This is a genomic window from Micromonospora thermarum (assembly GCF_012034245.1).
Classification (GTDB): Bacteria; Actinomycetota; Actinomycetes; order Mycobacteriales; family Micromonosporaceae; genus Micromonospora; species Micromonospora thermarum.
The window spans coordinates 112,403-166,955 of sequence record NZ_JAATEO010000003.1 but is presented as its reverse complement, the minus strand read 5'-3'; the positions used below and the strand labels follow the sequence as shown (position 1 = coordinate 166,955).

Below are 54,553 nucleotides of genomic sequence, written 5' to 3'. Positions count from 1 at the left end.
CAGCCGTTCGCCTCGGCCGAGGTCGACGGGTGCGACGGCGATGTGCATGGTGTCGACCAGGTCGGCCTCGATGAACTCGCGGATGGTGGCGACTCCACCACCGAGGCGTACGTCCCGACCAGCGGCGGCTTGCTTGGCGCGTGCCAGCGCCTCGGCCGGGCTGGCATTGAGGAAGTGGAATGTGGTGTCGGACAGGGTGAACGACGGGCGTTCGTAGTGGGTGAGGACGAAGACCGGCGTGTGGAACGGTGGGTTGTCCCCCCACCATCCCTGCCACTCGTGGTCCTCCCAGGGGCCGCGTTGGGGGCCGAACTTGTTTCGGCCCATGATCTCCGCGCCGATGTTGTGGTCGTAGTCGCGGGTCAGGTAGTCGTCCAGGCCGCGAGTGCCGCCGGGTTCGGTGCGGTACACGAAGCTGGCCGTAGCGGCGCGCCAGGCGAACAGGGGGGTGGGGTCGGCGTGGCCGAAGGGCCGCTCCAAGCTTTGCCCCTCACCGGTACCGAACCCGTCACGCGACACGTTGAAGCACTGCACCCTTAACAGCTGCGGCACGGATCCTCCTGGGCGGCTATCGAGCATTTTCCGGTCAACACCACTGGTTACGACGGCTCCGGCCTCCGCGCCAACAGGCACGCCTGCTGGCGCTTCAGCCCTTCGCCCGGCTCCTGTACGAGCCGGGCGACGACGCCCAGTCCGGCGCGGCTCAGCAACTCGGCCACGCGGTCCGGCGGCAGCAGGTGGGTGTCGTAGGACACCGGGTGGCCGTACGCGTGCGCGGGGCGCAGGCGGTCGTCCCCGACGTGGAACCCCACCAGCACGTGGCCGCCGGGGGCGAGCGCCCGGTGGAACTCGGCGAACACCGCCGGCAACTCCTCGGGAGGCAGGTGGTGAACGGACCACCAGGCGACGATGCCACCGAGCTGCCCGTCGCCGACGTCCAGCGCACCCATCGAGCCCACGTCGAAGCGCAGGTGCGGGTACGCCCGCCTGGCGACCTCCACCATCTTCGGCGACAGGTCGACGCCGAACACGGACACGCCCAGCGACTCCAGGTGGGCGGTGACGTGGCCCGGACCGCACCCGAGATCGGCGACCCGCCGCCCGCCGCCGGCCCGTACGAGCTCGGCGAACGCGGCGAGCATTCCGCGGCCCAGCGGATCTGCCGCGAACCGTGGCGGCACGAGCTTCGCGTAGTCCTCGGCGACGGCGTCGTACGACTCCCGTACGGCGACGAGGTGGGACGGCTCGGTCATGCGGAGACACTACTGGGCGCGTCCGACCTGGAGCGTCGGGCGAGGTGCCTGGCCGAGTAGTCGGCCTGCGTCAGACTCGGCGCATGTCCCTCGCCAGCAAGCTTCAGATCAAGCCGGGGCAGGACGTCGTGGTGCTGCGGAAGCGGATGACGTCGAGATCGAGGGCGCGTCGAGCGGTGCGGTCGAGGCCGCTGCCTCGACCGACGGGGCGGTGGTCTTCGTAACCAGCGCGGAGGATCTCGCCACCCCGGACGTGGAGGCGGTCCTGGCCCTCGCGCGACGTGACGCCCTGGCCTGGGTGGCCTACCCGAAGGGCGGCCAGCTCGGCACCGACCTCAACCGGGACCGGATCGCGGCGCTGCTGGGCGAGCGTGAGGTCCAGCCGGTGCGCCAGATTTCCATCGACGGCACCTGGTCCACACTGAGGTTCCGTCCCGCGCGCTGATCGAACCCGACACTCACCGGCGGTCCCCGTCCCGACCCTTGCCGGCAAGAAGTGAACGGTGATTCAATCCTTGCGTGGCGTACCGGACGACCGAGCGGGTGAAGGCCCGGCTCAACGCGTCCCGGGAACGGACGATCGCGGCGGCGCTGGAGATCATGGCCGAGCACGGGTACGCCGGCTGCACCGTCGCCGCCGTCGCCGACCGCGCCGGCATCGCCACCGGCAGCGTCTACCGCCACTTCCCGACCAAGGCCGACCTGTTCGCCGAGGTGTTCCGGACGGCGTCGCAGCGCGAGGTCGACGCGGTCGCCCGCGCCGCGGCGCGGGAGCGTACGGCGGCGGCGCGGTTGGCGGCCGTCGTCGCCACGTTCGCCGGGCGGGCGTTGCAGGCCCCTCGGCTGGCGTACGCGCTGCTCGCCGAGCCCGTGGACCCGGCGGTCGACGCGCAGCGGCTCGTCTTCCGCCGTGCCCACGCCGACCTGATCGCCGCGTACGTGGCGGCCGGCGTGGCCTCCGGCGAGCTGCCCCCGCAGGATCCCGAGCTGACCGCGACCGCGCTCGTCGGCGCGCTCGCCGAGGCCATGGTCGGCCCGCTGGCCGCCGGGGTCGCCGGCCCGGACACCATCCCCGGACTGACCCGATTCATCCACCGCGCGCTGGGAGTGTCACCGTGACGACGCACGAGGTGTTCAACCAGGTTCCCCCGCTGGTCGGCTACGACGCGGCGGACGACCCGGCACTGCTGGAGGGCCTCGACCGGGAGGGTGCCGGCTGGGCGGCCGCCGAGCTGCACGACCTCGGCCGGCTCGGCGGCGGCGCGGAGGCGATCGAGCACGGCCGGCTGGCCAACGAGTACCCGCCGGTGCTGCGTACCCACGACCGCTACGGCCACCGCGTCGACGAGGTGGAGTTCCACCCGTCCTGGCACGAGCTGATGCGGACGGCGGTGACCCACGGTCTGCACGGCGCGCCGTGGGCCGACGACCGGCCGGGCGCGCACGTCGCCCGCGCCGCGAAGTTCTACACGTGGCGGCCGGACGCGGGGCACGGCTGCCCGATCTCGATGACGTACGCGGCGGTGCCGGCCCTACGGCACGCCCCGGAACTGGCGGCGCGGTACGAGCCGTTGCTGACCGCCTCGGCGTACGACCCGGGGCTGCGTCCGCCGCAGGGCAAGCGCGGACTGCTGGCGGGCATGTCGATGACGGAGAAGCAGGGCGGGTCGGACGTCCGTGCCAACACCACCACCGCCCGGCCCGAGCCGGACGGCAGCTACCGGCTCGTCGGGCACAAGTGGTTCACCTCCGCGCCGATGTGCGACCTGTTCCTCACGCTCGCCCAGGCCCCCGGCGGGCTCACCTGTTTCCTGGTCCCCCGGGTGCTGCCCGACGGCACGCGCAACCCGATGCGCCTGATGCGGCTCAAGGAGAAGCTCGGCAACCGGTCCAACGCGTCGTCGGAGATCGAGTACGAGCACGCGGTGGCCTGGCGGGTCGGGGACGAGGGCCGGGGGGTCCGCACGATCATCGACATGGTCAACATGACCCGGCTCGACTGCCTGATCGGCGCGGCGGCCGGGATGCGCCAGGGAGTGATCACCGCGGTCCACCACGCGGCGCACCGCCGGGCCTTCGGCCGCTACCTGGTCGACCAGCCGCTGATGCGCAACGTGCTGGCCGACCTGGCGGTGGAGTCGGAGGCGGCGACCGTACTCATGCTGCGGCTGGCGGGCGCCACGGACCGTTCGGCGCGCGGCGACGCCGGCGAGACCGCCGTCAAGCGGTTGGCCGTCGCGGTCGGCAAGTACTGGGTGTGCAAGCGCTGGCCGGGCCACGCCGCCGAGGCCCTCGAATGCCTGGGCGGCAACGGCTACGTCGAGGAGTCGGGGATGCCGCGGTTGTTCCGCGAGTCGCCGCTGAACTCGATCTGGGAGGGGTCGGGCAACGTGGCCGCGCTGGACGTGCTGCGCGCCCTGACCCGCGAGCCGCAGGTGCTGGCCGCCTTCGAGGCGGAGGTGGACGCCGCCGCCGGCGCGGACGCACGGCTCGACGCGGCGGTGCGGCGGCTGCGCGCCGAGCTGGCCGACCCGGGTGAGGCGGAACTGCGGGCCCGGCACGTGGTGGAGCGGCTCGCGCTCGTGCTGCAGGGCTCGCTGCTGGTGCGCCACGGCCACCCGACCGTGGCGGACGCCTTCTGCGCGTCCCGGCTCGGCGGCGAGCACGGCTACGCGTACGGGACGCTGCCGGCGGGCGTCGACCACGCGGCGATCATCGACCGGGCCACCCCGAAGGTGGGCTCACCGCAGGCGTGAGCCGTGGACGGTGACTGGTCAGCCGCAGGCGGCCTGACGGCACGGGAACCGTGTACCGGGCAGCCGGAGGGCCCGGCGCCATCCCGCGAGCGGGGGCTACCGGGCCCGTCCGGGCGACGCACGGTCAGAGGCTTCGCCGGGGCTCCGGCTGGTAGCTGGCGACGCCACTCTCGGGGACGTCCGTCACCACGTACTCCGTCTCGGTGGCGGGTGTCGGCGTGTCGTCCTCGTCGCCGTCGGCGCGGTGCTTCGACACGGCAGCCGCGGCCCCGGCGACCGCCGCGCCGGCCACCGTCGCTCCGGCGGCCACCGCCGTGCCGGAGACACCGGCCTTGCCGCTGTCGCCCCGGGTGCCCGCGGCGTACTCGACGCCCGGCGTGCCGACGCCGGCGCCGGTGTCGACCGTGCCGCGCCAGGCACCGGTCTCGGCGCCCCGGCTCTCGATGAACGACTTGAACCGCTCCAGGTCGGACTCGGCCTGCCGCTCGACGACGTTCAGCTTGTCGCCGGTCTTCTCGACCAGCCCCTCGGGCTCGTACTCCAGGTGCAGCCGGACCATCGTGCGGTCGGTGTCGACCGGCTGGAAGTAGACCGCGCCGGCGTTGGTCGCGCCCTCGGTCGCAGCCCAGGCGACCTTACGGTCGGGCACCTGCTCCAGGATCGTCGCGTCCCATTCGCGCCGGACCCCGGCGATCTCGGCGACCCAGTGCATCCGCCGGTCGTCGAGCTGGCGTACCTCGCGGACGCCGCCCATGAACTTCGGGAACTCCTCGAACTGGGTCCACTGGTTGTAGGCGGTGCGAACCGGCACCTGCACCTCGATGGACTTCTCCACGGTCGTCCGTCCTTCCTTCGACCCGTGTCCAGGGGGTTGCCGCTGCGTACAGCGGCCGTCGAAGGAATCAGTACCCTCGGCCGTCAGCTCAAACGTCCGGTCGGCTCAGACGTAGAGGCGGCGGGTGTACTCCGGGCCGTAGTGGCGTTCCAGGTCGGCGAGGCTCTCCGCCGGCGCCTCCACCTCCTTGACCAGGCGCGCCCGGGACGGCAGTACGTCCGGTGACCAGGTCTCCGGCCGCCACAGGTCGGACCGGAGGAACGCCTTCGCGCAGTGGTAGAAGATCTGCTCGATCTCCACCACGACGGCGAGCACCGGGCGGTGCCCGTTGACCACCATGGAGTCGAAGAACGGCGCGTCGCGCAGCAGCCGGGCCCGCCCGTTGATCCGCAGGGTGTCGGTGCGCCCGGGGATGAGGAAGATCAGCCCGACGTGCGGGTTGTCGAGGATGTTGCGGTAGCCGTCGGCGCGCTTGTTGCCGGGCCGCTCGGGGATGGCGATGGTCGTGTCGTCGAGCACGAGGGCGAAGCCGGGCGGGTCACCCTTCGGCGACACGTCGCAGGTGCCGTCCGCGCCGGCCGTGGCGACCAGGCAGAACGGGGACGCGGCCAGCCACTGGCGGTCGCGCTCGTGCAGGCGCGTCCGCTCCTTCGCGGCGGCCCGGGGTGCCGGCGTGCCGAGCAGTTCCCGCAGTTCCTCGTGTGTGGTGATCTCCACCGTCACGTGAGCCTCCCCCGTTCCGTTGACCGTGGTGGCGACGTACCGCCGTTCCACAGCCTAGGCGGCCCCCACCAGGGCGAGGTTTGCCCGCCGGAGGCAGGGGTACCGCCTCACCCGACCCGCCGGCAGGACCCGAGCAGGAGGCCCGGTCATGGAGAGCCGACTCAAGGTGCTGGGCCACCCCGTCCACCCGATGCTGGTGATGTTCCCGGTCGCCCTGCTCGTGACCGCGGTGCTCTTCGACATCGTCGACACCGTGGGCGGTCCGGACTTCCTCGGCGAGGTCGCGTACTGGAACATCACCGTCGGGCTGGTCGGCGGCCTGCTGGCCGCGGCGGCCGGGACGTTCGACCTGTTCGCCATCCCGACCGGCACCCGCGCCAAGCGGGTGGCCCTCACCCACGCCGCCGCGAACGTGGCGGTGATCCTGCTCTTCGCCGCGGTCTGGGCGGTCCGGCTCAACGCCGACTCCCGGGCGGCCGGCGGCGCGCTCATCGCGATCGAGGTCGTCGCCCTGGCCATCCTCGGCATCAGCGCCTGGCTCGGTGGGGAACTGGTCGACCGGCTCGGCGTCGGCGTCGACCGCGACGCCAACCTGGACGCGCCCAGCTCGCTGCGGTCCCCGGCGACCACCCAGCGGATCGGAGAGGTGAGATGAGCGAACAGTCAGGTGGCGGTCTCGGTCGGGGTTGGCGCGGCCGGCAGCAGGGGTGGGACCCGATGGGCGAGTTGCAGTCGCTGCGCGCCGAGCTGAGCCGGCTGGTCGGGGGCCGCTCCGGCTCGCCCGACCTGGAGCTGAACGAGACCGCCGACGGCTGGGAGGTCGTGGTACGGCTGCCCGGCGTGGCGCCCGAGGAGGTGGCGGTCGAGTTGGACGACCGCGAGCTGTGCGTACGGGCCCGGTCGGAGGCCGAGGTCAACGCGGACCACGGCATCCCGGGCGGCTTCGAGACCCGCGGCTTCGAGTACCGGGTGGACCTGCCCTCGCGGGTGGACCCGGACGCCATCGACGCGGTGATGGACCACGGCCTGCTCCGGGTGCGACTGCCCCGGGCCGCGCGGCCCGCGCCGCGCACCATCACCGTCGGCCGCACCGGCACGCGCGGCTTCACCGGGGGTACGCCGAAGCCGGTCGACCCGGCCGCGGACCGGGAGCTGCACCACCCCGACACCGAGCTCGACCGGCCGTAGGGGTCACGTGGCCGCCCCGACCCTGCTCGGCCCGACCGCCGAGCGCGTGCCCGACGTCGAGCGGATCGCCGTGCTCCGGGCCAACGCGCTCGGCGACTTCATCTTCATCCTGCCGACGCTGGACGCGTTGCGGGCCGCGTACCCCGGGGCGGAGATCGTGCTGCTCGGCGCGCCCTGGCACGCGAAGCTCTGGCGCGACCGGCCCGGCCCGGTGGACCGCGTCCTGGTGGTCCCGCCCGCGCCCGGGATCCGCGCCCCGGACCCGGGCGAACCGGAGTCGGCGATGGAGGACTTCCTCGCGGCGGCCCGCAAGGAACGCTTCGACCTGGCGTTGCAGGTGCACGGCGGCGGCGCCAACTCCAACCCGGTCGTCGCCGCTCTCGGCGCGCGGCTGACCGCCGGCCTCCGCGCCGAGGACGCGCCGCCGCTGGACCGCTGGATCCGGTACGTCTACTACCAGCACGAGGTGATCCGCTACCTGGAGGTCGCGGCGCTGGTCGGCGCCCCGGCCACCACGATCGTGCCGACGTTGGCGGTGACCGACGCCGACCGGACCGAGGCGGCCGAGGTGCTCGGCCCGCCGCGGCGACCACGGGTGGCGCTGCACCCGGGCGCCACCGACACCCGGCGGCGCTGGCCCCCGGAGCGATTCGCCGAGGTGGCCCGGGAACTGCACGGCGACGGCTACGAGGTGCTGGTCACCGGCACGCCCGGCGAGCAGGAGGTGGTGGACGGGGTGGTCGCGGCGGCCGGGGTGCCGGTCCGGCCGCTGGTCGGCACGCTCAGCCTGGGCGGACTGGCGGCCTGTTACGCCGACTGCGCCCTGGTCGTCTCCAACGACACCGGCCCGCTGCACCTGGCGGCGGCGGTGGGTACCGCCACGGTGGGCATCTTCTGGGTCGGCAACCTCATCAACACGGCGAACCCGCTGCGCGGCCGGCACCGCCCGATCAGTTCCTGGGCCGTGCACTGCCCGGTCTGCGGCGTCGACTGCACCCCGGGCATCTACCCGCACCGCCCCGGCGACGGCGAGTGTCCGCACCGGGACTCCTTCGTGACCGACGTCCCGACCGTCGAGGTGCTGGAGGCCGCCCGCGAGCTGCTGGCGTGAGAGCGGGTCAGGCCGGTTGCCGGGCGTCCTCCTCGGCGAGGACCACCTCCCACGCCTCCACCTCGCGCTCGGTGACCGTGGTCGGGGACTCCAGGTGGTACGCGCCGCTGGGCAGGATTCCGGCGCCGCCGTGGCGCGCCAGCACGGCGAGCTGGGCGGCGACGTCCTCGCCCTGGTGCTTCTCCTGCACCCGCCGCCAGAAGTCGAAGCCGCCCGCGTCGAGCAGCTTCGCCCGGTCGTACAGCACGCAGCCGCCGATCCAGGACACCTTGTACGCCCGCCACGCCCCCGGCGGCAGGTTCTGCTTCTCCGTCACGTGCAGCAGGTTCGCCGCCGGGTGGATCGACGCGCGGTGCCACTCCGGGGTGCCCGGGCGGATCCGCTCCGGCACCGGCGGCCCGTCCCACTCCTCGTAGTGCCGGTGCGTCTCCGGGCGCACGTCGTCGACGTACGACAGGCCGTGCACCGCGTTGCCGACGAAACCGCAGCGCAGCTCCTCCATGGCGGTGACCAGTCGGCGCAGCGTACCGGGTTCCAGCCACACGTCGTCGTCGAGGCAGAGCACGTACCGGGCGGCCGAGGCGGCCAGCAGCGACGCCCGGTGCTCCGCCAGACCGCGGCGCGGCAGCCGGCGGGTGAGCAGCACCGGGTGCCCCCGGTGGCGCAGCGCCCGGACCATGGTGGCCGCCGCCGGGTGCGCGTACGCGGGCTCCCCGTCGGACTGGTCGCTGACCACCACCCCGAAGCCGGGCACGCCCTCCTGGGCGGCCAGCCCGGACAGGGTGACCGCCAGTTCGGCCGGCCGGTTCCGGGTGGGGATCAGCACGTCGAGGTGCCGCTCGGCGCGGAACTGGTCGGGGGCGCCGAGGTCGAGCGGACGGTTCACGCCTGGCCCGCCGCCGCGTCGGTGGTCACGTCCTGGCCGTGCGCGCGGATCCGGTCGATGATCGCCGAGGTGGACCGGTCCGGCACGTACCCGAGGGTGCGGACCTGCCCGCCGAGGCGGCGCACCAGCGGTGCCTCCGGCACCATCTCCGGCGGGTAGTCGCCGCCCTTGACGTACACGTCGGGGCGGACGGTCTCGATGAGCCGGGCCGGCGAGTCCTCCTCGAAGACGACCACGTGGTCCACACAGGCCAGTGCGGCCAGCAGGGCCACCCGGTCCTCGACCGGGTTCACCGGTCGGTCCGCGCCCTTGAGCCGGCGGACGCTGCCGTCGGAGTTGACGGCCACCACCAGCAGGTCGCCGAGCGCGCGGGCCTGCTCCAGGTACCGGACGTGACCCCGGTGCAGCACGTCGAAGCAGCCGTTGGTGAAGACGACCGAGCGGCCGGCGCGCCGGTGCTCGTCGGCGATCGCCGCCAGCTCGTCGGCATCCACCAGGGTGGGCCGGCCGTCGGTCTCGGCCGGCTGGTCGAGCGCGGTGAGCAGGTCCTCCCGACGGCACACGCAGGTGCCGGTGTCCGAGACGGTGATGGTGGCCGCGAGCTGGGCCAGCTGCGCGGCGGTCGGCAGCGGCGCGTCGGCGGCCAGCGCGAGCGTCATGGCCGCGAGGTACGCGTCCCCGGCCCCCACCGCGTGGCTGGCCGGCACCGGCGTGCTGTGGCTGCGGCGGCGCTCCCCGTCGGGCCCGCCGACCACCGCACCGTCGGTGTCCAGGGTCACCGCCACGACGTCGGCGCCGGTGTGCGCCCGCAGTTCGGCCAGGCGGGCCTCGGCCAGCACCGCCCGGTCCACCCCCTCGCCGGCGGTCGCGTTCACGGTGACGCCGGTTCCGGTGACGCTGAGACCGTCCCCGGTCATCGCCACCCGGTCCTCGCCGGGGCCCGGTTCGCCGGTCGGCCCGAGCCGGGCGCAGGAGCCGTCGCCGGGCGCCACGCCCACGGTCAGCTCGGAGGGGCCGTCGGGCGGGTCGCCGCCGGGGTGGTCCAGGTGCAGGGCGTTGGTGCTGGGTCGGGCCGCCGCGCGGGCGAGCAGCCGGCTCGCCTCGGCGAAGCTCGGCGTCACCACCGTCGGGGCGAGGCCCCGCCAGTCGGCGAGGTCGTGCGCGTCGAGCGCGACCGTCGCGTACCGCTCCCGGTTGGCCACCAGCCAGGCGCGGACCGGCGCGGGCAGCGCGCCCAACGCGTAGTCGCAGACCACCAGGGTCGGCGCCTCGCCGCCGGCGACCGCCCGCAGCTCCTCCGTGGCGCAGTCGAGCGCGGTGAGCAGCCGGGCCACGGCCTCGTCGTCGAGTGTGTCCTCGGGGTCGCCGGAGTCCTCCCGGAGCAGGATCTGGTTGCCGGCCAGCATGCGCCGCTTGACGGGCGTCGGGCGGCCCGGCTGGCTGACCGTCCGGTCCCAGACGGCGGCCCGGTCGAGGCAGTCGTGCAGCTCGTCGCCGGCCACGTCCGCGCCGACCGGGGCGACCAGTGCGACCCGCCCGCCGAGCGCGGCCACGTTCACGGCGGTGTTCGCCGCACCACCGGCGGCGGAGATCCGCCGCCGGAGCGTGAGGACCGGGGCGGGTGCCTCCCGGCAGAGCCGTTCGGACTCGGCGAACCGCCACTCGTCGAGCATCGCGTCCCCGAGGACCAGGACGGGGCGCCCGAGCCAGCTCTGCACCACGGCGGCGAGCCGGCGCTGTTCCGCTGCTGCTCCTGCCATGCCTTCCGGGATCCCCCCGGTCCGCCGGGTCAAACGTGCGCCCCGCGCGGGGGTGACGGTCGCCGCGTTTCGGTCCTCGGGCGGCGGGAACCGACGAAACGTATCCGGAGAGGAGACGTACCGAGATGGCAGCGACGACACTTCAGGGCAAGCGGATCGCCTTCCTGGCCGCCGACGGGGTGGAGGAGGTCGAGTACGTCCAGCCCCGCGAGGCGGTGGAGCAGGCCGGGGCGACGGTCGAGCTGGTCTCGCCCAAGCCGGGTGAGATCCAGTCCTTCAACCACCTGGACCAGTCGAAGACGTACCCGGTGGACGTGGCCGCCGGCGACGCGGACGCCGGCCGGTACGACGCGCTGGTGCTGCCGGGCGGGGTGGCGAACCCGGACTTCCTGCGGACGGACCCGGACGCGGTCCGGTTCGTGAAGGCCTTCTTCGAGGCCGGCAAGCCGGTCGGGGTGATCTGCCACGGCCCGTGGACGCTGGTCGAGGCGGACGTGGTGCGCGGTCGCCGGCTGACGAGCTGGCCGAGCCTGCGCACCGACCTGGTGAACGCGGGCGCGGAGTGGGTCGACGAGCAGGTGGTGACGGACAACGGCCTGGTCAGCAGCCGCAAACCGGCCGACCTCCCGGCCTTCTGCGCCAAGATCGTGGAAGAGTTCGCCGAGGGCCGCCACTGACCCACCCGCCCTCCCGCGTCGATCATGAAGCTGGCGGGTGGGTTGATCTCCGATCCACCCGTCAACCCCATGATCAACCGGGGGTGGCCGGGGTGCGGGTGGCGGCGGACGCCGCCCAGGCCGTTTCCTCGGTCTCCTTGCGGGCGCGGCCCTCGCGGCTGGTACAGCTGGTACGGGACCGTCACGTACGTGATGAACGACCCGAAGCCGGACACGCCCGCCGCGGTGAAGACGAGCCGGAAGTCCCGCGAGGTGCGGAGCGGGGTCAGGTCCAGCGCGAGCCGGCGGAGCAGTGCCACGAGCGACCATGCGCACGTGCCGCCGCCACGGCTGTCGAGGCGTTTTCCGCCGGGACGGGGGTCCACCGGGCGCATGTTCCGGACAGGCCGGGAAATGACGCGGAATGACGACGCAGACCCCGGTGTTGAGCGCGCGCCAGATCCGGTTGCTGATGGTCGGGTTGATGACCGGCATGCTGCTGGCCGCACTCGACCAGACGATCGTGGGAACCGCGCTGCCGACGATCGTCGGCGAGCTGGGCGGGATCAACCACTACTCGTGGGTGGTGACCGCGTACCTGCTCGCGTCGACCGCCTCGACCCCGCTGTACGGCAAGATGGCCGACCTGTACGGCCGGCGACCGGTCTTCCTCTTCTCGATCGGGGCGTTCCTGGTCGGCTCGCTGCTCGCCGGCCTGTCCCAGGACATGACCCAGCTGATCGTCACCCGGGGCGTGCAGGGCCTGGGCGCGGGCGGCCTGATGACGCTCGCGTTCACGATCATCTCGGACGTCGTGCCACCGCGGGAGCGGGGCCGCTACCAGGGCCTCTTCGGGGCGGTCTTCGGGCTCTCCTCGGTGGCCGGTCCGCTCGTGGGCGGCTACTTCGCCGAGACGGACTGGCGGTGGATCTTCTACATCAACGTGCCGCTGGCCATCCTCGCCATCATCGTCTGCTCCCGGGTGCTGCGCCTGGTGCCGTTCACCCGCCGGCAGCACGCGATCGACTGGCTCGGCGCGGCGCTGCTGGTCGCCGGCGTGAGCTCCCTGCTGCTCGCGCTGAGCTGGGGCGGCAACGAGTACGCCTGGGGCTCCGGCGTCATCATCGGCCTGTTCGCCGCCGGGGCGGTGCTGGGCGGGCTCTTCGTGGTCCAGGAGGCCCGGGTCGCCGAGCCGATCCTGCCGCTGCGGCTGTTCCGCAGCGCCACCTTCGCCCTGTCCAACGCGGCCGGCTTCGTGCTCGGTCTGGTGATGTTCGGCTCGATCATCTTCATCCCGCTCTACCTCCAGATCGTCAAGGGCGCCTCGCCGACCCGCAGCGGTCTGCTGATGCTGCCGATGATGGGCGGCATCATCGTCACCTCGGTGCTCACCGGGCGGGCGATGAGCCAGATCGGCCGGTACAAGTGGTTCCCGGTGGCGGGCTCGGCGGTGCTGCTGGTCGGGATGCTGCTCTTCACCCGGCTGGAGGTCCGCACCTCGCTGTGGCTCGCCTTCTTCTTCATGGTGGTGATCGGCATCGGACTCGGCCTGTGCATGCAGTCGCTGATCCTCGCCGTGCAGAACGCCGTGTCGATGCGGGACCTGGGCGCCGGCACCTCCTCGGCCACCTTCTTCCGGTCGCTGGGCGGGTCGTTCGGCGTGGCGATCCTCGGCACGGTGCTCTCGTCCCGGCTCACGTCGGAGCTGGCCGGCCGGCTGCCCGGCGCGATCGCCCAGCTGCCGCCCGAGCAGCAGGCCGCCGTCGCGGCCAGCGGCGGCGCCGACGTGTCGGTCAACGACCCGGCGACGATCCTCGCCCTGCCCGGGCCGGTTCGCGCGGCCGTGCAGACGTCGTTCGTGGAGGCGCTGGACCTGGTGTTCCTCACCGCCGGGCTGATCGCGATCGTGGCGGTGCTGGTCACCCTGGCCCTGCCCGACGAGAAGCTGCGCGGGGCGGGTCCGGAAGGCGCGACCGGCGGCACGGACGGCCTCGGCGGCGACGCCCCGGCCCCGGGCGGCAAGCCCCTGGCGAAGGAGTCGAAGGAGGAGGCCGCCGCCGAGATGGAGGCCAAATCCCAGACGCTCCTCTGATCCGGGCGGCTCCGGAGGGGCTGTGGATCATGTAACGGAATCACGTACGTCGACGTCCATATGGGAGGAGCCGTCACGGGGCGGCCTCCTGCTATCGAGGGACGTGCATGCGTCAACCATCCCTGCGCCGGTCGGTCCGGGCCGGCGTCGCCCTGCTCACCCTGCTCACCGCGGCGGTCGCCGCATCGCCGGCGGTGGCCGCGCCGGTGCCCGCGGAGACCGCGCCCAGCGCGGACCTGCGGGTCGAGCTGACCGCCAGCACCACCATCATCCGGCCCGAACGGGCACAGGTGGTCCTCGACATCGCTGTCGACAACATCGGCGCCGCGCCGGCGGACGACGTCCGGCTCGCGCTGAAGCTTCCCTCCGGCGGCTTCATCGGTGGCGAGCCGTCCTGGCCGTGGCAGTGCGACTACACCACCCACGTCTGCGTCGTGACCGACGGTCCGTTGCCGGCCGGCGGTGCGGCCCCGCTGAACCTGCACCTCGAGCTCCCGGTGGCCAACGAGGGTGCCACGGCCACTCTCGGGGCGACCGTCTCGACGAGTTCCACCGAGGCGACCACGCGCAACAACAGCGACACGGCCAAGACGACCTACGCCGAGATCTCCGACCTCAGCCTGTTCCCCGGTGAATACGACATCGCCCTGCCGCTCGAGGGCGGGCCGGTGCAGCCGACGTTCCGGGCCGAGAACCGCGGAACCGAGGCCGCCGAGGACGTCAAGCTGGTGGTCGACCTCCCGGCCGGCGTGACGCTCGACGGCACGCCCGGCGAGACCTGGTTCCCGGAACCCTGGCGGTGCGGCGTCACCGGGGCGCGGGTGGAGTGCACCCTGTCCCGACTGGTGCCGGGTGAGTCCTCGTCCGTCGCCATCCCGGCGCGGGTCGGGCCGGGGACGGCGGACGAGACGTTCGCCATCCGGGGTAGCGTCACCACCGCCAGCCCGGAGTGGCAGACGGACTTGAGCAACCAGGCCGAGGTCACGTACCGCTACGCGGCTCCGCCGGTGGAGCCGGCGGACATCGCCGTCACCAACGTCGTCCTCCTGGACGAGGAGGTCGGTCCGGGCGACGCCGTGGAGATCGGCGTGGTGGTGGAGAACCTCGCGGACGGGCCGGCGCGGGACGTCCGCGTACGGCTGGCCCTGGCGCCCACCGTCCGTCCCACCGAGGGCGGCGCAGGTGGCACGGACTGGGCCTGCCAGTCCGGCCAGGACGCGGAGACCGGCGTCTGGTACTGGGAGTGCGCCCACCCGTCGGTGGAGCGGTACCAGTACCACTACCTCCCGCTCTCGGTCACCTTCGGCGCGGGCACGCCGGCGGGCCAGTTCGTCGCCACCGCCACCGTGACGTCGAACAACGACGACGTGAACCAGGCGAACAACTCCCGGCAGGCGGCCACGACCTACCGCCCGCAGGGCACGATCACGGGCACCGCCTGGTACGACGAGGACCGCGACGGCCAGCGCGACGCCGGGGAGCGGCCGGTCACCTACGACCCGGAGGTGAACCCGCTGACGTTCATCCCCGAGGGCGGCGACTGGGTCGGCGCCCCGACCACCAGCGTCTCGACGGCCGACGGCACGTACACGCGCGCACTCGCGCCCGGCCGGTACGTCGTCCGGGCCGGTCTGCGGTACGGCTGGACGGTCACCACGCCCGACGTCGGTGACGACGCCACCGACTCGGACTTCACGCTGGTGCCCTCCTCCCCGTACAACGCCCCGTACGCGGAGAGTGTGGTGGTCGAGGTCACCGACGGTGGCGCGGTGACCCTCGACGTCGGGGTGGTCCCCACGGCGTAGGCCGCGCCCCCAGTGACACGGGCCCCGGGTGCTCCCCGGACACCCGGGGCCCGCATCACTTCAGGATCAGGCGGTTGGTCTGCTCGAAGACGTCCAGGTCGGCCAGGGTCTCCGGGACGCTGGCCGACAACGGGCTGGGCAGGTGGGTGCGGTCGAAGAAGCCGGCGTCGGTGGTCTCGTCGGTGATCCGGGCCAGCTCTCCGTCCCACTCCTCCACCCGGAACGCCGTGGTGAAGATCTGGTACGTGTGCCCGTACATGTTGGTGTGGGTGCGGTCCGGGCCGGTGTAGAGGGCGAACGCGCTGACCCGCAGCGCCCGGAGCCCGGTCTCCTCGCGGACCTCACGGACGGCGCAGTCGGCGATCGACTCGCCCAGTTCCATCGCCCCGGCCGGCATGGCCCACTGGCCGTTGTCGGAGCGCTGGATCAGCAGGACGCGGCCGGCGTTGTCCCGGACCACCGCGCGGGCGCCGACGAACATCAGCGTCCGGTCGCCGGCGAGGGCGCGCAGCTGCCCGACGTACGAGTCTGCCCAGGAGATGCTCACCCGGACAATTTACGCAGCTTCCATCGAGCGGTCCGGAGATCCGGGGTTCCCAAGCTGTGACTGCCGACACTAGCTTGTTACTCATGCGTAGCACGATGATGGACGCCCCCCTCCAGATCTCCCGGATCCTCGACCACGGCTCCACCGTGCACGGCACCGCCGAGGTGGTCACCTGGACCGGAGCCGAGCCACGCCGGATGACGTACGCCGAGGTCGGCCGCGCGGCCGCCCGGCTGGCCCACGCCCTGCGCGACGAGTGCGGCGTGACCGGCGACGAGCGCGTCGCCACCTTCATGTGGAACAACGCCGAGCACCTCGTGGCGTACTTCGCCGTGCCGAGCATGGGCGCGGTGCTGCACACCCTCAACATCCGCCTCTTCCCCGACCAGGTGGCGTACATCGCCAACCACGCCGAGGACCGGGTGGTGCTGGTCGACTCGACGCTGATTCCCCTGCTCGCGAAGGTCATCGGTGACATGACCACGGTCCGGCACGTGGTGGTGGCCGGTGGCGGCGACCCGGCGCCGCTGGTGGCGGCGGCCGGCGACCGGATCTCCGTACACCACTGGGACGCCCTGCTGGACGGCCGGCCGGACACCTACGACTGGCGCGAGGTGGACGAGCGCGACGCGGCCGCCCTCTGCTACACCTCCGGGACCACCGGCAACCCCAAGGGCGTCGCCTACTCGCACCGCTCGATCTACCTGCACTCGCTCCAGGTCTGCACGCCCGAGGGCTTCGGTCTCGGCCCGACCGACCGGACGCTGGCGATCGTGCCGATGTTCCACGCGATGTCCTGGGGCCTGCCGTACGCGGCTCTGTTCTCCGGCGCGTCGCTGATCATGCCGGACCGGTTCCTCCAGGCCGCGCCGATCGCCGAGATGATCATCGCCGAGCACCCCACCCTGGCCGGCGCCGTGCCGACCATCTGGAACGACCTGCTGGCGTACCTGGACAGCCACGAGGTGGACACCTCCTCGCTGGCGGAGGTGATCGTCGGCGGTTCGGCCTGCCCGCCGGCGCTGATGCACGCGTTCGAGGAGCGCCACGGCATCCGGGTCATCCACGCCTGGGGCATGACCGAGACGTCGCCGCTCGGCTCGGTGGCCCGCCCGCCGGCCGGGGCGAGCGGCGAGGACGCGTGGCGGTACCGCTACACCCAGGGCCGGGTCCCCGCCGGGGTCGAGGCGCGGATCGTCGGCCCGCTGGCCGAGCCGCTGCCCGCCGACGGGACGTCCGTGGGCGAGCTGGAGGTCCGCGGGCCGTGGGTGACCGGGCGGTACGTCGGCGACGAGACCCCGGACGAGGAGAAGTTCCGCGACGGCTGGCTGCGGACGGGCGACGTCGGCACCCTCTCGCCGGACGGCTACATCACGCTGACCGACCGCGCCAAGGACGTCATCAAGTCCGGCGGCGAGTGGATCTCCTCCGTGGAGCTGGAGAACGCGCTGATGGCCCATCCGGACGTGGTCGAGGCGTGCGTGGTGGGCGTGCCGGACGAGCGGTGGGGCGAGCGCCCGCTGGCGACCGTGGTGCTCCGCGAGGGCGCCGGCGTCGGTGCCCAGGAGCTGCGGGACTTCCTCGCCGCGTCGGTGGCCCGCTGGCAGTTGCCGGAGCGGTGGGCCGTGATCGACGCCGTGCCGAAGACCAGCGTGGGGAAGTTCGACAAAAAGGTCGTCCGGTCCCGGTACGCCGAGGGCGGCCTGGAAGTTCGCGAACTGGCGGCGCCGTAACGTTTTGCGGCGCACCATCGCCTCTGGGGGTAGGGCTCTTTCGAGACATCCCTCCCCAAGGGCGGCCCCGGCGTTCGCACCGCGCCGGGGCCGCCCGTCCATGCGGGGCTACCCGCACCGTCATTCTTGCGAGACTTGTTCGCCTCTGTCCCGGCTATGGGAAAAACTGCCAGCTCAGGCGGGTTGCTCGTCCCCGGCGGCGGTGATCAGCACCTTGCCGACGGCACCGTCCTCCACCGCCTTGTGCGCTGCCGCCGCCGCGCCCAGCGAGTAGTGGTGCAGCGGAAGCCCCGCCTCCTCACCCACCCGGATGGCGCCCTGCGCGACCGCCGCCGAGACGTCCGTGACCGCCTGCGCCTTCGCCGCCTTCGGCTCGGTGTAGACCAGCACGAACTGCCAGCGGGCGTTCGGCACCATGAGCGGCCGGATCGGCAGGGTCACCTCGGCGCCGCCGTCGTCGGCGTACACGCAGACCGCCCCGCCGGGCCGCAGCAACTGCACGTCGGTCGCGGCGTTGCGCGCGGCGGAGACCTCGACGATCGTGTGCACCCCGTCGGGCGCGATCTTGCGGACCTCCTCGACCACGTCCTGCTCGCGGTAGTTGACCACGAAGTCCGCTCCGGCGGCCGCCGCCAGCTGCGCCTTCTCGGCGCTGCTCACCGTCGCGATCACGCACGCGTCGGCCCAGCGGGCGAGCTGGATCGCCGCATTGCCGACCGCCCCCGCGCCGCCCTGCACCAGCACGGTGTGGTCGCTCAACGCACCCGCGTGCAGCTTGTCCGGCATGTACTCGCCGGCGGTCAGGCAGCGGTGCGCCGTCAGGAAGGGGATGCCCAGGCACGCGCCCAGGTCGAACGAGGCGCTGCCGAGGCGTACCGCGTGACGGACCGGGACCACCGTGTACTCGGCGGCCGTGCCCCAGGGCCGCTGCCAGGCCGCCTCCCACAGCCAGACGCGCGCGCCGATCAGGATCTGGTCGACGCCCTCGCCGACCGCCTCGATCACCCCCGCGCCGTCCTGCCCGGGGATCTGCCAGCCGGCCGGCAGCGGCCACTGCCGTCGCGCCTTCCAGTCCGTCGGGTTCACCCCGGAGACCGCCATCCGGACCAGCACCTCACCGGGCCCGGGCTCCGGCACCGGCCGGTCGATCAGTTGCAGCACCGAGGCGTCGCCGGTGCGCTCGTACACGATCGCCTTCATCCCCGTCTCCTCACCCACGCCGCGCGCGACCCGCCGCCGGCTGCCGTACCCGGCCGCTCCCCGCTCATGCCGGCTCCTCCGGACGCGGCCGGTGCGGGGCGCGGCCACCCGGCGGGTCCACGGGAGTCGCCGGCGCCTGAGCGCCCGGAGACCGATCCCCGCAGCCCCGGAAACCGTACAACGGGGTAGTCGGCGGGAGGGATGGGGCCATGCGACACGAGGTGCTGGAGAAGGACGCGGAACCTGCCTGTACCGGGCGGCCGGCGGACCGGGACGCGGGGCCGGCCCGGACGCCGGCGACGACCACCGGCGGGCGGCGCGCGGAGGGCGGCGGGTGGGGCGCCGGCCGCCCGCCACGCCGGTTCCTGCCCCGGTCGAGCCGGAGCCGTTCGGTCTGACGGTGCCACGGTCCGCCGGACCGAGATCGCCACCCGCGTCGCCGACGGGTTGACCGGCGCCGGCTGGACCGTCACCGACGTCACCAGCCCCGACGGCCCGGTGCCGCTGGTCGGCTGACCGCCCACCCCGCCTGACCCGCCGGCTGGCCGTCACCGGTCAGCCGAGCCGCGCCACGACCTCCGGCGTCAGCTCGCCGATCGACCCCAGCACCACCGCCGCGAGCCGCTCCGCGTCCGGGTCCAGCGGGTACGCCCCGTGCGGCACCGCCACCACCGCCATGCCGGCGGCGGCCGCCGAGCGCACGCCGTTGGACGAGTCCTCCACCGCCACGCAGCGGGCCGGACCGACGCCCAGCCGCCCGGCGACCGCGAGGTACACGTCCGGTGCCGGTTTCCCCTGCGCGGTCTCCTCCGTCGACAGCGTCGCGCCGAACACGTCGGTGAGGCCCGTCGCGGCGAGCGCCGCCGCGATCAACCGGGTCGGGGACGAACTGGCCAGCCCCAGGGGCCACCGCCCGGCCATCCGGCGCACGACCTGGTCGGCCCCGTCGATCAGGGGTACGCGCTCCGCGTACCGCCGGGTCATCTCCTCGACCACCTCGGTGGCGACCTGCTCGGGCGTCCGGTCGACGCCCAGCTCCCCGCTGAGGTAGCGGGACCACTCGCCGGTGCTCATGCCCATCAGCCGGCGCTGCGTGTCCGCCTGCCAGGTGCCGCCGTGCGCCGCCACGTACGCCCGCCGGACCTCCTCCCAGACCGGCTCCGAGTCCACGATCACGCCGTCCAGGTCGAAGATCACCGCATCCGCCACGTACCCATCCTGCCGGACGGGCGGTCGCGGTGCCCGCGCCCGGCCGGGCCGGCTCCGCCGTGCCGCGTCGTGACCTCAGCCCTGCATCGCCGGCAGGCCGATCGGGCTGCCCGCCGGGATGACGGTGTGCGCGGCGCGGGCGATCGGGTCGAGCAACTCGCGCAGCCGCTCGGTGCGGTCCGGGCCGAGCGCCCGCCACGGGCGGGCGGCCGCGTCGTCGGTGGCGTCCTCGACGGCGCGGAAGCCCGCGCGGCCGTGCTCGGTCGGCTCGCCGTCCGGCGTCAGCCAGCCCCGCTCGGCGAGCCGGCCGCGCGCCGCCGCCCACTGCTCCTCGGTCCAGCCCCGGCCCAGCAGGTTGACCGGCGACATGTCCACGGCGACCCGCCAGGACAGCGTCTCCACCGGGTCCAGGTCGGCGGCGACCAGCGCGGCGATGTGCCCGTCGCCCCGGTGCTCCCGCAGCGTGGTGGCGGCCTGCCAGAGCCGGGCGAGCGGGTACTCGCCGCGGGGCAGCGCCGCGTTGGCCGCCCCCAGCACACGGCCGGCCACCTCGATCTCGGCCGCGGCGGCCTCCAGCAGGTCGGCGGCCTCGGCGAGGTGCGACTCGGGCAGCTCGTACGTCAGCTCGGCGAGCGCCTGCACGGCGCCGGTCAGCCGGGCCCGCAGCGCCTCCGCCGGGCTGGCCAGCTTCCACACCGCCGGCAGGGCGCGCTGCACCATGTGCGGGGCGAAGCTGTAGAAGGCGGCGACCACCGGCGCCGGTTCGGTGGGGCCGAGCGGGGCGGCCCGCCCGGCGAAGTAGCCCCGCCAGTAGCCGCGCAGCCCGACCGCCTCGTACGCCGCCCGGGCGCGCGGATGGAAGTAGGTGACGGCGTGCGCCGGCTCGAAGTGGGTCCACATCAAGCGGGCGGTCCGCCTCGCGTCGTCCGTCACGTGCACCTCCGCGGTCCGGTGGTCACCCCGGGACGGCGGACGCCCCAGGGTGACGCTGAACCTACTGCCGGCGGGTGACGGCCCGGAAGCCCTCTGTGGGCAACTGCATCAATCCGGGACGGCATCCCGGACGATCCGCCCGGTCACTGGGCGGCCAGCACGTCCACGACGAAGCGCAGCGGGCCGGTCGGCGCGCCGGCGGGCGGGTTGGCGCCGTACGCCAGCTCGGTCGGGATGTCCAGCTGCACCCGGCTGCCCACGGTCACGCCGACCAGGCCCTGGTCCCAGCCGGGGATGACCTGCCCGACGCCGATCGGGAAGCTCGCCGGCTCGCCCCGCTTCCAGGAGGAGTCGAACTCCTTGCCGTCGGCGTAGAAGACGCCCACGTAGTTGGTGGTGATGGTCTGCCCGGTCTTCACCTCGGGGCCGGTGCCCTTGATCAGCGGGGTGACGACGAGCTTCTTGAGGTCGCCCTTGCCCGCCTCGACGACCGGCCTGGTGTTGAGCGCCGGGTCGGCGCCGGCCGGCAGCGGGGCGCCCGCACCGCCGGCGGCCGGCGCGGAGGCACTCGCCGACGGGGTGCCGGCCGCCTGGTCCGCCTCGTCCCCGCCGCGCCCGACCAGCACGAACACGGTGATCAGCACCGCCACCACGGCGACGCCGGCGAGCCCCCCGGCCCAGGCCTGCCGGCGGCGCTTCGCCTCGGCGGCCTTCTGCGCGGCGAGCTGGGCGGCCAGCCGCCGCTCCGACTTCTGGGACCGGTTCTGCGTACGCTCGCTCACGGCGTCGACTCCCTGCTCGAGGTGGTGGCCGGCACCGGGTGCCGGGGGAAGGCCGACGCACACGGTACCCGCCCGGATCCCCGGTGTGCAGGCGTCGGGTGCGCGGGCGATCACCGGGCCGCTGTCGGCAGGCGCCGGTAACGTCACGAACATGGCGATCCTCACCGACGAAGACGTTGCCCTGCTCGCCGAGCCGCAGCTCGCCCACGTCGCGACCGTCGAGGTCGACGGCACCCCGCACGTCACACCCGTCTGGGTCGACACGGACGGGGAGAACATCATCTTCAACACCGCCAAGGGCCGGGTGAAGTACGAGAACATCCGGCGCAACCCGATGGTCGCGGTGTCGGTGGCCGACAAGGAGAACGACTTCCGGACCCTGTGGGTGAAGGGCACCGCCGAGCTGGTCGAGGAGGGCGCCGACGAGCACATCGATCGGATGGCGCAGAAGTACCTGGGGCAGGAGACGTACCCGTTCCGCCAGCCCGGCGAGGAGCGGGTGATCGTGAGGATCCGCCCGACGCACAAGCTCGGCCGGGGCTGACGCGGCCCCGCCCCTCAGGCGGTCTTGCGGGCGGCCTTCTTCGGGGCGGCCTTCTTGGCCGGCGCCTTCTTCGCCGGTTCGGCCTTCTTCTCCGCCGTCTTCTTGGCGGCGGCCTTCTTCGGGGCCGCCTTCTTCTCGGCGGCCTTCTTCGCCGGGGCCTTCGCGGCCTTCTTCTCGGCCGCCTTCTTCTGCGCCGAGCGCGCCGCCGAGATCGGGGTCGGCTCGCCCGCGCCGCGGGCCGGCGCCTCGCCGCGGGCCGCCTTGGCCCGCTCGACGGACGCCTTCAGCGCGGCCATCAGGTCCACCGCCGCCGCCGGGGCCTCCTCGACCTCCTCCGGCTGGACCACCTCCCGGCCCTCCACCTTCGCGTCGATGACCTCCTGCAACGCGGCCCGGTAGTCGTCCGTGAAGGCGTCCGGCTGGAAGTCGCCGGCCATCGAGTCGATCAGTGAGCTGGCCATCGCCAGCTCCGGCGGCCGGACCTTCAGGTCCTCGTCGAGGAAGCCGAAGTCCGGCGTACGGATCTCGTCGGGCCACAGCATGGTGTTGAGCAGCAGCACGCCCTGGTGGACCCGGAGCGTCGCGAGCTGTTCCCGCTGGCGGATCGCCACCTTGACGATGGCCACCCGCTCCGAGTCGACGAGCGCGTCACGCAGCAGCACGTACGGCTTGGTGGCCGAGCCCTCCGGCTCCAGGAAGTACGACTTGGCGTAGAGGATCGGGTCGACCTGCTCGGCGGGGACGAACTCCAGTACGTCGATCGCCCGCGAGGTGCTCAGCGGCAGCTCGGCGAAGTCCTCGTCGGTGAGGATGACCATCTCGCCGCCGCCGATGTCGTACCCCTTGGCGATGTCGTCGTAGCTGACCTCCTCGCCACAGACCTGGCAGGTGCGCTTGTAGCGGATCCGGCCGCCGTCGTCCCGGTGGACCTGGTGGAAACGGATGTCCTTCTCCTCGGTGGCGGAGTACAGCTTGACCCCGATGGAGACCAGGCCGAACGACACGGCTCCCTTCCAGATGGCCCGCATCCTGCACTCCCTTCCCCGGTATCGACCATGCTCCCATCCGATCGAACCGGGCGCGAGGCGTTCCGCGTGCCACTACAGTCGGGTCGTGCCCGGCGCGCCGATCAAGCCGATGCTCGCGATGACCGGGCAGCTCCCGGCGGGTACCGGCTGGGCGTACGAGTTCAAGTGGGACGGGGTGCGGGCCCTCGCCGACGTCTCCGGCGGCCGGCAGCACCTGTACGCCCGCTCCGGCGTCGAGATCACCGCCGCGTACCCGGAACTCGCCACCCTGCACCGGCAGGTCGACGACGCGCTGCTCGACGGTGAGGTGGTGCTGCTCGGCGAGACCGGGCAGCCCTCCTTCACGGCCCTCGCCGAGCGGATGCACGTCCGGGACAAGAACAAGGCCGCGCGGCTGGCGGCGGTCATGCCCGTCACGTACATGATCTTCGACCTGTTGCGGCTGGACGGCGTCGACCTGACCGGCCGGCCCTGGGAGGAGCGGCGCGCGACCCTCGACGGGCTCGGCCTGGGCGGCGGGCGGTGGGCCGTACCCCCGGTCTTTCCCGACGGCCCGGCCACCTACCAGGCCGCGGGGGAGCACGGCCTGGAGGGGGTGATGGCTAAGCGGGTCGACTCGGTCTACCGGGCGGGCGTGCGCTCACCGGACTGGGTGAAGGTCAAGCTGGAGGTCACCGGCGACTTCGTCGTGGGCGGCTGGCGGCCGGGGGCGCGGAAGATCGGCGGGCTGCTGGTCGGGGTGCCCCGGCCGGACGGCCGGCTCACCTTCCGGGGCCGGGTCGGCGGCGGGATCGGCGCGGCCCTGGAGCGCGAGCTGCTGCGCGAGCTGGAACCGCTGCGCACCCCCGCGTCGCCGTTCGCCGGCGATGTGCCGCGCGAGGATGCCCGGGGCGCGATCTGGGTAACTCCCCGGGTCGTGGTGGAGGTCAAGTACGGTCAGCGCACCCCGGACGGGCGGCTGCGCTTCCCCCGGGTGCTGCGGCTGCGGCCCGACAAGCCCGCCGAGGAGGTCGAGGATGCCGGCTGAGCGGTTCCGGGTCGAGGTCGAGGGGCGCACGCTGGAGCTGTCCAACCTGGACAAGGTGCTCTACCCGGCGGCCGGGTTCACCAAGGGCGAGGTGATCGACTACTACACCCGGATCGCGCCCGTGCTGCTCCCGCATCTACAGGATCGGGCGCTCACCCGGATCCGCTACCCCAACGGGGTCGACGGCGGCTCCTTCTTCGAGAAGAACGCCCCGGCCGCCACGCCCGGCTGGGTGCGGACCGAGACGCTGCCCGCGCCCGGGTCCAGCAAGGGGCGGGAGACCATCGACTACGTGGTCGCCGACGACCTGCCCACCGTGGTGTGGCTCGCCAATCTCGCCGCGCTGGAGCTGCACACACCACAGTGGAAGATCGGTGAGCACCCGGACATGATGGTCGTCGACCTGGACCCGGGCGCGCCGGCGGCGCTGAAGCAGTGCTGCCAGGTGGCGCTGCTGATGCGCGACCGGCTCGCCGAGGACGGGATCGAGTCGTACCCGAAGACGTCGGGCAAGAAGGGCATGCAGCTCTGCTGCCCGATCGCCGGCACCCAGGACTCGGACGTCGTCTCCGGGTACGCCAAGCGGATCGCGCAGGATCTGGAGAAGGCGCACCCGAAGCTGATCGTGTCGAAGATGGCGAAGAACCTGCGGCCGGGCAAGGTCTTCATCGACTGGAGCCAGAACAACGCGGCGAAGACCACGGTGGCGCCGTACTCGCTGCGAGCCCAGTCGGTGCCGTCGGTGTCCACGCCACTGACCTGGGACGAGGTGGAGGCGGGGGCGGCGGGCAAGCGGCCGTCGACCAAGCCGTACACCGCGAGCGAGGTGCTCAAGCGGGTGGAGAAGTCCGGCGACCTGCTCGCCCCGCTCCTCGACGGGGGCCCCGAGCTGCCCGTCTGACGCCCGGCCGGCCCCGGCCGGCGTCTGTCGTCAGGCGGCCGGCCAGGTGGTGTACGAGATGCGGGCGTTCAGGTTGGCCGGCACGCCCCGCCAGGCGTAGCAGTTGACCCGGACGAACGTGTCCGTCGTGCCGGAGCGCCCCCAACCGGCCAGGACGCAGTGCCCCCGGCTCGGCTGGTCGTCGAAGTGCGGCAGGTGCGCGTTGACGAAGGCGGTGCCGAAGGGTGACCCGGTGCCCCGGAACGTCATCTCGTAGCGGCCGGTGCCGAGCAGCGTCCCTCGGGCACCGCCGTACGTGCCCAGCGGCGAGTTGTAGCTGTCGCCGCCGAGCACCCCGTCGCCCGCGTGCTCGCCGTAGAGCGTGCCGCTCGCGAAGCGGGGACCGGCCGCGTGGCCGAGCAGGTCGATCCGGACGCCGTAGGTGACCGTGAAACGGGCGTCGACCGGGATGCCGGCGGCGTTCGCGCAGCGGACGTGCCAGGAGTCCGGCCAGGAGATCTGGCAGTTCACGGCGCTGGTGCCGAGCGCGGTGACGTGTGTCATCGGGAAGTAGGGCTCCCCGTACTCGCTGGCTGGGTGCGGGTTCACGGAGAACTTGTAGTGGCCGGTCGCCCGCCGCTCGTACCGGATCTCGCCGCCGGTGGAGTCGTAGCGGTAGCTGGCCGGCAGGGTGCGCACCCCGCTGGGCACCGCCTGGTCGGTGACGAACCACGCCAGCCGGCCCTGGTGGATCTGCCTCCGGTTGGTGAAGGTCGCCACGAACCGGCTGTCGACGGCCGCGCCGGTCGCCGCGAAGCAACGCACCTGGATCAGCAGGTCCTCGCCGCCGAGCAGAGTCCGGTACCACCCGGCCACCGTGCAGTGCACCGGCCCGCCGCCGTACGCCACCACGTGCGCGACGCCACCGCTCGTCGCCGCGCCCTGCAACACCACCGTGTACGCCCCGGTCCCCGTACGCCGGACGACCACGTCCCCCTCGGTGGAGTTGGCGGTGTACGCGTTGGTCACCGTGTACTCGGCGGTGGTCGGCTGGTCCGCCCAAACGGTGGCGGTGACGATCGGGTTGATCTCGGGGAGCGGGTCCGCGCCGGCCGGCAGCGGCACGGCCAGCGCCGCACCGAAGAGCAGCGCGCTGATCCCCGCCGCGACCCATCCTCCAGCTCGCATGACAGCAGCCCCTCCCGCCCGGCCGGGTCGGTCCGTGGACATCGGACACTCGACCCGCCCACGAGTCTGGCAACCGCCGTCAACGTGGGGTCGTAGGCTGGGGCGCGGCCAGTCGAGGGGAGTGTGCGATGGCACCGGTTGACGCGACGCTGCCGGACGCGAGTGCCGGGACCGTGGGCGCGGCCGGTGAACCCGCGCTGCTCACCTGGCTCGACGGCGCGACCGGTGAGCGCGTCGACCTGACCGCGCCGGAGCTGGGCCGGTGGGCGGCCCGGTCGGCCGGCCTGCTGCGGGACGGGTGCGGGCTTGCTCCGGGCAGCCGGGTCGCGGTGCTGCTGCCGGCGCACTGGCGTACCGCCGCCGTTCTCCTCGGCGCGTGGGCGGTCGGGATGGCTGATCACCGCCGAGCAGGTGACCCGGGTGCTCTGACGCCTGGCTTACTGGAACAGCCGGCCGGGCCGTCTGGAGCGGCTCGGCTTGGTGACCACCGAATCCCTGCGCCGCCGGCGCACCATGATCGCGTTGGTGCCCTTTTTCAGCCCTTTGAGGATTCTGTCCTTCATCGAATGCCCTCTTCCCGGCGTACGCCAGATCGGAGATGTCGATTCCGGTATCGCCGCTCGCGTACCCCCGGAGGCGGCGGTCATGCGCCGGCCTCGGACCGGCCGCTCACCGGGTCGGTCCGGCGTTTCGTCTGCTCAGGGTCTGTTGCCGGACGGCAACCGCGTGTTCTCATACCGGAACGACGACGTCATCGACCTGGTCATGGCAACCCCGCGTCGACCCGCACCGGATACGTCCCCTGAAAGGTGCAACGATGCACAGAAGACCAACTTTCCGAGCGGCCGTCCTCGCCGCCACCGCGGCCACCTTCCTGGCGGGCGGTGGCACCTCCGGGGCGGTGGCCTCGGCAGCGCCGACGACCGCCTCCCCGGGTGTCGAGGCGTGCGAGCCGGGTGCCGACGAGCACAGCGTGGCGCGCGTCGCCGAGGGCGCCACCGCCAAAGAGCCGGAGCTGTACTCGAAGAACGAGGCCAACGCCTACGGCGTGATCAAGGACTCGCCGCGCCTGGCCAACGGCAGCGTCACCGTCCCCACGGTCTTCCACATGATCTCCGACCGCCCGCTCACCGCAACTGAGACGGCGCGTTGGAACACCATGATCGCGGACCAGATGGAGGTGCTCAACGACTCCTTCTCGGGTGCCACGGCGCCGGACGCCTCCGACACCCCGTTCCGCTTCGACCTGGTCGACACGACGTGGACGGTGAACAGCGACTGGTACACCGTCGTGCCGGGCAAGAACGAGCGGGACATGAAGGCGGCCCTCTACACCGGCGACGCCCGCACCCTGAACGTGTACGCGGCGAACATCGGCGGCGGGCTCCTCGGCTGGGCGTACTTCCCGAAGGGCTACAACAACGGCCGGGACTACATCGACGGCGTGGTGATCCTCGACGAGTCGATGCCGGGCGGCACGGCCGGGAAGTACGCGCTGGGTGACACGCTGACCCACGAGGTGGGGCACTGGCTGATGCTGGAGCACACCTTCGCGCACGGCTGCTCCGCCTCCGGCGACTACGTCGAGGACACGCCGCGCGAGGCGCACCCGCAGTTCAACTGCCCGGTCGGCGCGGACACCTGCGCCACGCCGGGTCTGGACCCGATCCACAACTTCATGGACTACACGCAGGACTCCTGCATGAACATGTTCACGCCGGGCCAGGCGGACCGGATGAGCGACGCCTGGGTGGCCTTCCGTTCTGGTGGCACCAAGAACTGACCGGCACGTATCGGGAGGGGTGGGCCGCACGCGAGCGGCCCGCCCCTCCCGCCCGTAGGTAGATCGACTCGACATCATTGAAGTCGGGCTGAAAACGTTCCGTGGACACCCCGACTCCAGTGATGTCGAGTCGATCAATGTGCCCGAGCCTGCCGTGGTCGCCGGGTCGGCTCCCCGGCTCAGCCGACGCGCGGCGGTAGCCGGCGCGAGCACGGCGCCAGGTGTTCGGCTGGCAGCGCACACCGCGCTCCGCCGGGCAGTGGCCGGTCGCAGAAAACCCAGTGGCGTACGTTCTGCTGGTCCTCCGCCGAGACGGTCACCCCGCCCGGCTCGACCCGGGCGCTGAGCCGGGCCAGCACCCGGGCAGCGGTACGGGCGAAGATCCGGGCGCGGTGGAGGTCGGGCGCGGTGACCGGCAGGTGGATCACCCAGCGGTCGGTCATCGGTAACGGTGGTTCGCCGACTGGGCGCTCTGCCACGCGCGCAGCGCGTTCTTGATCCGTACGTTCTCCTCCTGCATCGCGACCAGGGCGGTCTGCGCGGCGGTGAGTTCGTCGGCCACCTGGTGCAGGAAGGCGCGGATCTCGACCGGGTCGAGGCCGCGCCGGCGTACGTTGAAGCACCGCTCGCGGACCTGCCAGGGGCGTAGTCGCTGGGGCGGGCGGACTTCTGCCGGACGTGGTTTCTCACGCCGCCCCGCCCTGCCACCGCAGCCTCAATCGGCGGTACGGCAGCAGGGAGGGCCAACCGACTGCAAGGGGCCTTCACGTGCCGATTCCGCCGACCATGGACGAGTTGATCAAGGATCTGCTGAGGCGGATCGAGGTGGGCGAGTTCCAGCCCGGGTCGCAGATACCGTCCACTCAGGAACTGTCTGACCACTACGACGTGTCGGTGTCGACGATTCACCGTGCGGTGGCACGGCTGCGAGGGCAGGGTGTGCTGGTCGGCCGCCCGGGGCGCGGCGTCTTCGTTGCCGAGTCGAGGAAGCGCTGACCCTCCCGGTGGGAGTGGGCGCGGGCGCGCCCCTCAGCAGGCGGTGATCAGCTGAATCTCACAACGGACGCCGCTGGCTTTGGCGAGGCGACCATCACCGGTCACGAGTGGACACGCCATCAGTTCCGCAACCGCGACATACGTCGCGTCGTAGGCCGACAGGTTGCCGCGCAGTTGCCACATCCGATCGAGCAGCACCGAGGTGTCAACCTCGTCGATGACCAGCGACGGGAGCGTTTCGATCGCTTCCTGCGCCCGGGCGAGGCCGAGCTTGTTGCCGAGCACCTTGCCCCTGATCACGGACATGACCTCGACCAGGAGGTGGGTGGGAGCAGCCCAGTGCGGATCTCCGGTCAGAGCCGCCCGCGCCGCGTCGCCGACGGGTCCGTCGTCAACCAGAGCGTCGGCGAGTGTGGACGCGTCCACGACGATCACGCCGCGTCTCCCCGCTGCTCCCGCTGCTCCGTCAACTCGGCGGCACTCTCGCCCGGCAGGGAGCGGGTGCCGTCCGAGCGGCCGGCGAAGCGATCAAGGGCCGCCGTGTTGCGCAGGCGTCGGGCCTGCGTCTCCACCAGCTCCAGTAGGTACGCCTGAAGCGATTGCCCGCGCGCCTTGGCCTGGGCAGCCAAGGCATCCCGCACTTCTTCCGGCACGTCGCGGATCTGGAGAGCAACCATGCATTCATTATGCATGCAGAAGTGGCGCGCCGTAGTGCGGACGCCACGATCCGGCTCCATGCCGCCGGCATTGCGGTGTCCGGGCGGGCGGGATACCGCGATGCCGCCGGCATGGAGTCGATCAAGCCCGGTCAGTCGATCGTGGGCAGCTTCGGGCCGAGGATGTCGTCGGAGCCTGAAGGTTCCAGGTGAAGCGGAAGAGTGGCGCGGGCAGCAGATGCACCTCGTCGTAGATGACCAGACCCAAGTCGCGGGCACCGAACAGGTCCAGGTGGGTAAGGGCAACGCCCGTGCCACGAGGGCCGCATCAAGCGGCGGCGGTTTGCTGTTCCTGCTTGAGCGCGGCCTTCCTGCCCTTGCCGATTTTGCTGCTGGAGCCGCCGGCCGCAGCCTTCTTCGGCGCTAGCTGCGACACGCGCTGCGGGGAGATTCCAAGAAGCGCGCCCGCGTCGCGGACCGTGTAGCCCTTTGCCAGTAGTGCGCGTGCGGCGGTGACGGTTGCCTTTTCGGCGGACTCTTCGGCCTTGCGCAGGGCGCTGCGGGCCTTGCGGGCGCGGGTCACCTCTTGTGGCAGGTCGGGCTGTACGTCGACGTCGAAGCTCTGCGGGTCGACGTCGAGCATGAGGGCGATGGCTTCACGCGCCATCCCTTCAACCTGGTCGAGACGGCGAGCCTGAGAGAAAACGCCCTTGATCTCCGGCACGCTAATCGCCCACCAAGTGCCCGAGCGTACGCATCTGGCGGTGTACTTCATCGGCGAGGGCCCCCCTTTCACCACAAGCCCAGGGTGCGCAGGATACCCCGCGCGGTGAGTTCGTTGATCTCCTTATGTCGAGGTATGACCACGTTCTGCGAGCCGTACCTGTAGATCGTGTGGCTGCCACCCTCGCGGACCTTTTCGAAGGTCACGCCAGCGTCGGCAGCCGCCTTGCTGATCCTGTTGATCAGGTCAACCCGCTTCACGCGGCAAGTCTAGGGTACTAGATGCGGGTAGTAAAACGCTCTAGACTTTGAGTGATCGAAAGGAGGCCATGTGATGCAGGCGGGTTCCCGTCCCGATATCAGCCTTTACACCTACCGCGTCACCTGGTCCGTCGAGGACCACCAGTTCGTCGCTACCTGTGTCGAGTTCCCGTCCCTCGCCTGGCTGGCCCCCTCGCAGATTGAGGCGCTGCACGGCCTCCAGGAGTTGCTGCGTGACGTCGTCGCCGACATGGAGGAGCAGGGCGAACAGGTGCCCGAACCGCTTGCCGCCGGTCTTCGCCGATGAGTCGTTTCCGACATCAGCTCCAAAGGCAACGAGAGGGATCTGGGCGTGGAGGGCCCGCCGATCGTCGCGCCGATCAGTCGATCGTGGGGAGCTTCGGGCCGAGGACGTCGTCGGCGTCGACGATGGTGTACGCGTACCCCTGCTCGGCGAGGAAGCGCTGCCGGTGCGCCGCGTACTCGGTGTCGATCGTGTCCCGGGACACCACCGTGTAGAAGTGCGCCTGCCGGCCGTCGGCCTTCGGGCGGAGCACTCGGCCCAACCGCTGCGCCTCCTCCTGCCGCGACCCGAACGTGCCGGACACCTGGATCGCCACCGCCGCCTCCGGCAGGTCGATCGAGAAGTTGCCGACCTTCGAGATGACCAGCGTGCGCAGCTCACCCGAGCGGAACGCGTCGAACAGCCGCTCCCGCTCCTTGTTGGTCGTGGACCCCTGCACGATCGGCGCGTCCAGGTACTCGCCGAGCTGGTGCAACTGGTCGATGTACGCGCCGATGACGAGGACCTGCTCACCCGGGTGTCGCTCGACCAGCGCGCGAACCACCGGCAGCTTCGTGCGGGCGGTCGCCGCCATCCGGTAGCGCTCCTCAGCCTCCGCGGTCGCGTACGCCATCCGCTCCGCGTCGGTCAGCGTCACGCGTACCTCGGTGCACTCGGCCGGGGCGATCCAGCCCTGCGCCTCGATGTCCTTCCACGGCGCGTCGTACCGCTTGGGGCCGATCAGGCTGAACACGTCGCCCTCCCGGCCGTCCTCGCGTACCAATGTCGCGGTGAGGCCGAGCCGGCGGCGGGCCTGCAGGTCCGCCGTGAAGCGGAAGATCGGCGCCGGCAGCAGGTGCACCTCGTCGTAGACGACCAGGCCCCAGTCGCGGGCCCCGAACAGGTCCAGGTGGGTGAACGCGCCGCCGCGCCGCGAGGTGAGCACCTGGTACGTGGCGATGGTGACCGGGCGGATCTCCTTGCGCTCGCCCGAGTACTCGCCGATCTCCTCCTCGGTCAGCGACGTGCGGGCGATCAGCTCCCGCTTCCACTGCCGCCCGGCGACCGTGTTCGTGACCAGGATCAGCGTGGTCGCCTTCGCCTCGGCCATCGCCGCCGCGCCGACCAGCGTCTTGCCCGCGCCGCAGGGCAGCACGACGACACCCGAGCCGCCGGCCCAGAACGCCTCGACGGCCTCCCGCTGGTACGACCGCAGCGTCCACGGCTTCCGGCCGTCCTTGCCGGCCTCGGCCAGCTCGATCGGGTGGGCCTCGCCGTCGACGTACCCGGCCAGGTCCTCCGCCGGCCAGCCCAGCTTGAGCAGCGCCTGCTTGAGCCGCCCCCGCTCGGACGGGTGCACGGCGATCGTGTCGTCGTCGATCTTGTTGCCGAGCATGCCGGCGAGCTTCTTGCTCTTGGCGACCTCGACCAGGACCACCCGGTCCAGGGCACGCAGGACCAGGCCGTGCGCCGGGTCGTTGGCGAGCTGGAGGCGGCCGTACCGGTCCATCGTCTCGGCCACGTCGACCAGCAGCGCGTGCGGCACCGGGTAGCGGCTGTACTTGATCAGCGCGTCGACCACGGCCTCGGCGTCGTGGCCGGCGGCCCGCGCGTTCCACAGGCCCAGCGGCGTCAGCCGGTACGTGTGGACGTGCTCGGGAGAGCGCTCCAGCTCGGCGAAGGGGGCGATCGCCATCCGGCAGGCCTGCGCGTCCGGGTGGTCGATCTCCAGCAGCAGGGTTTTGTCCGACTGCACGATCAGGGGTCCACCACTCACTGAAGGCGCCTCTCTTCGATCTTCGGAGTCACCGCTGTACGCGGGCGACCTGCCGCTGGCCGACCATCCAGTGTTGCACGCACTCACGCGACGTGAGGAAAACGTGCATCCGGTGCAACCGTTGCGCCCATGCCGTACGTCTGTAGGGCAGACCACCGTCCCAGGGGAGGCGCCATGATCCAGTTCCGGCTCGCCAGCCGGCTCCTCGCCGTGGCGATGGTCACGCTGGTCGGCGCCGGCGCGTGCACGTTCGATCCGCAGGCCGAGGGCGGTGGGGGCGGGGGGCCCGTGCCGGTCGGAGCGGCGGAGCAACCATCGGGGGCGAGCGGTACGCCCGGGCCGGACCGGCCGGCCCCGGCGACGACATCGCCGAAGCCGAAGCCGAAGCCCACGACCCCCCGGTCGAGCCCGGCGGCCGAACCGGAGCCCAGCCGCACCTCGCCCCGGCCGAGCGGTTCACCCGCCGGCTGCCCGCAGGGCGAGCACCAGCGCCAGGTCGAGACGTACCTCGCCCGGCTGGGCGGTTTCGGGGCGGTGACCGTGGACGGCCGCCAGTCCGCCGCCGACTGCGCCGCCATCAAGCGGTTCCAGCGCAGGTACGACATCCGCTCCGCCACCGGCCGGGCCGGCCCGACCACGTACGACGTGGCGAAGCGGCTCGCCACCACCGACACCGACGTGTGCGGCGACCGTCCCGGGCTGACCTTCTGCGTCGACCTGACCCGGCAGACCACCTGGGTGATGCGCGACGGCCGGGTGATCGTCAAGCCGACGGTGACCCGCACCGGCATGGCCGGTTTCCGCACCCCGGCCGGCACGTTCACCATCGACCGCCGCAACCTGAAGGAGTGGTCCAACCCGTACGAGGTGTGGCTGCCGTACTGGCAGCACTTCACCCGGGGCATGGGCTTCCACGAGACCACGACCTACCTGCACGACGGGTCGATCGGCTCGCACGGATGCGTCAACCTGCTGCACTCCGACGCCGTCCGCTACTGGGAGCTCGGCCGGGTCGGCAGCCGCGTGGTGCTGGTCGGCAGCCGTTCCGGGTGACACTCTGGACTCCAGGTTCCCGCACGAACGGGGAGGGCGGAGATGACCGTCGACCAGGACGTGGTTACCGAGGCGCGGCAGGCGCCGGCTGAGCCGGTCTCCACCGCCACCATGGTCGCGTACGCGGCGGCCGGGATTCTTCTCTTCGCCTGGTTCCTCTTCGGTTGGCTCGTGCAGCGCCAGGGCTTCGTCGCCTCCGTCGGGGAGACCGCCGGCACCGGGTTCGGCCTGCTGCTGGTGATCGCGGTCGTCGGGACGTTCCGCCGCAACCGACGCTGACCGCGCCGCCCGGCCGCCCGGGTCACTCCTCCAGCACCGCCGCCGTGATCCGGTGCAGGGCGAACGTGTGCAGCATCTCCGTCCGCTCGTCCTCGGCCCGGAGGTAACCCGCCCCGATCGACACCGGCCGCACCAGCCGGGACGCGGTCGCCCCGTGCGCGTCGACGTACCCGACCCAGACCAGCGCCTTGTCCCGTACCGCCTGCTGGAGGACCGCCAGCGCGTCGGTGTGACTGTGCACCGGCACCGGGCCGGTGGGGACCTGACCGCGTACCACCGCCGGTGCCCGCCGGGCCGCCCGGGCGGCGGCGTCGCCACGCCGGATCTGCTCGACCACCCCGAGCAGGCGGGGCATCGGCAGCTTCGGGGCCGTCAGCGGGTCCACCGTCCGCGCGGCGACCGACACACGCGTCGGCGCCCGGCGCGCCTTGGGCCGGGTGAGCACGGCAGCGCCCGTGGCGTCCTCCGGCACCGGCGCGTACCCCGCCTCGCGCAACATCGTCAGCATCCGGCCCACCTGGTACGGGGTGGCCAGCACGGTCGGCGCGAGCCGGCGCAGCGCCAACGCCTCCAGCCGCTTGTCCGCCATTACCTCGGTGAGCAGTGCCTCGTCGTCGCTGCGCACGTACGCCCCGGCCGAGCCGACCCGCAGGCCGCCGTGCCGGCGGGCGATGTCGTCCACCAGGTACGTGAGCCCCTGCGGCACCGGGGTACGGGAGCGCCGCCGGAACAACCCGTGCAGGTCGTCGGCGGAGTAGCCGGCGTCCAGCGCCCGGCGCACGCTCGCCGGGGTGACGCGGTGCACGCTGGCGCCGCCGGCCGACTCGTGCTCGGCCACCACGTCGAGTTCCGCGGCGAGCGTCGGGTCGGCCGGGCCGGGCACCACCACGGTCAGGTCGGCCTGGACGAGGAAGTGGTCGACCGGGGCGGGTAGTAGCGCGTCGAGGGCGCGGACGGCCGTGGACGGCTCGCCCTCGGCCTCGGCCCGCAGCCCCAGCGGGTCGTCCGTACCCCGCTCGTCGCCCGACGTCACGTCGGCGAGCAGCAGCCGCCCGTACGAGGTGAGCGCCCCCAGCCCCGTCACGCCCAGCGTGGCCGCCTCGGCCAGCACCTCCCGGTGCGCCGCCTCCCGGCCCCGGCTGCGCCGCGGCGCCCGCCAGTCGAGCACCTCCAGCACCTCCTCGGGAGTGGGCGCGGTGGCCGGCTCCAGATCCGCGAGGACCTGGAGCACCGCCCGCCGGACGTTCGGCGCCCCGGCCCGCTCCGCCTCCGGGGAGAGCACCGTGATCGGCCGGTCCCGGTCGTCGCGTTGACCGACCAACCCCGGCTGCCGGGTCATCGTCAGCCACGCCCGGGCCAACTGCTCCCACCGCTGGGCCAGCGATCCGGCCCGCCACACCTCGTACCCGGCGCTCGGCACCACCTGCTGGTCCGCGCCGTGGCGGGTCGTCACCGCCCCGGGCAGCTCCAACTCGCCGGTCAGCCCCGCCGCGTACGACGCCTCCAGCAGCAGGGCGGCCGCCGACTCGTCCAGCCCGACGGCGCGAGCCAGCCGGCGCAGGTCACGGACACCGAGGCCACCGGAGCGCAGCACCGGGGCCGGCTCGACGGCGAGCTGCTCCAGCAGCGACTCCGTCTGGCGTACGACCTCCATGGTCTGCCCGGCCCCGGCCGAGTCGACCGCCTTCGGCTCACGGGGCGCCGCCGACACCGGCGGAGGGGTGGTGCGCAGCGGGCCGAGCGGGCCGGTGTCCCGGCGCAGCAGCAGCCCGATCTCCCGGGGCAGCTCCACGGTGCCGGCACCGCCGCTCCGGCCGGTGGTGACGGGCACCAGCAGCCGGTGGTCGACCAGCCAGCGCACCGGCGAACCGGTCGGCGCCCCACCGTTCGTCTGGTCGGGCGGCAGGTCGTCCTCCGCGCCGACCGGAGGAGCCTGCAAGGCACCCGGCGGCACGCTGCCCACCGGCGGGCCGGCGGCCAGCCGGTCCAGGATCGCCCGGGCCGAGGGCGGCGCCGCGAGCAGCGTGCGCCGCAGCTTCGCCGGGTCCGCGCAGAGCGCCGCCGTCCGCAGGTCCAGCTCCGCGGCCGGCCGGCCCAGCCCCGCCGGGTACGGGGAGATCTCGTCGATGCCGCCGACCAGGTGGAGACGGTCGTCCGGGCCGTACAGCAGCAGGAGGGACCGGAGCCGCTCCACCGCCGCCCGTACGGTGGCCGGGGCGGGCGGCTGCGCCCCGGCGGTCGCCATGCCGAGCACCGCGTCGACGCTGCTGGTGCCGTCCGAGTCCCGGGTCAGGCGGGCGGCGTCGAGGATCTGGAGCGTGAACTGGTCCAGGCCGTCCAGGGCGCGGGCCACCGACACGCGGGACTGGGCCCGGATGGCGAGCGCGGCGATGTCGGCCGGCACGGGCACGACGAGGTCCGGCCGCTGCTGGAGCAGGGCGGCGAGTGACTCGTCGGGCAGCGCGCGCAGGTGGTCGGCGAGTGAGGTGCTCATCGTCGTTCCACGCTAGCCCGGCGGGAGGCCTTCCCGCCCCTCGGACGTCCGGCTCGCCCGGCGGGGACGGGTACGGTCTTCGGCATGCCTTCGCCGCCGACGGTCGGTTTCGACCTCGACATGACTCTGGTCGACTCCCGCCCCGGGATCGCCGCCGCGTTCCGGGCGCTGACCGCCCGGACCGGTGTGCACGTGGACCCCGAGGCCGCGGTGTCCCGGCTCGGGCCGCCGCTGCGGACCGAGATCGCCCGGTGGTTCCCGCCGGAGCAGGTCGAGGACGCGGTCCGCACCTATCGCGAGCTCTACCCGGCGTACGCGATCACACCGACGGTTCCGCTGCCCGGCGCCCGGGCGGCGATCGAGGCCGTCCACGCGCGCGGCGGGCGGGTGCTCGTGGTCACCGCCAAGCTCGGCCGTCTGGCCCGGCTGCACCTGGACCACCTGGGCCTGAACGTCGACGAGGTCGCCGGCGACCTGTTCGCCGAGGAGAAGGCGACCGCCCTGCGGGAGCACGGCGCCACCCACTACGTCGGCGACCACGTGGCCGACGTGACAGCCGCCCGGGCCGCCGGGGTGCCCGGGATAGCGGTGGCGACTGGTCCATGTACGGCCGACGAGCTGCGTACGGCCGGGGCGGAGCTGGTGCTGGATGATCTCACTGGATTCCCGGGGGCGCTGGACCGCATGATCCGGCTAGCCTTGAAGCAGTAGACGTCTTGAGCGAAGCAGAGGTTTTCAGGTGCCGACGGGTCGAGTGAAGTGGTACGACGCGACCAAGGGATACGGGTTCGTCACCAGTGACGAGGGTGGCGACGTCTTCCTGCCCAAGGCCGCGCTACCGGCCGGTGTCACCGACATCAAGGGCGGGCAGCGGATCGACTTCAGCGTGGTCGACAGCCGCCGGGGAGCCCAGGCGATGGGGGTCAAGCTGCTGGAGGCCCCGCCCTCGGTGGCGGAGCTGCGCCGCCGGCCGGCCGAGGAGCTGCACGGCCTCGTCGAGGACATGATCAAGGTGCTCGAGGCGAAGGTCCAGCCGGACCTGCGCCGGGGCCGCTTCCCGGACCGGAAGACCGCGCAGAAGATCGCTCAGCTGGTCCACGCGGTCGCCCGCGAGCTGGAGGTCTGAGGCACCAGCCCGGCGTCGGCGGCCCGGCCGAGCAGCGCCTCGACGGCGGCGAACCCGGCCTCACCCAGGTCGGCGGTGAACTCGTTGACGTAGAGGCCGATGTGCCGGTCCACCACGTCGGGCTCCATCTCCTGCGCGTGCGTCAGCACGTACTCCCGGCTGGCCGCCGGGTCCGCCCACGCCCGGCGGACCGACTCCCGGATCCACTCCGCGGCGGCCTCCGGGTCCACCGTGCCGCGCCGGGCCAGGATCGCGCCCAGCGGGATCGGAAGGCCGGTCTCGGCCTCCCACCACTCGCCGAGGTCGACCAGGGCGGTCAGACCGTGCCGTGGATAGGTGAACCGCGCCTCGTGGATCACCAGACCGGCGTCGTACCGCCCGGCCGCCACTCCCGGCATGATCTCGTGGAACGGCACGACCTCGATCCGGGCCGGCGGCCGCCCGGCCGACCACAGCCGGAACAGCAGGTACGCCGTGGTCCGGTCCCCCGGTACGGCGACGGTCGCGCCGGTCAGGTCCGCGCGATCGGCGCGGGCCACGTCCGCGCGAGCACGGTTGTCACGGTCGGCCTGGTCGCGGTTGGCCTGGCCGTAATCGGGCCGGGTCAGTACCAGCGGGCCGCAGCCCCGGCCGAGCGCCCCGCCGCACGGCAGTAGGTGGTAGTCGTCGAGCAGCCACGGAAGCGCCGCGTAGCTCACCTTGACCAGGTCGAACGCCCCGCGTTCGGCGGCGGTGTTGGTGACGTCGACGTCCGCGTAGGTCACCTCGACCGGCGGTGCCCCCGGCACCTGCCCGTGCACGAGGGCATGGAAGACGAACGTGTCGTTGGGGCAGGGCGAGATCGCCAGCGAGAGCGCCACGCCCCCACCGTAGCCCCGCCCCCGACCCGGGCAGCCACCCCGGCCCTCGCGACTGTGAGCCCCGCCCCTCGCGACTGTGAGCCCCGCCCTCTGGCAACTGCGCCCTGTGGCGACGGTGAGCCCGGCCTCACGGCCTTCCGCCCTCTCGGCCTTCCGCCCTCTCGGCCTTCCGCCCTCTCGGCCCTCCGGCCTCTGGCTGGTGCCGGCGTTTGCCCGAGAGATTCGCCGCTGTCCGTCGCTCGGCTTGCAGCGTGGCCAGGATGTAGAGCCGGTCGGCGAGCGGGTCCAGCAGCTCGCCCAGGCGGCTTCGAGCTGCGGGTAGCGAGACGTCTGGCGCCCTTTGGAGCTGATGTCGTGGATGCATCAGGGATCCAATCGGCGCCGGCCGGCGGCCACGGCGGCGGCGACGGGGACGCGGACGGCGACGGGGACGCGGACGGCGACGGGGACGCGGACGGCGACGGCGGCAGGGACGGCGACGGCGGCGGGGACGGCGACGGCGGCGGGGACGGCGACGGCGGCGGGGACGGCGACGGACACGGCAGCGGCGAACGTGGCCGGACGCCGGAGCCGGCGCCGGTGACGGCTTCACCTCGCGGACCAGCCGCGTCGCCGGAGGAACATGCTGCGGAACGCCCATCTCCTCAGGTCCGACCAGGTCGGTCTGATCCGACCACGCCGGTCTGAGTCGACGGCGCGATGACGTGAACGAGTCAGCTCCAAAGGTGCCGCGGAAGCGTGCATCGCTGACAGGTCGGCCCGGTTTTCCACAGGTTTTCCACAAGTAGCGGGTGCCTGTTGAAACGGCTGGGGGTGCCTGGGGAGCATGACGTCGTGGACGCATCGACGGGGAGCGAGCTGCCAGGCGGCGGAGGGATAGGCGGTGGGTCGACGGATGTGGTGGAACTCGGGGCCCTGCTCCGAGCGCTGCGCCGCGCGGCGGATCTGAGCCAGCGGGAGCTGGCGGAGAAGTCCGGCGTGCCGCAGGCGACCGTGGCGCGCATCGAGGCGGAGCGAACGACGAATCCACGGTTCCGGACGGTGGAGCGGTTGATCCGGGCGGCCGGCGGCGTGGTGGTTGCGGGGCTGCCGGGCGTCACGGCGGATGTGGCGGATGTGGCGGATGTGATGCCTCCGCCGCCGGTGCCGCACGACGGGTGGACGGACCAGGCGGGGCGTCGCTACCCGGCGCATCTCGACGCCTGGGAGGTCCGTGAGCCGAGGGACTGGCCGGGAGCCTGGTGGGCAGAGTGGTACCGGCTGCCGCCGGAGCGGTACCCGCTGAAGGTTCCGGCGTTCGCGTACGAGCGGAACCGCCAGTACCGGGACCAACGTCGGCGGGCCGAGGAGATCCGCCGGACGTTCCGAGTGCGGCGCGTGACCGCCGGGCTGCCGGAGACCTCGTGGCGGTTCGTCGCCGAGCTGCCGGACGGCGACCTGATCGGTGAACTACGTGCCCACGAGTGCAGCCCGCATCTCCGCAACGGTGACGAGCCGCGTGACGAGCGGGAGGTCGTGCTGGACGGGGTGCTGGTAGCCGCCTGGTACCGGCGCCTGGGCGTGGGCCGGCGGCTGGTCGAGCGCCTCATGGAGGAGATGGATCGGGCGGGAGTCCGGACGTCGTGGGCGCTCGCCGACGTTGTCGAGTCCCGCCTGCTGTTCGCCTGTGGGTACCGCGTCGAGAGGCGAGCCTGGACGCTGCGGCTGGACCGCTCGCCCGCCGGTCACTGAGCGGCCAGAGCCAGGAGGGCCGGGGCGGCCTCGGTGAGGGCGGCGAGCGCCTCGCGCAGGCGCCACGCGTCGCGGTCGCGGGGGCCGACCGGGTTGGAGACCGTACGCAGCTCCACGAAGGGCAGGCCGGCGTGCGCGGCGGCGACGGCCACTCCGTACCCCTCCATGGCCTCGGCCACGGCGTCGGGATGCCGGCGGCGTAGCTCGTCGGTGCTCACAGCGGTGCCGGTGACCGTGCTGACGGTCAGCACCGGGCCCACGGCGGCGGCCGGGAGGGCGGTCCGGAGGGCGGCGACCAGCGCCGGATCGGCGGTGATCGTGGTGCCGCCGCCGAGCAGCTCCGCCGGCATGCCGAGCTGGTCGACCGGGATGAAGCCCTCCGGGGACTCGGCGCCCAGGTCGGCGGCGATCGCGCTGGTGCCGACGACCGTGCCGCCGACCTCCACCCGACCGGGAAAGCCGCCCGCGACGCCGGCGCTGACGACCGCGCGGTACGGCTGCCCGGTGGCCTCCGCCAGCGCCAGCAACCGGGCGGTGGTCGCGGCCGCGACCGCGGAACCGACGCCGACCGACGCCACGCGGGCGAGCTGATCCGGGGTGCTCGCGGTGCCCGGCGCGCCCGGCAGACCCGGTGAGCCCGGCACGGCCGGCAGACCCGACGGGCTCGGCACGCCCGTCGGGGTCGAGAGGGCTGCCGTAAGGCCTGCCCGGACCGCGTCGGCCTCCGCGGGCACCGCGGTGAGCACGAGCAGCCGCGTCACGTGAGCGGCCCCCGGGGCTCCCGCCGGGTCTCCTCGTCGGTGCCGCCGGAGCCGGCGACGGCCGACGACGGGCGGTAGATGTGGTAGCCCGGTGGTGCCAGTCCGTCGTCGTCCACCGGCCCGCCCCGGGTGGGAGCGGGGGAGGTGGGGGTGGGGTCCTCGACGGTTCGGCCGAGGTGGCCGGGCTCGTCGGGCGCCGACTCGTCCTCGGTGAGCTCGTCGTCGGCGAGCGGCCGGCCGACCAGCTTCTCGGCGCGGAGCCGGCCCGCGACGACGATGCCGCGTGCGGTGGCGAGCGCCGCCACGCCCACGGCGACGGCGATGCCGAGCCGACCGTCGAACGGGACGAGCCCCAGGCCGCCGCCCGCGACGAAGGCGAGCATGAGCACGGTCTCGGAGTGGGCGAACGAGCTGGCCCGCAGCCGCTCCGGGATGCGTTCCTGGATCGAGGCGTCGACCGCCAGCTTGGCGATGCCGCTCATCAGGGCGGCGACCAGGCAGAGCAGCGCGACCATCGGGAGCGAGAACTTCAGCGCGGCGAGGACCGCCACACCGGCGACGACGACCATGCCGCTCGACTGGATCGCCGCCGGCCGGTGGATGCGCAGCCGGGTGCCGATCGCGGTGGCGAGGAAGCTGCCGATCGCCAGGGCACCGCCGATCAGGCCCAGCGCGGCCTCGTCGCTGAGGTCGCGGCCGAAGAAGGTGGTGGTCAGGTCACCGGCCTTGATCGCGAAGGCGAGGAAGAGCAGGAGGAAGCCGTAGACGGCGCGCAGGGTGGCGGCGCCGACGAGGGTGGCGATCACCAGCCGGCCGTGCGGGCGGCCCCGGCCCAGCGGCCGGTCACCGGTACGCCGCCCCAGCGCCCGCAGCGGGCGCGGCACCCGCTCCGGCGGCTCCGAGTCCGCCTTCGGCGGCAGGCGCAGCGCGATGACCATGCCGACCAGGAAGATCACCGAGGCGACCCGCAGGGGCCACTGCGGCCCGAACCAGAAGGCGGCCAGGCCGATCGGGGCGAGCAGGGCCCCGGCGATCGTGCCGTAGACGCTGGCCCGGGCACCGGCCTGGGACAGGCCCAGGCCCTCCGGGAGCAGCCGGGGCACGGCCGCCGAGCGGGCCACCCCGTACGCGCGGGAGAGTGCCAGGACGCCGAACGCCGCCGGGTAGAGGCCGAAGCCGTGGATGTAGTCGGAGATCAGCCAGGCCAGGAAGGCCCGCCCGAGCATGGTGGCGGCCAGCGCGTACCGGCGGCCGTGCCGGAAGTGGTCGAGCAGCGGGCCCACCACCGGCGCGAGCATGGCGAACGGCACCATGGTCACCAGCAGGTAGAGCGCGACCTTGCTGCGCGCCTCGCCGAGCGGGACGTTGAAGAAGATCGTCCCGGCGAGGCCGATCGCGATGAGCGTGTCCCCGGCGCAGGAGATCGCGTGCAGGTCGAACAGGCGGACCATGCCGATCTCGCCGCCGGCGCCCCGGGCCCGGACGCGCCCCGCCGAGCGGGTCATCCAACGGCTGCTGCTGACCGAGCCGCGGAACAGCAGACGGACGGTCTTGATGCCCGTGCCGACGGTCCGCCCGAGGACGGAACGCTCGGAGCGGGAGAACAACGGCATGAGCACCATCCTCGCCCATCGGCTCGACGTACGCGCCACCACCGCCGGAGATGGTTCCGGGGAGTGCCTGTCACGCTGCCGTCCGCATGGGGAACAATGGTCGGGTGACCAGGCCCGCCTCCGCTCGTGCCGCCCGCCTCGACCAGGTCTGCGCCGCCGCCGTCGAGCTGGCGCGCGACGCCATCACCGAGGTCGACCCGTCGGACGTCGGCGACCACATCCAGGCCGTCGCGGAGGGTGATCGCCTCGTCACGCACTACTTCGAGTGCCGGTTGGCCGGCTACCGCGGCTGGCGCTGGGCGGTCACCGTCACCCGGGTGCCCCGGAGCCGGACCGTGACCATCTGCGAGACCGTCCTGCTGCCCGGCCCGGACGCGCTGCTCGCTCCCGGCTGGCTGCCCTGGCAGGAGCGGCTCAAGCCGGGCGACCTCGGTCCCGGTGACCTGCTGCCCACCCCGCCGGAGGACGAGCGCCTCCAACCCGGTTACCTGCTCTCCGACGACCCGGCGGTCGAGGAGACCGCGTGGGAGCTGGGCCTCGGCCGGGCGCGGGTGCTGTCCCGGGAGGGGCGCACTGAAGCCGCCCAGCGGTGGTACGACAGCGACCACGGGCCGGCCTCGCCGATCTCCACCGCGGCCCCCGCCGCCGCCCGCTGCGGCACGTGCGGCTTCTACCTGCCGCTGGCCGGCGCCATGCGGCAGGCCTTCGGCGCCTGCGGCAACTTCTACGCGCCGGACGACGGCCGGGTGGTCAGCTCCGACCACGGCTGCGGCGCCCACTCGGAGATCCTCGTCGAGACCCCGGAGACCCCGGTCGAGGAGATGCCGACGGTCTACGACGACAGCGCGGTCGAGGCCGTGTCGGTCAGCCGGGCGCACGGGTCGGTGGAGGCCTCGGAGCCGGCGGAGCCGTACGGGCACCCGTGAGGTGACCGGCCGGCCCTGATCAGTGGCCGGCGCGGCGGCGGCGACGGTTCGCGTCGTGCCGCATCATCACGGCGAGACCGGGGAACCCCCACAGAAAACCGGCCAGGCAGGTCCACAGCCAGTTCTCGTGCCCGGCCTCGACCAGCCGGTCGCGGAGGAGCAGCAGCACGAGCCCGGCGACCGCCCAGGCGGCCATCCCCGCGAGGGCGAACGGCAGCATCGGCGGGTCGAGCGGCTCGGGTCGCGGTGGCTGTTCCTTCGGCACGCGGCAAGCGTACGGGACGAACTTTCCCGCCCGGTCGGTGATCTGGGACGATGCGGCGCGACAACGGAAGATCACCTGCGAGGACCTGATGGCAGTAGCCCCGCCCGACAACGGCACACCGTCCGCAGAGCCGCGGAACGGTTTCGACCGCTACTTCGAGATCTCCGCCCGTGGCTCGACGATGAGCCGCGAGGTCCGTGGTGGCCTGGCCACCTTCTTCACGATGGCGTACATCGTCGTGCTGAACCCGCTCATCCTGGGTGCCGCCGTCGACGAGGACGGCCAGAAGCTGCCGATCCCCGCTCTCGCCGCGGCGACCGCACTGGTCGCGGGTCTGATGACGATCCTCATGGGTGTCGTCGGCCGGTTCCCGCTGGCGCTCGCCGCCGGCCTCGGCGTCAACGCGCTGGTCGCGTACGAGATCGCCCCGGAGATGACCTGGGCGGACGCGATGGGTCTGGTGGTGATCGAGGGTGTGATCATCGCCGTGCTGGTGCTCACCGGTCTGCGTACGGCGGTGTTCCGCTCGGTGCCCACGCAGATGAAGACCGCGATCGGCGTCGGCATCGGCCTCTTCCTGACCATCATCGGCCTGGTCGACGCGGGCTTCGTACGGCGGATCCCGGACGAGGCGAACACCACCGTGCCGGTCGGCCTGGGCATCGGCGGCAAGCTGGTCAGCTGGCCGATGCTGGTCTTCGTGGTGGGTCTGCTGCTGACCCTGGTGCTGGTGGTACGCCGGGTCAAGGGCGCGATCCTGATCGGAATCCTGGCCTCGACCGCGCTGGCGATGGTCGTCGAGGCACTGGGGAACATCGGCCCGTCCTTCGTGAACGGTGTGGCGAACCCCAAGGGCTGGGCGCTGAACGTGCCGGAGCTGCCGAGCACGATCGTGGACGTGCCGGACCTGTCCCTGCTCGGCAACTTCAACGTGCTCGACTCGTGGAGCCGCGCCGGCTGGCTGGTCGTGCTGATGTTCGTGTTCACGCTGCTGATCACGGACTTCTTCGACACGATGGGCACGATGGTCGCGGTCGGCCAGGAGGGGAGCATGCTCGACGAGCGGGGCACCCCGCCGCGGGCGCGGGAGATCCTGCTGGTCGACTCGATCGCCGCGGCCAGCGGTGGTGCGGCGAGCGTGTCCAGCAACACGTCGTACATCGAGAGCGCCGCGGGTGTCGCGGAGGGTGCCCGCACCGGTGCGGCCAACCTGGTCACCGGTGCGCTGTTCCTGCTGGCGATGTTCCTCGCGCCGCTGGTGGTGGTCGTGCCGTTCGAGGCGGCGTCGACCGCGCTCGTGGTGGTCGGCTTCCTGATGATGACGGCGGTCCGGACGATCGACTGGACGGACTACGAGATCGCGATACCCGCGTTCCTCACGATCGTGCTGATGCCGTTCACGTACTCGATCTCCAACGGCATCGGCGCCGGCCTGATCACGTACGTGGTGATGAAGCTCGCGAAGGGCAAGGCGCGGGACATCCACCCGCTGCTCTACGGCGTCGCCGCCCTGTTCGTGCTGTACTTCCTGCGCGGGCCCATCGAGTCCGTGCTGCTGTGACGTCCCGCTCCGGGCCGGTGCTCCACATCGGATTCCCGGCCCGGAGCAGGGCAAACCTCCCCGTGAGCATGGTCATATCGCATGTCGTTAGCCAGGCTCATTAGTTAGGCTAACTATCGTGACGGAGCGGACGGTGACGGCGAAGAGCATGCCACCGGCGCAACTGGCGGTTCAGTTGCGTGATGCGATCACCCGGCTCAACCGGCGGGTCCGGCAGGCCCGGCCGGTCGGTGACCTGACGGTCACCCAGCTCTCCGCGCTCACCAGCCTCCGGCTGGCGGGCGCGCTGACGCCCCGGGAGCTGGCCGACGTCGAACGGGTCCAGCCACCGACGATGACCAAGATCGTCGCGAAGCTGGAGGAGCGTGGCCTCGTGCAGCGCACACCCCACCCGACCGACGGCCGGCAGGTGATCCTCGCAGCGACCGAGGGGGGCCGGGCGGTGCTCGACCAGTTCGAGCGTGCCCGGGACGAGTGGCTGGCCCACCGGCTGGCCGAACTGAGCGAGGAGGACCAGGACACGCTGCGCCAGGCGGCGGAGATCCTGCACCAGCTCGCCCGCGCCTGAGGCTTTCGAGCCACCCGCGACCGCGCCGTCCGACGGTGATGACGCGTACGCGAGGGAGGCGCACCTAGAGTGCAGTCGAAGCTGAGCACGATGTTCCAGTCCCTACAGGTCCGCAACTACCGGCTCTTCGCATCCGGGCAGCTGATCAAGCTGATCGGCGTCTGGATGATGTTCATCGCCCAGGACTGGCTCGTCCTCGAGCTCTCCGACAACTCGGCCACCGCCCTCGGCATCGTCACGGCCCTCCAGTTCACCCCCGTCCTGCTGCTCACGCTTCTCTCCGGCCGGCTCGCCGACCGGTACGACAAGCGCGTGCTGCTGTTCGTCGCCAACGCGTTCTGGACCGTGCTCTCGCTGGCGATGAGCCTGCTGGTGCTCACGGGGCTGGTGGAGCTCTGGCACGTCTTCGCCTTCGCCGCCGCGCTCGGCGTCGCCAACGCGGTGGAGACGCCGGTCCGGCAGGCCTTCGTGTCCGAGCTCGTCGGTACGCGGCTGCTGCCGAACGCGCTCTCGCTCAACGCGGCGACCTTCAACTCCGCGCGGATCGTCGGCCCAGCCCTCGCCGGTCTGGCCATCGCCGCCTTCGACGTCGGCCCGGTCTTCCTGGTCACCGCCCTCAGCTCGATCGCCCCGCTGGTGAACGTGGTCCGGATGCGTCCGGCCGAGCTGCACCGCGAGGCGCTGCCGCCCCGCGACGAGCGGGCGTCGGCCAAGGTCGTCGACGGGCTGCGCTACGTCTGGGGCCGCCCCGACCTGCTCCTGCCGATGGTGATGATCCTGGTGATCGCCACCTCGATGTTCAACTTCCAGCTCACCCTCGCCGCGCTGGCCAAGACCGTCTTCAACACCGGCGCCGCGTCGTTCGGCCTGTTCAGCAGCGCCCTCGCGGTGGGCGCGCTGGTCGGGGCGTTGGCCGGCACCGGTCGGCGCAGCCGCCCGTCGGTGTGGCTGGTGCTGGGCGCCGCCGTGGGTTGCGGCTCCTTCGGCACGCTGGTCGGGCTCGCTCCCACGTACTGGCTGGTGGTCGTGCTGCTCCTGCCGACCGGGTTCTTCATGGTCTTCTTCGCGCAGGCCTGCAACCAGCGGATCCAGCTCGGCACCGACGCCGCCTTCCGGGGCCGCGTCATGGCGCTGTGGGTGCTGGTGTTCCTCGGCACCAACCCGGTGGGCGCGCCGGTCATCGGCTGGATCGCCGAGACGTACGGCGCCGGCGCGAGCATCTGGATCGGCGGTCTCGTCACCCTGGCCACCGCCCTGCTCGCCCTGGCGTGGCAGCTGCGCCGCTCCGGGGCCCGGCTGCGGTTCCGGATCCTTCCGATGCCCCGCTTCTACGTCACCGAGCGGCTTTGAGCCCGTCGGCTGACCCCGCAGCCGCCGCGGGGTTTACCGACGGTCTCTGACGGGCGGATGCGGCGAATCCGGTGGCGGGGCGGCACCGGTCGGCTTAGCGTCGGTTCGTGGAGCTGGGACGCGCGCTGCTGCTGACCCTGATGGTCGGTGCCGTGGTGTGTCTTCCCGTGGTGATCGCGCTGCTCTTCTGCGCCGACGAGCTGGTGGACCGGCTGGTCTGCGGCTTCGGGGAGTGGCGGGAGCGGCGGCGGGAAAGACGCACCATCGCCCGGCTGGACCGGGCGGTGGAGGCCGACGCGCTCACCCGGGACCTGGACCTGAGCGGGTTCGACCGGCCGGACCGGCGCCCGCTGGAGCAGCTCGCCGCCGACCTCCGCCGCCTCGGCGGCCAGCGGATCGGCGCGAGCGGACGGTCCGCGGTCTGGCACGGCGCGGTGCTCCAGGCGTACGACGAGCGGCTCCGCCGGGCCTGCGCGGCCCTCGGCATCGCCCAACACCTCGACGAGCTGACCGGGGTCGACCGCGAGATCGAACGGGTGCGGGTCGAGGGCGTACTGCACCGGGCCGGGCTGATCCTCCCCGCCGCCCGAGCCGAGCACCATCAGCGTCACCGTTGAGAGGCCGGGGTTGAGGCTCTTCGCCGCCGTCTACCCGCCGCCCGTCGTCGTGGAGCACCTCAGCGCGCAGGTCGCCCGATTGCGCGTCGGCGCGGCGGCCGCCGACGGGATCAACGTCCGCCTCGCCGATCCGGCCCACAAGCACGTCACGCTCGCCTTTTTCGGTGAGGTGGAGGCGGACCGGCTGACCGCGGTGGAGAGCGCGCTCGGGCTGGCCGCCGAGTGGTCGCGGGACGCGCGGGAGACGGCACCCCGACTCCGGCTCGGCGGCGGCGGCAAATTCGGCCGGGGTCGCTTCACCGTGCTCTGGGTGGACCTGCGCGGCGATGTCGACGCGTTGACCGTGTTGTCCCGGCTCATCCGGTCTCGCCTGCGCAACGGCCGCCTGCCGTACGACGAGAAGCCGTTCCGCCCGCACCTGACGATCGCCCGCCCCGGCGACCGGGTGCCCGAGGCCGACGTGGCGGCCGACGTCGAGACCCTGCACGCGTACGAGGGCCCGGAGTGGCCGGCCAGCGAACTGGTGCTGATGCGCAGCCACCCGGGCCCCCGTCCGACCTACGACCGCGTCGCCGCCTGGCCCCTCTGACCGGCGCGGGCGCTCACCAGGCCCAGGCCTCCGGGCCGGGGCCGCCGTTGCCGACCGGCGGGAACAGCTCGTCGAGACGGGTCAGCGTGGCGTCGTCGAGTGCCACGTCGAGGGCACCGAGGGACCGGTCGAGCTGCTCGACGGTGCGCGGCCCGATGATCGGGGCGGTCACGCCGGGCCGGGTGAGCAGCCAGCCGAGGGCCACGTCCGCCGGGTCGTGTCCCAGGTCCGCGCAGAGCTTCTCGTACGCCTCGATGGTCGGCCGGTGCTCGGCGAGCGCGTCGGCGGCGCGGCCGGTGGTGCCACGGGCCGCCCCGCCCTCGGCCATCTTGCGCAGCACGCCGGCGAGGAGCCCGCCGTGCAGCGGCGACCACGGGATGATGCCGAGGCCGTGGTGCTGCGCGGCCGGGACGACCTCCAGCTCGACGTGCCGGGTGAGCAGGTTGTAGATGCACTGCTCCGAGACGAGGCCGAGGAAGTTCCGCCGGCCGGCCGCCTCCTGCGCCACCGAGATGTGCCATCCGGCGAAGTTGGACGATCCGACGTAGACCACCTTGCCCTGGGCGACCAGGGTCTCCATGGCCTGCCAGATCTCCTCCCACGGGGTGGCCCGGGAGATGTGGTGCATCTGGTAGAGGTCGATGGTGTCGGTTTGCAACCGGCGCAGCGAGTCCTCACAGGCCCGGATGATGTGCCGGGCGGAGAGGCCCTGCTCGTTGGGCCAGTCGCCCATCTTGCCGTACACCTTGGTGGCCAGTACCACCTTGTCGCGCCGGCCGCCGCCCTGCGCCAGCCAGCGGCCGATGATCCGCTCGGTGACCCCCTCGCCGAGCTTCCAGCCGTACACATTGGCGGTGTCGAAGAAGTTGATCCCGTGCTCCAGGGCGCGGTCCATGATGGCGAAGCTGTCCGGCTCGTCGGTCTGCGGCCCGAAGTTCATCGTGCCGAGGCAGAGACGGCTGACCGACAGGCCGGTGCGACCCAGGTTCGTGTACTCCATGGGCCAACCCTGCCACGGCCGCCGCCGGGTCGCCGCCCGTCGACCGCGACGGACAACCGCCGCAGCCGACGAGGGCGCGGGCTAGGAGGACTCGCGCGCCGCCGGGCCGCTGCCGAAGAGCACGTCGTCCCAGCTCGGGAGCCGCTTGCGCGGCTTGCCGGTGTCGGTCGACTCGCCGCCGGCGGCCGCCGCCCCGCCCGTCCGGCGCGGTCGGAGGACGGCCAGCGACGGAACGGCCGGGACCTCCTTCGGCGCGTCCGAGTCGTCGTCGAAGGCGGAACCGGGACCGCCGCCGAGCAGGGCCGCCGCCCCACCGCCGACCGGACGCTGACGCGGCGCGTCCGACCCGGCCAGGGCGGCCGGGGTACGCGGTTCGAGACCGCGGCCGGACGTCCCGCCCAGCGGCCGGTCGAGGGAGGCGAGCAGGGCGTCCCGGCCGGCGCGGATCGGGTCGCGGCCCGGGCGCGCGTGCTCCGCCGGTGCCGGCAGGCCGTGCCCGCCCCGGCTGGGCTCGCCGCGCGACGGGCCGGGCAGCGCGTGGCCGCCGCGCTCGGGCGCCGGCTCCTGGCCGAGGATCGGCGTGGGGCGCTCGGCGCACAAGTACTGCGCCATGTCGTCGTGCGGCGTGACGGACTGCCGGGTCTTGTCCAGATCCCACACGGCCTGCGCGGTGGCCTTGCCGGACGGCCAGGTGGCCACGATCCGCCAGGTGCCGTCGTCGCGACGCCACGCGTCCCAGGAGATCTTCTCGGTGTCGATCCCGTGCTGGGCCAGGCGACCGTTGACCACGTCGGCGAGCGGCGTGGGCTTCTCCGCGCCCCTGAGACGCGTGCGGCGGGCGTGCTGCGCGAGCATCGCCCGCTCCTGGAGCACGGGGCCGGCGTAGCGCAGCACCCGGTCGACCGGCACACCGGCGATGCGGGCGACGTCCTCAGCGGACTCACCCGAGCGGATCCGCGCCTGGATGTCGCGCGGGGACAGGGAAGGCGCCGGCTCGGGGGTGGGAGACGGGGCCACCGCGAGCGGCGGGGCGCCGGGCTCGGCGTGCAACACGGTGGCGACTCGCTCGTCGATGGGCAGGGCGAGCAGTCGCCCCACCTCGTCGGCGAGCACCAGGGCCTGGCCGTCCTCGGAGAGGGCGACGAAGCGTACTGGGCGCATAGCGTTGCCTCCGTCCCGCTTCGCTGGCCGCACGCCACAGGCCGGCCACCCGGGCGTCTCGCACCACCGTACGCTCATCTGCCCAGAGGTGGGGGATGCGACACCCGCATGTCGCGACTGAGCTGCGGCGATGATCACGGTGGGTGGCCGAGGCGGCCTCGCTGGCCACCCACCGTGACGATCGTCAGAGTCGCTCGACGACGTAGTCGATCGACGCGGTCAGCGCCTCGACGTCGGCCGGCTCGACGGCCGGGAAGAGCGCGACCCGCAGCTGGTTGCGGCCGAGCTTGCGGTAGGGCTCGGTGTCCACGATGCCGTTGGCGCGCAGCGCCTTCGCGATCGCGGTGGCGTCCACCCCGTCGGCGAAGTCGACCGTGGCGACCACGTTGGACCGCAGCGCCGGGTCGGCGACGAACGGGGTGGCGACGGCCGAGCGCTCCGCCCAGCCGTACACGATGCTGGCGCTCTCCGCCGTGCGCTTGGCCGCCCACGCCAGGCCGCCCTGCGAGTTCATCCAGTCGGTCTGCTCCGCGGCCAGGAAGATCGTCGCCAGCGCCGGCGTGTTGTACGTCTGCTCCAGCCGCGAGTTGTCGATCGCGGTGACCAGGTCGAGGAAGGCCGGGATGTAGCGACCGGACGCCTTGATCTCGGCGGCCCGGTTCAGCGCGGCCGGCGACACCAGGGCGAGCCAGAGGCCGCCGTCGGAGCCGAAGCACTTCTGCGGGGCGAAGTAGTAGACGTCGGTCTCGCCGACGTTGACCTCCAGGCCACCGGCGCCGGAGGTGGCGTCCACCAGGAGCAGCGAACCCTCGTCGGCGCCCGGCACCCGGCTGATCGGCACGGCAACGCCGGTCGAGGTCTCGTTGTGCGGGGTGGCGTAGACGTCGACCCCGGCCTCGGCCACCAGCATGGGCGCGCTGCCCGCCTCGGACTTGCGGATCGTGGGCTCGCCGAGGAACGGCGCGTCCTTGACGGACTTGGCGAACTTGGCGCCGAACTCCCCGAAGCTCGCGAACTGGGCCCGGTCCCGGATGAGGCCGAACGTGGCGACCTCCCAGAACGCGGTGGTGCCGCCGTTGCCCAGGACCACCTCGTAGCCCTCCGGCAGGGAGAAGAACTCGGCGATGCCCCGGCGCAGCCGCGCGACCTGGTCGCGGACCGTCTTCTGCCGGTGCGAGGTGCCCAGGTAGCTGGTCGCCACGTCGGCGAGGGCGGAGACCGCCGCCGGACGGACCTTGGACGGCCCGCAGCCGAACCGTCCGTCGGCGGGCTTGATGTCGTCGGGAATCCGGATGGTCGGTGCGTCAGCCACGGTCTTGGAGATCCTTCCGCATGGGCGAGGGCGGGCCCGTAGGTGAGGGGCGCGGATCGACGGCGGGGCGTGCGCGGCGCGCACGGCTGGGCCGGGATCCGTACCCGGTCCGGCGACACTGCCGACCCTCATCCTCGCATCAGCGGGCGGTCCTCCGACCGCCGGTCCCACGACCGGGCCTGAGTCCTGCGCCACAACCGTCGCGGGGGCGCCGAAGGCCCCGACCGGGCGGTCGGGGCCTTCGGGGACGTGTCAACAGGGGGCCGCACGCCGCCGGAGGCGTCGCGAAGCGGTCCCGACGACTCAGACGCCGTGCGGGACCAGGTCCCAGCCCTCGACCTCGTGCGGCTTGCGGGGGCCCGGGCCGACGTAGCGGGCCGAGGGGCGGACGAGCCGCTGGAGCTTCTTCTGCTCCAGGATGTGGGCGCTCCAGCCGCCCATCCGGGCGCAGGTGAACATCGAGGTGAACATGTGCGCGGGCACCTCGGCGAAGTCCAGCACGACGGCCGACCAGAACTCGACGTTCGTGGCGAGCACCCGGTCCGGGCGGCGGGCCTGGAGCTCGGCCAGGGCGGCCTTCTCCAGCGCCTCGGCGATCTCGAAGCGGGGCGCGCCCAGCTCCTTCGCCGTGCGGCGGAGCACGCGGGCGCGCGGGTCCTCCGCGCGGTAGACCCGGTGGCCGAAGCCCATCAGCCGCTCGCCCCGGTCGAGCACGCCCTTGACGTACCCCTCGGCGTCGCCGCTGCGCTCGACGGCCTCCAGCATGCTGAGCACCCGCGACGGGGCGCCGCCGTGCAGCGGGCCGGAGAGCGCGCCGATGCCGGAGGAGATGCAGGCGGCGGCGTCCGCGCCGGTGGAGGCGACGATGCGGGCGGTGAACGTGGAGGCGTTCAGGCCGTGCTCGGCGGCCGAGATGAAGTACGCGTCGACGGCCTTGACGTGCCGCGGGTCGGGCTCACCCCGCCAGCGCTTCATGAAGCGCTCGACGATGGTGGACGCCTTGTCGATCTCCTTTTGCGGGACCGCCGGCAGCCCGAGGCCACGGGCGGACTGGGCGACGAAGGAGAGCGCGGTCACCGACACCCGGGCCAGGTCCTCGCGGGCCTGCTCGTCGGAGATGTCGAGAAGCTGGTTGAGCCCCCAGTACGGGGCGAGCATCGCCACCGCGGACTGCACGTCGACGCGGATGTCACCGGAGTGCACCGGCACCGGGAACGGCTCGGCCGGCGGCAGGCCCGGGCCGAAGCGCCCGTCCACCAGCAGCGCCCACACATTGCCGAACGAGACCTGGCCGATGAGATCCTCGATGTCGACACCGCGATAGCGCAGCGCGCCGCCCTCACGGTCGGGTTCGGCGATCTCGGTCTCGAAGGCTACGACGCCCTCCAGTCCGGGTTTGAAATCGGCCATGTCGCTCTCCTGGATCTGCTCGGTGCGCCAGCCCGGGGCTCCGGTCCCGGCCCAGCCGGGCGAGCGCCTTAGGCGACCCTCAGGGATGTGTTCGTGTCATCTTGCCTGCTGGTTACGGAAGTGCGCGACCCGCGACCGCTGTGCTACACGCGACATCCCGGACCGGGCGCGGCCCGGCCGCGTCGGTGAGACTGTGCGATGGGGGCTGGCCTGCGCGGCAGAGCGGTGACCGGCCGGACGGGGAGGGGAGACGACGTGACGGGCGACACAGTGCCGCCGGCGGACATGCGTAACGAGTACACCGCGGACCTGGGCCTGACCGAGGCGGACCTGGCGGGTGACTGGCACACGCAGTTCGACCGGTGGTTCGCCGACGCGGTCGCGGCGGGACTGCCCGAACCGAACGCGATGGTGCTCGGCACGGCCGGCGCCGACGGCCGGCCGAGCGGCCGGACGGTGCTGCTCAAGGGCTACGACCCGGACGGTTTCGTCCTGTTCACGAACTACGGGTCGCGCAAGGGCGCCGAGTTGGGCGCGAACCCGTACGCCAGCCTCGTCTTCCCCTGGTTCCCCATGCAGCGCCAGGTGGTGGTGACGGGCCGGGTGGAGCGGCTCGACCGGGCCGAGACCGAGGCGTACTTCGCCAGCCGGCCGCGCGGCTCCCAGCTCGGCGCGTGGGCCAGCGACCAGTCCCGGGTGCTGCCGGACCGCGCGGCGCTGGACGAGGCGTACCGGGCGGCGGCGGAGCGGTTCGCCGACGTCGAGCCGATCCCCGCCCCGCCGCACTGGGGCGGGCTGCGGATCCGCCCGGACTGCGTGGAGTTCTGGCAGGGGCGGGCGAGCCGGCTGCACGACCGGCTGCGGTTCCGGCGTACGGACGCCGGCTGGGTCGTCGAGCGGCTGGCACCGTGACCGGCGTGCAGGAGGCCCGGCCGCGCGGAGCGCGCCGCTGGGCGATCGACCTGCGCCCGCTGGGGGTGCCGGCGTTCCGCCGGATGTGGCTCGGCAACACGATGGCGATGTTCGGCTTCCAGTTCACGGCGGTCGCCGTGCCGGTCGAGATGTTCGCGCTGACCGAGGACTCGTTCTGGGTCGGCCTGCTCGGCGTCGCGGGTTTCGTACCCCTGCTGGTGTTCGGTCTCTGGGGCGGCGCGGTGGCCGACGCCCGCGACCGCCGGCGCGTGCTGCTGGGCGGGTCGGCGCTGCTCTGGGCGTCGATGCTCGGCCTGCTGGCGCACGCGCTGTCCGGGGTCGGCAGCCCG

59 protein-coding genes and 3 pseudogenes (2 of these 62 cut by a window edge) are annotated in these 54,553 nt (G+C 73.1%); 31 read left to right on the top strand and 31 right to left on the bottom strand.

The features are described from left to right. Positions 1–480, bottom strand: partial view of a dihydrofolate reductase family protein gene (locus HCJ94_RS04175; RefSeq protein ID WP_240943911.1) — the 5' portion only. It extends 93 nt beyond the left edge of the window; only the first 480 of its 573 coding nucleotides appear in the window; its start codon is at positions 478–480; the stop codon falls past the left edge of the window. A 119-nt stretch (positions 481–599) separates the two neighbouring features. Continuing rightward, the gene (locus HCJ94_RS04170; protein WP_167999612.1) at positions 600–1,253 is read right to left on the bottom strand and encodes a class I SAM-dependent DNA methyltransferase; all 654 of its coding nucleotides are present in this window, start codon (positions 1,251–1,253) and stop codon (positions 600–602) included. 211 nt (positions 1,254–1,464) lie between these two features. Between HCJ94_RS04170 and HCJ94_RS04165 the strand changes: the two genes are divergently transcribed. The 3 genes from HCJ94_RS04165 (at position 1,465) to HCJ94_RS04155 (ending at position 4,009) form a co-directional block, all read left to right on the top strand. Further along, complete coding sequence (locus HCJ94_RS04165; RefSeq protein WP_167999611.1) at positions 1,465–1,698, top strand: hypothetical protein; 234 nt, start codon at positions 1,465–1,467, stop codon at positions 1,696–1,698. 74 nt (positions 1,699–1,772) lie between these two features. Then, positions 1,773–2,372: a TetR/AcrR family transcriptional regulator gene (locus tag HCJ94_RS04160; RefSeq protein WP_167999610.1), complete on the top strand. Its 600-nt coding sequence runs from the start codon at positions 1,773–1,775 to the stop codon at positions 2,370–2,372. Further along, positions 2,369–4,009, top strand: a complete 1,641-nt coding sequence (locus tag HCJ94_RS04155; RefSeq protein WP_167999609.1) for an isovaleryl-CoA dehydrogenase — start codon at positions 2,369–2,371, stop codon at positions 4,007–4,009. The genes HCJ94_RS04160 and HCJ94_RS04155 overlap by 4 nt, the downstream gene beginning before the upstream one ends. Positions 4,010–4,406: 397 nt before the next feature. Here the strand turns inward: HCJ94_RS04155 and HCJ94_RS29900 are convergent. Both HCJ94_RS29900 and HCJ94_RS04145 read right to left on the bottom strand, forming a co-directional pair. Next, positions 4,407–4,844: pseudogene (locus HCJ94_RS29900) on the bottom strand (SRPBCC family protein); the annotation flags it as partial. 105 nt (positions 4,845–4,949) lie between these two features. Next, positions 4,950–5,567, bottom strand: a complete 618-nt coding sequence (locus HCJ94_RS04145; protein WP_167999608.1) for a pyridoxamine 5'-phosphate oxidase family protein — start codon at positions 5,565–5,567, stop codon at positions 4,950–4,952. Positions 5,568–5,715: 148 nt separating this feature from the next. On the opposite strand from HCJ94_RS04145, the gene HCJ94_RS04140 reads away from it, so the two are divergent. From HCJ94_RS04140 to HCJ94_RS04130, 3 genes are read left to right on the top strand one after another with little or no spacing between them, the layout of a single operon-like run. Further along, a complete protein-coding gene (locus HCJ94_RS04140) occupies positions 5,716–6,222 on the top strand; it encodes a DUF2231 domain-containing protein (RefSeq protein ID WP_167999607.1) in 507 nt (168 codons plus the stop codon). Next, complete coding sequence (locus HCJ94_RS04135) at positions 6,219–6,755, top strand: Hsp20/alpha crystallin family protein (protein WP_167999606.1); 537 nt, start codon at positions 6,219–6,221, stop codon at positions 6,753–6,755. The genes HCJ94_RS04140 and HCJ94_RS04135 overlap by 4 nt, the downstream gene beginning before the upstream one ends. A gap of 7 nt (positions 6,756–6,762) precedes the next feature. Beyond that, the gene (locus HCJ94_RS04130; RefSeq protein WP_167999605.1) at positions 6,763–7,866 is read left to right on the top strand and encodes a glycosyltransferase family 9 protein; all 1,104 of its coding nucleotides are present in this window, start codon (positions 6,763–6,765) and stop codon (positions 7,864–7,866) included. 7 nt (positions 7,867–7,873) lie between these two features. On the opposite strand, the gene HCJ94_RS04125 is transcribed toward HCJ94_RS04130, so the two are convergent. Beyond that, positions 7,874–8,752: a glycosyltransferase family 2 protein gene (locus HCJ94_RS04125; protein WP_167999604.1), complete on the bottom strand. Its 879-nt coding sequence runs from the start codon at positions 8,750–8,752 to the stop codon at positions 7,874–7,876. Further along, positions 8,749–10,512 carry a D-glycero-beta-D-manno-heptose 1-phosphate adenylyltransferase gene (rfaE2, locus tag HCJ94_RS04120; protein WP_167999603.1) on the bottom strand — a complete coding sequence of 588 codons (1,764 nt, stop codon included), beginning with the start codon at positions 10,510–10,512 and terminating at the stop codon, positions 8,749–8,751. The genes HCJ94_RS04125 and rfaE2 overlap by 4 nt, the downstream gene beginning before the upstream one ends. 125 nt (positions 10,513–10,637) lie before the next feature. Here rfaE2 and HCJ94_RS04115 point away from each other — a divergent pair, with 125 nt between their 5' ends. The 3 genes from HCJ94_RS04115 (at position 10,638) to HCJ94_RS04105 (ending at position 15,065) form a co-directional block, all read left to right on the top strand. Beyond that, positions 10,638–11,189 (top strand): type 1 glutamine amidotransferase domain-containing protein, encoded by a 552-nt coding sequence (locus tag HCJ94_RS04115; RefSeq protein WP_167999602.1) that lies wholly within the window; start codon positions 10,638–10,640, stop codon positions 11,187–11,189. Between the two features lie 403 nt (positions 11,190–11,592). Next, positions 11,593–13,260: an MDR family MFS transporter gene (locus HCJ94_RS04110; protein WP_167999601.1), complete on the top strand. Its 1,668-nt coding sequence runs from the start codon at positions 11,593–11,595 to the stop codon at positions 13,258–13,260. 107 nt (positions 13,261–13,367) lie between these two features. Further along, positions 13,368–15,065 carry an SdrD B-like domain-containing protein gene (locus HCJ94_RS04105; protein WP_167999600.1) on the top strand — a complete coding sequence of 566 codons (1,698 nt, stop codon included), beginning with the start codon at positions 13,368–13,370 and terminating at the stop codon, positions 15,063–15,065. Positions 15,066–15,120: 55 nt separating this feature from the next. On the opposite strand, the gene HCJ94_RS04100 is transcribed toward HCJ94_RS04105, so the two are convergent. After that, positions 15,121–15,612, bottom strand: coding sequence for an NUDIX domain-containing protein (locus tag HCJ94_RS04100; protein ID WP_167999599.1), 492 nt, complete (start codon positions 15,610–15,612; stop codon positions 15,121–15,123). Positions 15,613–15,710: 98 nt separating this feature from the next. Here HCJ94_RS04100 and HCJ94_RS04095 point away from each other — a divergent pair, with 98 nt between their 5' ends. After that, positions 15,711–17,345 carry a fatty acid--CoA ligase gene (locus HCJ94_RS04095; RefSeq protein WP_205800651.1) on the top strand — a complete coding sequence of 545 codons (1,635 nt, stop codon included), beginning with the start codon at positions 15,711–15,713 and terminating at the stop codon, positions 17,343–17,345. 174 nt (positions 17,346–17,519) lie between these two features. Here HCJ94_RS04095 and HCJ94_RS04090 read toward each other — a convergent pair whose 3' ends face one another. Next, positions 17,520–18,545, bottom strand: a complete 1,026-nt coding sequence (locus HCJ94_RS04090; RefSeq protein ID WP_167999597.1) for an NADPH:quinone reductase — start codon at positions 18,543–18,545, stop codon at positions 17,520–17,522. 209 nt (positions 18,546–18,754) lie between these two features. Here HCJ94_RS04090 and HCJ94_RS04085 point away from each other — a divergent pair, with 209 nt between their 5' ends. Further along, complete coding sequence (locus HCJ94_RS04085) at positions 18,755–18,943, top strand: hypothetical protein (protein WP_167999596.1); 189 nt, start codon at positions 18,755–18,757, stop codon at positions 18,941–18,943. A 157-nt stretch (positions 18,944–19,100) separates the two neighbouring features. Here HCJ94_RS04085 and HCJ94_RS04080 read toward each other — a convergent pair whose 3' ends face one another. The 3 genes from HCJ94_RS04080 to HCJ94_RS04070 form a co-directional block, all read right to left on the bottom strand. After that, on the bottom strand, positions 19,101–19,754 hold the full coding sequence (locus tag HCJ94_RS04080) for an HAD family hydrolase (RefSeq protein ID WP_167999595.1): 654 nt from the start codon (positions 19,752–19,754) through the stop codon (positions 19,101–19,103). 75 nt (positions 19,755–19,829) lie between these two features. Then, positions 19,830–20,687, bottom strand: a complete 858-nt coding sequence (locus tag HCJ94_RS04075) for an SCO6745 family protein (RefSeq protein WP_167999594.1) — start codon at positions 20,685–20,687, stop codon at positions 19,830–19,832. Positions 20,688–20,830: 143 nt separating this feature from the next. Further along, positions 20,831–21,532, bottom strand: coding sequence for an FKBP-type peptidyl-prolyl cis-trans isomerase (locus tag HCJ94_RS04070; RefSeq protein WP_309227142.1), 702 nt, complete (start codon positions 21,530–21,532; stop codon positions 20,831–20,833). 88 nt (positions 21,533–21,620) lie between these two features. Between HCJ94_RS04070 and HCJ94_RS04065 the strand changes: the two genes are divergently transcribed. Next, complete coding sequence (locus HCJ94_RS04065; protein WP_167999592.1) at positions 21,621–22,013, top strand: PPOX class F420-dependent oxidoreductase; 393 nt, start codon at positions 21,621–21,623, stop codon at positions 22,011–22,013. 14 nt (positions 22,014–22,027) lie between these two features. Here HCJ94_RS04065 and ku read toward each other — a convergent pair whose 3' ends face one another. Then, positions 22,028–23,041 (bottom strand): non-homologous end joining protein Ku, encoded by a 1,014-nt coding sequence (gene ku, locus HCJ94_RS04060; protein ID WP_167999591.1) that lies wholly within the window; start codon positions 23,039–23,041, stop codon positions 22,028–22,030. Positions 23,042–23,126: 85 nt separating this feature from the next. Here ku and ligD (HCJ94_RS04055) point away from each other — a divergent pair, with 85 nt between their 5' ends. Beyond that, positions 23,127–24,068: a non-homologous end-joining DNA ligase gene (ligD, locus tag HCJ94_RS04055; RefSeq protein ID WP_167999590.1), complete on the top strand. Its 942-nt coding sequence runs from the start codon at positions 23,127–23,129 to the stop codon at positions 24,066–24,068. Next, the gene (gene ligD / locus HCJ94_RS04050; RefSeq protein WP_167999589.1) at positions 24,058–24,969 is read left to right on the top strand and encodes a non-homologous end-joining DNA ligase; all 912 of its coding nucleotides are present in this window, start codon (positions 24,058–24,060) and stop codon (positions 24,967–24,969) included. The genes ligD (HCJ94_RS04055) and ligD (HCJ94_RS04050) overlap by 11 nt, the downstream gene beginning before the upstream one ends. A gap of 30 nt (positions 24,970–24,999) precedes the next feature. Here the strand turns inward: ligD (HCJ94_RS04050) and HCJ94_RS04045 are convergent, their stop codons facing one another. Continuing rightward, positions 25,000–26,136, bottom strand: coding sequence for a hypothetical protein (locus HCJ94_RS04045; protein ID WP_167999588.1), 1,137 nt, complete (start codon positions 26,134–26,136; stop codon positions 25,000–25,002). Between the two features lie 128 nt (positions 26,137–26,264). On the opposite strand from HCJ94_RS04045, the pseudogene HCJ94_RS30720 reads away from it, so the two are divergent. After that, positions 26,265–26,546, top strand: a pseudogene (locus tag HCJ94_RS30720) (TIGR03089 family protein); the annotation flags it as partial. A 27-nt stretch (positions 26,547–26,573) separates the two neighbouring features. On the opposite strand, the gene HCJ94_RS30715 reads toward HCJ94_RS30720, so the two are convergent. Beyond that, the gene (locus tag HCJ94_RS30715; protein WP_255480972.1) at positions 26,574–26,699 is read right to left on the bottom strand and encodes a hypothetical protein; all 126 of its coding nucleotides are present in this window, start codon (positions 26,697–26,699) and stop codon (positions 26,574–26,576) included. A 254-nt stretch (positions 26,700–26,953) separates the two neighbouring features. Here HCJ94_RS30715 and HCJ94_RS04040 point away from each other — a divergent pair, with 254 nt between their 5' ends. Further along, positions 26,954–27,919 carry a zinc metalloprotease gene (locus tag HCJ94_RS04040; RefSeq protein ID WP_167999587.1) on the top strand — a complete coding sequence of 322 codons (966 nt, stop codon included), beginning with the start codon at positions 26,954–26,956 and terminating at the stop codon, positions 27,917–27,919. 179 nt (positions 27,920–28,098) lie between these two features. Here the strand turns inward: HCJ94_RS04040 and HCJ94_RS04035 are convergent, their stop codons facing one another. Both HCJ94_RS04035 and HCJ94_RS04030 read right to left on the bottom strand, forming a co-directional pair. Next, positions 28,099–28,362: a hypothetical protein gene (locus HCJ94_RS04035; protein ID WP_167999586.1), complete on the bottom strand. Its 264-nt coding sequence runs from the start codon at positions 28,360–28,362 to the stop codon at positions 28,099–28,101. Next, a pseudogene (locus HCJ94_RS04030) lies at positions 28,359–28,568 on the bottom strand (DivIVA domain-containing protein); the annotation flags it as partial. The pseudogene HCJ94_RS04030 and the gene HCJ94_RS04035, both read right to left, overlap by 4 nt. 119 nt (positions 28,569–28,687) lie before the next feature. Between HCJ94_RS04030 and HCJ94_RS04025 the strand changes: the two are divergent. After that, the gene (locus tag HCJ94_RS04025) at positions 28,688–28,915 is read left to right on the top strand and encodes a winged helix-turn-helix domain-containing protein (RefSeq protein WP_309227138.1); all 228 of its coding nucleotides are present in this window, start codon (positions 28,688–28,690) and stop codon (positions 28,913–28,915) included. A 33-nt stretch (positions 28,916–28,948) separates the two neighbouring features. On the opposite strand, the gene HCJ94_RS04020 is transcribed toward HCJ94_RS04025, so the two are convergent. The 4 genes from HCJ94_RS04020 to HCJ94_RS04005 all read right to left on the bottom strand — a co-directional run bounded on the left by HCJ94_RS04020 (position 28,949) and on the right by HCJ94_RS04005 (position 30,555). After that, positions 28,949–29,350, bottom strand: a complete 402-nt coding sequence (locus HCJ94_RS04020) for a type II toxin-antitoxin system VapC family toxin (RefSeq protein WP_167999585.1) — start codon at positions 29,348–29,350, stop codon at positions 28,949–28,951. Next, positions 29,347–29,592 carry a FitA-like ribbon-helix-helix domain-containing protein gene (locus tag HCJ94_RS04015; protein WP_167999584.1) on the bottom strand — a complete coding sequence of 82 codons (246 nt, stop codon included), beginning with the start codon at positions 29,590–29,592 and terminating at the stop codon, positions 29,347–29,349. Before HCJ94_RS04015 ends, HCJ94_RS04020 begins: the two co-directional genes overlap by 4 nt. 307 nt (positions 29,593–29,899) lie before the next feature. After that, a complete protein-coding gene (locus HCJ94_RS04010; RefSeq protein WP_167999583.1) occupies positions 29,900–30,295 on the bottom strand; it encodes a type II toxin-antitoxin system HicB family antitoxin in 396 nt (131 codons plus the stop codon). Positions 30,296–30,363: 68 nt separating this feature from the next. Next, the gene (locus tag HCJ94_RS04005) at positions 30,364–30,555 is read right to left on the bottom strand and encodes a type II toxin-antitoxin system HicA family toxin (RefSeq protein WP_167999582.1); all 192 of its coding nucleotides are present in this window, start codon (positions 30,553–30,555) and stop codon (positions 30,364–30,366) included. A 73-nt stretch (positions 30,556–30,628) separates the two neighbouring features. On the opposite strand from HCJ94_RS04005, the gene HCJ94_RS04000 reads away from it, so the two are divergent. Continuing rightward, positions 30,629–30,862: a hypothetical protein gene (locus HCJ94_RS04000; protein ID WP_240943909.1), complete on the top strand. Its 234-nt coding sequence runs from the start codon at positions 30,629–30,631 to the stop codon at positions 30,860–30,862. 73 nt (positions 30,863–30,935) lie between these two features. Here HCJ94_RS04000 and HCJ94_RS03995 read toward each other — a convergent pair whose 3' ends face one another. After that, on the bottom strand, positions 30,936–32,615 hold the full coding sequence (locus tag HCJ94_RS03995) for a DNA repair helicase XPB (protein WP_167999581.1): 1,680 nt from the start codon (positions 32,613–32,615) through the stop codon (positions 30,936–30,938). A gap of 174 nt (positions 32,616–32,789) precedes the next feature. Here HCJ94_RS03995 and HCJ94_RS03990 point away from each other — a divergent pair, with 174 nt between their 5' ends. Further along, entirely contained in the window at positions 32,790–33,668 is an 879-nt protein-coding gene (locus HCJ94_RS03990; RefSeq protein WP_167999580.1) for a L,D-transpeptidase family protein, read from the top strand. Positions 33,669–33,710: 42 nt separating this feature from the next. Further along, positions 33,711–33,947: a hypothetical protein gene (locus HCJ94_RS03985; RefSeq protein WP_167999579.1), complete on the top strand. Its 237-nt coding sequence runs from the start codon at positions 33,711–33,713 to the stop codon at positions 33,945–33,947. Positions 33,948–33,969: 22 nt separating this feature from the next. Here HCJ94_RS03985 and HCJ94_RS03980 read toward each other — a convergent pair whose 3' ends face one another. Beyond that, positions 33,970–36,441 carry a helicase-associated domain-containing protein gene (locus HCJ94_RS03980; RefSeq protein WP_167999578.1) on the bottom strand — a complete coding sequence of 824 codons (2,472 nt, stop codon included), beginning with the start codon at positions 36,439–36,441 and terminating at the stop codon, positions 33,970–33,972. Between the two features lie 84 nt (positions 36,442–36,525). On the opposite strand from HCJ94_RS03980, the gene HCJ94_RS03975 reads away from it, so the two are divergent. After that, a complete protein-coding gene (locus HCJ94_RS03975) occupies positions 36,526–37,152 on the top strand; it encodes an HAD family hydrolase (RefSeq protein ID WP_167999577.1) in 627 nt (208 codons plus the stop codon). Between the two features lie 28 nt (positions 37,153–37,180). Next, positions 37,181–37,567, top strand: a complete 387-nt coding sequence (locus HCJ94_RS03970; protein ID WP_167999576.1) for a cold-shock protein — start codon at positions 37,181–37,183, stop codon at positions 37,565–37,567. On the opposite strand, the gene HCJ94_RS03965 is transcribed toward HCJ94_RS03970, so the two are convergent. After that, positions 37,528–38,427, bottom strand: coding sequence for a 1,4-dihydroxy-6-naphtoate synthase (locus tag HCJ94_RS03965; RefSeq protein WP_167999575.1), 900 nt, complete (start codon positions 38,425–38,427; stop codon positions 37,528–37,530). The two genes, HCJ94_RS03970 and HCJ94_RS03965, sit on opposite strands and share 40 nt — an antisense overlap. 363 nt (positions 38,428–38,790) lie before the next feature. Beyond that, positions 38,791–38,967 carry a hypothetical protein gene (locus HCJ94_RS31620; RefSeq protein ID WP_167999474.1) on the bottom strand — a complete coding sequence of 59 codons (177 nt, stop codon included), beginning with the start codon at positions 38,965–38,967 and terminating at the stop codon, positions 38,791–38,793. A gap of 360 nt (positions 38,968–39,327) precedes the next feature. Here HCJ94_RS31620 and HCJ94_RS03955 point away from each other — a divergent pair, with 360 nt between their 5' ends. Next, positions 39,328–40,158, top strand: a complete 831-nt coding sequence (locus HCJ94_RS03955) for a GNAT family N-acetyltransferase (protein WP_309227137.1) — start codon at positions 39,328–39,330, stop codon at positions 40,156–40,158. On the opposite strand, the gene HCJ94_RS03950 is transcribed toward HCJ94_RS03955, so the two are convergent. Next, positions 40,152–40,919, bottom strand: a complete 768-nt coding sequence (locus HCJ94_RS03950; RefSeq protein ID WP_167999574.1) for a futalosine hydrolase — start codon at positions 40,917–40,919, stop codon at positions 40,152–40,154. The genes HCJ94_RS03955 and HCJ94_RS03950 overlap by 7 nt on opposite strands. Beyond that, on the bottom strand, positions 40,916–42,532 hold the full coding sequence (locus HCJ94_RS03945; protein ID WP_167999573.1) for an MFS transporter: 1,617 nt from the start codon (positions 42,530–42,532) through the stop codon (positions 40,916–40,918). The genes HCJ94_RS03950 and HCJ94_RS03945 overlap by 4 nt, the downstream gene beginning before the upstream one ends. Positions 42,533–42,618: 86 nt before the next feature. On the opposite strand from HCJ94_RS03945, the gene HCJ94_RS03940 reads away from it, so the two are divergent. After that, on the top strand, positions 42,619–43,458 hold the full coding sequence (locus HCJ94_RS03940) for a DUF3027 domain-containing protein (protein WP_167999572.1): 840 nt from the start codon (positions 42,619–42,621) through the stop codon (positions 43,456–43,458). A 19-nt stretch (positions 43,459–43,477) separates the two neighbouring features. Here HCJ94_RS03940 and HCJ94_RS03935 read toward each other — a convergent pair whose 3' ends face one another. Then, positions 43,478–43,723, bottom strand: a complete 246-nt coding sequence (locus HCJ94_RS03935) for a DUF2530 domain-containing protein (protein WP_167999571.1) — start codon at positions 43,721–43,723, stop codon at positions 43,478–43,480. Between the two features lie 88 nt (positions 43,724–43,811). Between HCJ94_RS03935 and HCJ94_RS03930 the strand changes: the two genes are divergently transcribed. From HCJ94_RS03930 to thpR, 5 genes are all read left to right on the top strand, one after another. Next, positions 43,812–45,284 (top strand): NCS2 family permease, encoded by a 1,473-nt coding sequence (locus HCJ94_RS03930; RefSeq protein ID WP_167999570.1) that lies wholly within the window; start codon positions 43,812–43,814, stop codon positions 45,282–45,284. Positions 45,285–45,402: 118 nt separating this feature from the next. Next, on the top strand, positions 45,403–45,852 hold the full coding sequence (locus HCJ94_RS03925) for a MarR family winged helix-turn-helix transcriptional regulator (RefSeq protein WP_309227136.1): 450 nt from the start codon (positions 45,403–45,405) through the stop codon (positions 45,850–45,852). Positions 45,853–45,921: 69 nt separating this feature from the next. Beyond that, entirely contained in the window at positions 45,922–47,202 is a 1,281-nt protein-coding gene (locus tag HCJ94_RS03920; RefSeq protein WP_167999569.1) for an MFS transporter, read from the top strand. Between the two features lie 107 nt (positions 47,203–47,309). Beyond that, a complete protein-coding gene (locus HCJ94_RS03915) occupies positions 47,310–47,819 on the top strand; it encodes a hypothetical protein (protein WP_167999568.1) in 510 nt (169 codons plus the stop codon). Positions 47,820–47,829: 10 nt separating this feature from the next. Further along, positions 47,830–48,408, top strand: a complete 579-nt coding sequence (gene thpR / locus HCJ94_RS03910) for an RNA 2',3'-cyclic phosphodiesterase (RefSeq protein WP_167999567.1) — start codon at positions 47,830–47,832, stop codon at positions 48,406–48,408. A gap of 13 nt (positions 48,409–48,421) precedes the next feature. Here thpR and HCJ94_RS03905 read toward each other — a convergent pair whose 3' ends face one another. From HCJ94_RS03905 to HCJ94_RS03890, 4 genes are all read right to left on the bottom strand, one after another. Further along, positions 48,422–49,408, bottom strand: coding sequence for an aldo/keto reductase (locus HCJ94_RS03905; RefSeq protein ID WP_167999566.1), 987 nt, complete (start codon positions 49,406–49,408; stop codon positions 48,422–48,424). A gap of 81 nt (positions 49,409–49,489) precedes the next feature. Continuing rightward, a complete protein-coding gene (sepH, locus tag HCJ94_RS03900; protein WP_167999565.1) occupies positions 49,490–50,569 on the bottom strand; it encodes a septation protein SepH in 1,080 nt (359 codons plus the stop codon). 184 nt (positions 50,570–50,753) lie between these two features. Further along, the gene (serC, locus tag HCJ94_RS03895; protein WP_167999564.1) at positions 50,754–51,881 is read right to left on the bottom strand and encodes a phosphoserine transaminase; all 1,128 of its coding nucleotides are present in this window, start codon (positions 51,879–51,881) and stop codon (positions 50,754–50,756) included. Between the two features lie 303 nt (positions 51,882–52,184). Then, positions 52,185–53,291, bottom strand: coding sequence for a citrate synthase 2 (locus HCJ94_RS03890; RefSeq protein WP_167999563.1), 1,107 nt, complete (start codon positions 53,289–53,291; stop codon positions 52,185–52,187). Positions 53,292–53,576: 285 nt separating this feature from the next. Here HCJ94_RS03890 and pdxH point away from each other — a divergent pair, with 285 nt between their 5' ends. Continuing rightward, positions 53,577–54,203: a pyridoxamine 5'-phosphate oxidase gene (pdxH, locus tag HCJ94_RS03885; RefSeq protein ID WP_240943946.1), complete on the top strand. Its 627-nt coding sequence runs from the start codon at positions 53,577–53,579 to the stop codon at positions 54,201–54,203. Then, positions 54,200–54,553, top strand: the beginning of a protein-coding gene (locus HCJ94_RS03880; RefSeq protein ID WP_167999561.1) for an MFS transporter. It continues 942 nt past the right edge of the window; the window shows 354 of its 1,296 coding nt (coding positions 1–354); it begins with the start codon at positions 54,200–54,202; the stop codon falls past the right edge of the window. The genes pdxH and HCJ94_RS03880 overlap by 4 nt, the downstream gene beginning before the upstream one ends.

Coding starts and splice junctions, on each gene's coding strand:
- HCJ94_RS04115 (WP_167999602.1), top strand. CDS start 10,638: ATGGCAGCGACGACACTTCAGGGCAAGCGGATCGCCTTCCTGGCCGCC.
- HCJ94_RS03930 (WP_167999570.1), top strand. CDS start 43,812: ATGGCAGTAGCCCCGCCCGACAACGGCACACCGTCCGCAGAGCCGCGG.
- HCJ94_RS03990 (WP_167999580.1), top strand. CDS start 32,790: ATGATCCAGTTCCGGCTCGCCAGCCGGCTCCTCGCCGTGGCGATGGTC.
- HCJ94_RS04095 (WP_205800651.1), top strand. CDS start 15,711: ATGGACGCCCCCCTCCAGATCTCCCGGATCCTCGACCACGGCTCCACC.
- HCJ94_RS04090 (WP_167999597.1), bottom strand. CDS start 18,545: ATGAAGGCGATCGTGTACGAGCGCACCGGCGACGCCTCGGTGCTGCAA.
- HCJ94_RS04135 (WP_167999606.1), top strand. CDS start 6,219: ATGAGCGAACAGTCAGGTGGCGGTCTCGGTCGGGGTTGGCGCGGCCGG.
- sepH (WP_167999565.1), bottom strand. CDS start 50,569: ATGCGCCCAGTACGCTTCGTCGCCCTCTCCGAGGACGGCCAGGCCCTG.
- HCJ94_RS30715 (WP_255480972.1), bottom strand. CDS start 26,699: ATGAAGGACAGAATCCTCAAAGGGCTGAAAAAGGGCACCAACGCGATC.
- HCJ94_RS04170 (WP_167999612.1), bottom strand. CDS start 1,253: ATGACCGAGCCGTCCCACCTCGTCGCCGTACGGGAGTCGTACGACGCC.
- HCJ94_RS03890 (WP_167999563.1), bottom strand. CDS start 53,291: ATGGCCGATTTCAAACCCGGACTGGAGGGCGTCGTAGCCTTCGAGACC.
- HCJ94_RS04085 (WP_167999596.1), top strand. CDS start 18,755: ATGCGACACGAGGTGCTGGAGAAGGACGCGGAACCTGCCTGTACCGGG.
- HCJ94_RS03985 (WP_167999579.1), top strand. CDS start 33,711: ATGACCGTCGACCAGGACGTGGTTACCGAGGCGCGGCAGGCGCCGGCT.
- HCJ94_RS04140 (WP_167999607.1), top strand. CDS start 5,716: ATGGAGAGCCGACTCAAGGTGCTGGGCCACCCCGTCCACCCGATGCTG.
- HCJ94_RS03905 (WP_167999566.1), bottom strand. CDS start 49,408: ATGGAGTACACGAACCTGGGTCGCACCGGCCTGTCGGTCAGCCGTCTC.
- rfaE2 (WP_167999603.1), bottom strand. CDS start 10,512: ATGGCAGGAGCAGCAGCGGAACAGCGCCGGCTCGCCGCCGTGGTGCAG.
- HCJ94_RS04045 (WP_167999588.1), bottom strand. CDS start 26,136: ATGCGAGCTGGAGGATGGGTCGCGGCGGGGATCAGCGCGCTGCTCTTC.
- HCJ94_RS04035 (WP_167999586.1), bottom strand. CDS start 28,362: ATGACCGACCGCTGGGTGATCCACCTGCCGGTCACCGCGCCCGACCTC.
- ku (WP_167999591.1), bottom strand. CDS start 23,041: ATGCGGGCCATCTGGAAGGGAGCCGTGTCGTTCGGCCTGGTCTCCATC.
- HCJ94_RS04000 (WP_240943909.1), top strand. CDS start 30,629: ATGCAGGCGGGTTCCCGTCCCGATATCAGCCTTTACACCTACCGCGTC.
- HCJ94_RS04110 (WP_167999601.1), top strand. CDS start 11,593: ATGACGACGCAGACCCCGGTGTTGAGCGCGCGCCAGATCCGGTTGCTG.
- HCJ94_RS04015 (WP_167999584.1), bottom strand. CDS start 29,592: ATGGTTGCTCTCCAGATCCGCGACGTGCCGGAAGAAGTGCGGGATGCC.
- HCJ94_RS04065 (WP_167999592.1), top strand. CDS start 21,621: ATGGCGATCCTCACCGACGAAGACGTTGCCCTGCTCGCCGAGCCGCAG.
- HCJ94_RS03980 (WP_167999578.1), bottom strand. CDS start 36,441: ATGAGCACCTCACTCGCCGACCACCTGCGCGCGCTGCCCGACGAGTCA.
- HCJ94_RS03975 (WP_167999577.1), top strand. CDS start 36,526: ATGCCTTCGCCGCCGACGGTCGGTTTCGACCTCGACATGACTCTGGTC.
- pdxH (WP_240943946.1), top strand. CDS start 53,577: ATGCGTAACGAGTACACCGCGGACCTGGGCCTGACCGAGGCGGACCTG.
- ligD (WP_167999589.1), top strand. CDS start 24,058: ATGCCGGCTGAGCGGTTCCGGGTCGAGGTCGAGGGGCGCACGCTGGAG.
- HCJ94_RS03940 (WP_167999572.1), top strand. CDS start 42,619: ATGGGGAACAATGGTCGGGTGACCAGGCCCGCCTCCGCTCGTGCCGCC.
- HCJ94_RS04105 (WP_167999600.1), top strand. CDS start 13,368: ATGCGTCAACCATCCCTGCGCCGGTCGGTCCGGGCCGGCGTCGCCCTG.
- HCJ94_RS03945 (WP_167999573.1), bottom strand. CDS start 42,532: ATGCCGTTGTTCTCCCGCTCCGAGCGTTCCGTCCTCGGGCGGACCGTC.
- HCJ94_RS04040 (WP_167999587.1), top strand. CDS start 26,954: ATGCACAGAAGACCAACTTTCCGAGCGGCCGTCCTCGCCGCCACCGCG.